Origin of the sequence: Serratia sp. TMDUHS_CL, from assembly GCF_037137105.1 — a bacterium.
Classification (GTDB): domain Bacteria; phylum Pseudomonadota; class Gammaproteobacteria; order Enterobacterales; family Enterobacteriaceae; genus Serratia; species Serratia nevei.
The window spans coordinates 56,765-105,951 of the sequence record NZ_JBBBDV010000017.1 but is presented as its reverse complement, the minus strand read 5'-3'; the positions used below and the strand labels follow the sequence as shown (position 1 = coordinate 105,951).

45 protein-coding genes and 1 other RNA gene (1 of these 46 cut by a window edge) are annotated in these 49,187 nt (G+C 60.2%); 18 read left to right on the top strand and 28 right to left on the bottom strand.

What is annotated here, in order from left to right; all coding sequences use genetic code 11:
- Positions 1-17 precede the first annotated feature (17 nt).
- The 3 genes from brnQ to WCL58_RS23515 all read right to left on the bottom strand — a co-directional run bounded on the left by brnQ (position 18) and on the right by WCL58_RS23515 (position 2,797).
- Complete coding sequence (brnQ, locus tag WCL58_RS23525; protein WP_141960217.1) at positions 18-1,340, bottom strand: branched-chain amino acid transport system II carrier protein; 1,323 nt, start codon at positions 1,338-1,340, stop codon at positions 18-20.
- 212 nt (positions 1,341-1,552) lie between these two features.
- Positions 1,553-2,434 carry a 2OG-Fe dioxygenase family protein gene (locus WCL58_RS23520; RefSeq protein ID WP_038871106.1) on the bottom strand — a complete coding sequence of 294 codons (882 nt, stop codon included), beginning with the start codon at positions 2,432-2,434 and terminating at the stop codon, positions 1,553-1,555.
- A 30-nt stretch (positions 2,435-2,464) separates the two neighbouring features.
- The gene (locus WCL58_RS23515) at positions 2,465-2,797 is read right to left on the bottom strand and encodes a tRNA-binding protein (protein WP_048234649.1); all 333 of its coding nucleotides are present in this window, start codon (positions 2,795-2,797) and stop codon (positions 2,465-2,467) included.
- 293 nt (positions 2,798-3,090) lie between these two features.
- On the opposite strand from WCL58_RS23515, the gene WCL58_RS23510 reads away from it, so the two are divergent.
- From WCL58_RS23510 to WCL58_RS23495, 4 genes are all read left to right on the top strand, one after another.
- Entirely contained in the window at positions 3,091-4,008 is a 918-nt protein-coding gene (locus WCL58_RS23510; protein WP_084827173.1) for a DMT family transporter, read from the top strand.
- Positions 4,009-4,174: 166 nt separating this feature from the next.
- Entirely contained in the window at positions 4,175-5,263 is a 1,089-nt protein-coding gene (locus WCL58_RS23505) for an ABC transporter substrate-binding protein (protein WP_060441366.1), read from the top strand.
- 78 nt (positions 5,264-5,341) lie between these two features.
- Positions 5,342-7,111: an ABC transporter permease gene (locus WCL58_RS23500; protein WP_060422728.1), complete on the top strand. Its 1,770-nt coding sequence runs from the start codon at positions 5,342-5,344 to the stop codon at positions 7,109-7,111.
- Positions 7,104-8,174, top strand: coding sequence for an ABC transporter ATP-binding protein (locus WCL58_RS23495; protein WP_060422732.1), 1,071 nt, complete (start codon positions 7,104-7,106; stop codon positions 8,172-8,174). Before WCL58_RS23500 ends, WCL58_RS23495 begins: the two co-directional genes overlap by 8 nt.
- A gap of 30 nt (positions 8,175-8,204) precedes the next feature.
- Here the strand turns inward: WCL58_RS23495 and WCL58_RS23490 are convergent, their stop codons facing one another.
- The 5 genes from WCL58_RS23490 to WCL58_RS23470 form a co-directional block, all read right to left on the bottom strand.
- Positions 8,205-9,170 (bottom strand): PDR/VanB family oxidoreductase, encoded by a 966-nt coding sequence (locus WCL58_RS23490; RefSeq protein WP_336851667.1) that lies wholly within the window; start codon positions 9,168-9,170, stop codon positions 8,205-8,207.
- Positions 9,171-9,211: 41 nt separating this feature from the next.
- The gene (locus tag WCL58_RS23485) at positions 9,212-10,660 is read right to left on the bottom strand and encodes an NAD-dependent succinate-semialdehyde dehydrogenase (RefSeq protein ID WP_060422739.1); all 1,449 of its coding nucleotides are present in this window, start codon (positions 10,658-10,660) and stop codon (positions 9,212-9,214) included.
- Between the two features lie 47 nt (positions 10,661-10,707).
- The gene (locus WCL58_RS23480; RefSeq protein ID WP_147840292.1) at positions 10,708-11,832 is read right to left on the bottom strand and encodes an aromatic ring-hydroxylating oxygenase subunit alpha; all 1,125 of its coding nucleotides are present in this window, start codon (positions 11,830-11,832) and stop codon (positions 10,708-10,710) included.
- 26 nt (positions 11,833-11,858) lie between these two features.
- Positions 11,859-13,469 (bottom strand): BCCT family transporter, encoded by a 1,611-nt coding sequence (locus WCL58_RS23475; RefSeq protein WP_060441286.1) that lies wholly within the window; start codon positions 13,467-13,469, stop codon positions 11,859-11,861.
- A gap of 364 nt (positions 13,470-13,833) precedes the next feature.
- On the bottom strand, positions 13,834-14,919 hold the full coding sequence (locus WCL58_RS23470; RefSeq protein WP_060441287.1) for a tartrate dehydrogenase: 1,086 nt from the start codon (positions 14,917-14,919) through the stop codon (positions 13,834-13,836).
- An 82-nt stretch (positions 14,920-15,001) separates the two neighbouring features.
- On the opposite strand from WCL58_RS23470, the gene WCL58_RS23465 reads away from it, so the two are divergent.
- The 4 genes from WCL58_RS23465 to fbaA all read left to right on the top strand — a co-directional run bounded on the left by WCL58_RS23465 (position 15,002) and on the right by fbaA (position 19,721).
- Positions 15,002-15,961, top strand: coding sequence for a LysR substrate-binding domain-containing protein (locus tag WCL58_RS23465; protein ID WP_280524769.1), 960 nt, complete (start codon positions 15,002-15,004; stop codon positions 15,959-15,961).
- Between the two features lie 313 nt (positions 15,962-16,274).
- Positions 16,275-17,291 carry an erythrose-4-phosphate dehydrogenase gene (gene epd / locus WCL58_RS23460; protein ID WP_004931582.1) on the top strand — a complete coding sequence of 339 codons (1,017 nt, stop codon included), beginning with the start codon at positions 16,275-16,277 and terminating at the stop codon, positions 17,289-17,291.
- Between the two features lie 70 nt (positions 17,292-17,361).
- A complete protein-coding gene (gene pgk, locus WCL58_RS23455) occupies positions 17,362-18,525 on the top strand; it encodes a phosphoglycerate kinase (RefSeq protein WP_336851666.1) in 1,164 nt (387 codons plus the stop codon).
- Between the two features lie 116 nt (positions 18,526-18,641).
- Positions 18,642-19,721: a class II fructose-bisphosphate aldolase gene (fbaA, locus tag WCL58_RS23450; RefSeq protein WP_025304179.1), complete on the top strand. Its 1,080-nt coding sequence runs from the start codon at positions 18,642-18,644 to the stop codon at positions 19,719-19,721.
- A gap of 211 nt (positions 19,722-19,932) precedes the next feature.
- Here fbaA and WCL58_RS23445 read toward each other — a convergent pair whose 3' ends face one another.
- Complete coding sequence (locus WCL58_RS23445; RefSeq protein WP_336851665.1) at positions 19,933-20,601, bottom strand: DUF1345 domain-containing protein; 669 nt, start codon at positions 20,599-20,601, stop codon at positions 19,933-19,935.
- A 205-nt stretch (positions 20,602-20,806) separates the two neighbouring features.
- Between WCL58_RS23445 and mscS the strand changes: the two genes are divergently transcribed.
- Together mscS and WCL58_RS23435 are read left to right on the top strand one after the other, a co-directional pair.
- On the top strand, positions 20,807-21,673 hold the full coding sequence (gene mscS / locus WCL58_RS23440) for a small-conductance mechanosensitive channel MscS (protein WP_015378992.1): 867 nt from the start codon (positions 20,807-20,809) through the stop codon (positions 21,671-21,673).
- A gap of 256 nt (positions 21,674-21,929) precedes the next feature.
- Entirely contained in the window at positions 21,930-23,057 is a 1,128-nt protein-coding gene (locus WCL58_RS23435) for a hypothetical protein (RefSeq protein WP_102985214.1), read from the top strand.
- A gap of 97 nt (positions 23,058-23,154) precedes the next feature.
- On the opposite strand, the gene WCL58_RS23430 is transcribed toward WCL58_RS23435, so the two are convergent.
- The 3 genes from WCL58_RS23430 to WCL58_RS23420 all read right to left on the bottom strand — a co-directional run bounded on the left by WCL58_RS23430 (position 23,155) and on the right by WCL58_RS23420 (position 26,711).
- Positions 23,155-24,504: an MFS transporter gene (locus WCL58_RS23430; protein WP_084827179.1), complete on the bottom strand. Its 1,350-nt coding sequence runs from the start codon at positions 24,502-24,504 to the stop codon at positions 23,155-23,157.
- A 172-nt stretch (positions 24,505-24,676) separates the two neighbouring features.
- Positions 24,677-25,708 (bottom strand): methionine synthase, encoded by a 1,032-nt coding sequence (locus WCL58_RS23425; protein WP_336851664.1) that lies wholly within the window; start codon positions 25,706-25,708, stop codon positions 24,677-24,679.
- A gap of 25 nt (positions 25,709-25,733) precedes the next feature.
- Positions 25,734-26,711 carry a DUF1852 domain-containing protein gene (locus tag WCL58_RS23420; protein ID WP_141960210.1) on the bottom strand — a complete coding sequence of 326 codons (978 nt, stop codon included), beginning with the start codon at positions 26,709-26,711 and terminating at the stop codon, positions 25,734-25,736.
- 316 nt (positions 26,712-27,027) lie between these two features.
- Here WCL58_RS23420 and WCL58_RS23415 point away from each other — a divergent pair, with 316 nt between their 5' ends.
- Entirely contained in the window at positions 27,028-27,567 is a 540-nt protein-coding gene (locus WCL58_RS23415; protein WP_025160208.1) for a DUF2058 domain-containing protein, read from the top strand.
- A 7-nt stretch (positions 27,568-27,574) separates the two neighbouring features.
- Here the strand turns inward: WCL58_RS23415 and WCL58_RS23410 are convergent, their stop codons facing one another.
- The 12 genes from WCL58_RS23410 to WCL58_RS23355 form a co-directional block, all read right to left on the bottom strand.
- Positions 27,575-28,273 (bottom strand): RluA family pseudouridine synthase, encoded by a 699-nt coding sequence (locus WCL58_RS23410; RefSeq protein ID WP_336851663.1) that lies wholly within the window; start codon positions 28,271-28,273, stop codon positions 27,575-27,577.
- Positions 28,274-28,415: 142 nt separating this feature from the next.
- Positions 28,416-29,111: an L-ribulose-5-phosphate 4-epimerase gene (gene araD, locus WCL58_RS23405; protein ID WP_025304171.1), complete on the bottom strand. Its 696-nt coding sequence runs from the start codon at positions 29,109-29,111 to the stop codon at positions 28,416-28,418.
- Positions 29,105-29,965: an L-ribulose-5-phosphate 3-epimerase gene (locus WCL58_RS23400; RefSeq protein WP_336851662.1), complete on the bottom strand. Its 861-nt coding sequence runs from the start codon at positions 29,963-29,965 to the stop codon at positions 29,105-29,107. The genes araD and WCL58_RS23400 overlap by 7 nt, the downstream gene beginning before the upstream one ends.
- A 1-nt stretch (position 29,966) precedes the next feature.
- On the bottom strand, positions 29,967-30,623 hold the full coding sequence (ulaD, locus tag WCL58_RS23395; protein ID WP_336851661.1) for a 3-keto-L-gulonate-6-phosphate decarboxylase UlaD: 657 nt from the start codon (positions 30,621-30,623) through the stop codon (positions 29,967-29,969).
- Positions 30,620-32,110, bottom strand: a complete 1,491-nt coding sequence (locus tag WCL58_RS23390; protein WP_315985213.1) for an FGGY-family carbohydrate kinase — start codon at positions 32,108-32,110, stop codon at positions 30,620-30,622. The genes ulaD and WCL58_RS23390 overlap by 4 nt, the downstream gene beginning before the upstream one ends.
- Positions 32,110-33,405, bottom strand: a complete 1,296-nt coding sequence (locus WCL58_RS23385) for an MFS transporter (RefSeq protein ID WP_064290725.1) — start codon at positions 33,403-33,405, stop codon at positions 32,110-32,112. The genes WCL58_RS23390 and WCL58_RS23385 overlap by 1 nt, the downstream gene beginning before the upstream one ends.
- Positions 33,406-33,529: 124 nt before the next feature.
- Positions 33,530-34,000, bottom strand: coding sequence for a YhcH/YjgK/YiaL family protein (locus tag WCL58_RS23380; RefSeq protein ID WP_060422785.1), 471 nt, complete (start codon positions 33,998-34,000; stop codon positions 33,530-33,532).
- Between the two features lie 13 nt (positions 34,001-34,013).
- Positions 34,014-35,012, bottom strand: a complete 999-nt coding sequence (yiaK, locus tag WCL58_RS23375) for a 3-dehydro-L-gulonate 2-dehydrogenase (protein ID WP_336851660.1) — start codon at positions 35,010-35,012, stop codon at positions 34,014-34,016.
- 256 nt (positions 35,013-35,268) lie between these two features.
- A complete protein-coding gene (locus tag WCL58_RS23370; protein WP_336851659.1) occupies positions 35,269-36,135 on the bottom strand; it encodes an SMP-30/gluconolactonase/LRE family protein in 867 nt (288 codons plus the stop codon).
- On the bottom strand, positions 36,132-37,232 hold the full coding sequence (locus WCL58_RS23365) for an ABC transporter substrate-binding protein (protein ID WP_060422797.1): 1,101 nt from the start codon (positions 37,230-37,232) through the stop codon (positions 36,132-36,134). The genes WCL58_RS23370 and WCL58_RS23365 overlap by 4 nt, the downstream gene beginning before the upstream one ends.
- Before the next feature lie 14 nt (positions 37,233-37,246).
- A complete protein-coding gene (locus WCL58_RS23360; protein WP_016930014.1) occupies positions 37,247-38,329 on the bottom strand; it encodes an ABC transporter permease in 1,083 nt (360 codons plus the stop codon).
- Entirely contained in the window at positions 38,322-39,875 is a 1,554-nt protein-coding gene (locus tag WCL58_RS23355) for a sugar ABC transporter ATP-binding protein (RefSeq protein ID WP_336851658.1), read from the bottom strand. Before WCL58_RS23355 ends, WCL58_RS23360 begins: the two co-directional genes overlap by 8 nt.
- Positions 39,876-40,249: 374 nt before the next feature.
- Here WCL58_RS23355 and WCL58_RS23350 point away from each other — a divergent pair, with 374 nt between their 5' ends.
- From WCL58_RS23350 to WCL58_RS23340, 3 genes are all read left to right on the top strand, one after another.
- Positions 40,250-41,068 (top strand): IclR family transcriptional regulator, encoded by an 819-nt coding sequence (locus WCL58_RS23350; protein WP_049199270.1) that lies wholly within the window; start codon positions 40,250-40,252, stop codon positions 41,066-41,068.
- A 124-nt stretch (positions 41,069-41,192) separates the two neighbouring features.
- Positions 41,193-41,810, top strand: coding sequence for an arginine exporter ArgO (gene argO / locus WCL58_RS23345; protein WP_004931603.1), 618 nt, complete (start codon positions 41,193-41,195; stop codon positions 41,808-41,810).
- Between the two features lie 121 nt (positions 41,811-41,931).
- Complete coding sequence (locus tag WCL58_RS23340; protein WP_025160209.1) at positions 41,932-42,663, top strand: oxidative stress defense protein; 732 nt, start codon at positions 41,932-41,934, stop codon at positions 42,661-42,663.
- A 48-nt stretch (positions 42,664-42,711) separates the two neighbouring features.
- Here the strand turns inward: WCL58_RS23340 and WCL58_RS23335 are convergent, their stop codons facing one another.
- Positions 42,712-43,605 carry a LysR family transcriptional regulator ArgP gene (locus WCL58_RS23335; RefSeq protein ID WP_038871151.1) on the bottom strand — a complete coding sequence of 298 codons (894 nt, stop codon included), beginning with the start codon at positions 43,603-43,605 and terminating at the stop codon, positions 42,712-42,714.
- Positions 43,606-43,807: 202 nt separating this feature from the next.
- Between WCL58_RS23335 and rpiA the strand changes: the two genes are divergently transcribed.
- A complete protein-coding gene (rpiA, locus tag WCL58_RS23330; protein ID WP_025304157.1) occupies positions 43,808-44,464 on the top strand; it encodes a ribose-5-phosphate isomerase RpiA in 657 nt (218 codons plus the stop codon).
- A 292-nt stretch (positions 44,465-44,756) separates the two neighbouring features.
- The gene (serA, locus tag WCL58_RS23325) at positions 44,757-45,995 is read left to right on the top strand and encodes a phosphoglycerate dehydrogenase (protein ID WP_025304156.1); all 1,239 of its coding nucleotides are present in this window, start codon (positions 44,757-44,759) and stop codon (positions 45,993-45,995) included.
- A gap of 48 nt (positions 45,996-46,043) precedes the next feature.
- On the opposite strand, the gene WCL58_RS23320 is transcribed toward serA, so the two are convergent.
- From WCL58_RS23320 to zapA, 3 genes are all read right to left on the bottom strand, one after another.
- Positions 46,044-46,652: a 5-formyltetrahydrofolate cyclo-ligase gene (locus WCL58_RS23320; RefSeq protein WP_060441302.1), complete on the bottom strand. Its 609-nt coding sequence runs from the start codon at positions 46,650-46,652 to the stop codon at positions 46,044-46,046.
- Positions 46,653-46,704: 52 nt separating this feature from the next.
- A non-coding RNA gene (gene ssrS / locus WCL58_RS23315) (6S RNA) lies at positions 46,705-46,887 on the bottom strand.
- A gap of 40 nt (positions 46,888-46,927) precedes the next feature.
- Entirely contained in the window at positions 46,928-47,257 is a 330-nt protein-coding gene (gene zapA, locus WCL58_RS23310) for a cell division protein ZapA (protein ID WP_004931621.1), read from the bottom strand.
- Between the two features lie 319 nt (positions 47,258-47,576).
- On the opposite strand from zapA, the gene WCL58_RS23305 reads away from it, so the two are divergent.
- Together WCL58_RS23305 and pepP are read left to right on the top strand one after the other, a co-directional pair.
- Complete coding sequence (locus WCL58_RS23305) at positions 47,577-48,155, top strand: YecA/YgfB family protein (protein WP_038871164.1); 579 nt, start codon at positions 47,577-47,579, stop codon at positions 48,153-48,155.
- A gap of 55 nt (positions 48,156-48,210) precedes the next feature.
- Positions 48,211-49,187 carry the 5' portion of a Xaa-Pro aminopeptidase gene (gene pepP, locus WCL58_RS23300; protein ID WP_070913826.1) on the top strand. It continues 337 nt past the right edge of the window, so the window shows 977 of its 1,314 coding nt (coding positions 1-977); it begins with the start codon at positions 48,211-48,213; its stop codon lies beyond the right edge, outside the window.

The window sequence follows — 49,187 nt, the reverse complement described above, 5'->3', positions numbered from 1 at the left end:
ATGGGCGTGACCCGTGCTTACGACGCGACGTTGGCGCTTTCGACGCTGCGCAACCGGTCATAAGTCGCCGCCAGCAACAGCACCAGCAGCGTAGGCTGCAGCCAGACCAGCCCCTGTTCGGCCAGCGGCAGCTTATCGAACCAGACGGGCAGCAGGCCGCTGAAGCTGGAGGCCTTCAGGCCGTCGGCGAGGCCAAACACCAGGCTGGTGGCGATCACCGGTGCGAAGACGCGCTTGGCGCTGCGCCAGCGGTTCTGGCTGAAGCTGAGCAACACTAGCGCGATGCAGGGCGGATAGATCGCCGTCAGCACCGGTAGCGAGACGCGGATCAGGTTGGCCAGCCCCATGTTGGAGACCAGCATGGCGAAGAGGGCGAGGATAACCACCAGCGTGCGGTAAGAGAGCGGCAGGTAGCGAGAGAAGAAGTCCGCGCAGGCGCAGGTCATGCCGACCGCCGTCACCAGGCAGGCGATGAACATCAGCACTGCCATAAAGACGCTGCCCAGATCGCCGAAGGTGTGTTGCACATAAGCGTGCAGGATTGCCGCGCCATCCTGAGCGCCACTCTCGACCAGGCTGCCGCTGCCGGCGCCGAGTTTGAACATGCAGATATAGACCAGCGTCAGGCCGACGCCGGCGATCAGGCTGGCCCACAGGGTGTAGCGCAGCAGCAGGCCGCTGTCGCTGACGCCGCGCGAGCGGGCGGCGGTGACGATAATCGAGCCAAACATCAGCGCCGACAGCGTGTCCATGGTTTGATAACCCTGCACGAAGCCGGTGGAAAACGCCGATGCCTGATAGCTGCCGACGGCGGAGACCGGTTCACCGGCGGGCCAAACTAGGGCGGCGATGCCGAGCGCGGCCAGCGCCAGGATTTTCAGCGGCGCCAGAATATGGCCGACGTTATCGAGCAACCGGCCGGGATACAGCGAGACGATCATCGCCAGGGTAAAGAACAGCAGGCTGTAGATGAACTGCGGCAGGGCGCCGTCGCCGGTGAAGGGCGCGATGCCGAGGGCGAAAGAGACATTGGCGGTTCGCGGCGTGGCGAACAGCGGGCCGAGCGCCAGATAGCAGACGGTCGCCAACAGCAGGCCGGCGGTGCGGCCGATGGGGCCGGTCAGCAGGCTGATGCTGCCGCCGACGCGCGCCAGCGCGATCACGGCGATCACCGGCAAGGCGACGGCGGTCACCATAAACCCGAGGGCGGCCGGCCACAGATGTTCGCCGGACTGCAGCCCCACCAGCGGGGGGAAAATGATGTTGCCGGCGCCGACAAACAGGGCGAAGGTCATAAAGCCCAGGGCGATAATGTCTTTCGGGGATAAATTCTTGGTCATAACGGTATGGCACTGCCTGTATTCATGAAATAAACGGCCTGCTGCGGAATGGATAACTGCAGAGGGCAGGCGCAGAGGGCAGCGAGCGCCCGCAAAATTTTCGTCTGGCAGGATATAATAATTCGGCGACAAAAACCTGATTAATCCAGCGCTGTTTATCCTGGCGTGAACCGGCCGCACAGAGGGATCATGGCGGCCGGCCCGGCTGCGCGTTAGCTCGCGCGCGCCACCATGTCTATCGACAGCGGGATTTCGATATGCGGTTTGAAAGAGTCATACGCGAAAGAGACGTGGCCGTCTTCGACCGGTTTGCGGGTGAAAAAGATCAGCATATCGCGGGTCGAATGCCGGCGTTTGTCCTGCGCTTCCACCGGTGAGAGGCTATGTTTGCGTTCATGATCGACAATCAGCAGGGTATCGAGGAAATGCCGATGCTGTATTTCGCCCAAAATCCATTCTGGCCGGGCCCGATCGAATTTGATCCCGCTGGTTTCGCGCATATCGTGAATAAAGGTCTTGGCGCTGTCGTCGGTCATGTTGTCGCAGCCGAGGAAGGTCGTCATGGTGTGGTCGACGCCGTCGCTGTGCACGCCTTCCAGCGCCGGTTCGCCCAGCATCTGCGGCGTGGTGACGGTGCGCAGGTTGAACACCGTGCAGACGAATTTGTTGATCTCCTGATTAAGCCGGGCGCGCGGCGTCACGCTCACGCCATCGATCACGTAGGCTTTGAATTTCATCAGCGCCTGGAATGCCGTATTCAACTGCAGATCGTCGTTGATGCCGCGGAAGTGGCGCACCTTGCCCGAATCGTAACGGATGAAGTCTTCCTCGACCGAGAGCACGAAAGGCTGGAATTCCAGCCGCTCAATCTGGGCGCGATCGAAGTCGAAACAGAAGCGGCCGTTTCTGGACTTGCGGAAAGGCAGCGTGGGATCGTCCGCCAGATTGCCGCTGACCTGCTGCAGCTTGGCGAAATCTTCCGGCCGCGCGCCCAGCGCCAGCAGGATCGCTTGCATGGTGGCGCCGGGGATAAAGGCTGAACGGTGTTCCTGATACGCCTTCTTAACTTCATCAAGCAGGGATAACTGTCGCATTTCTCGGGGGCCTCACGAATGATGTGGCGATTATAAAATCTTGCTGCCGATCTCCACGTCGAAGTCGGTTTTCAGCAAGACGGTGCCTTGATCCCGGGTGACCGCGGCAAGTACCAGCACTTCGGATTTAAATCCAGCAACCCGCCTGGCGGGGAAATTAACGACGGAGATGACTTTTTTGCCGAGCAGATCATCTTCCTGATAGTTTTCGCATAATTGCGCCGAGCTGTTTTTAATGCCAATTTCTTCGCCGAAATCAATGCGCAGCTTATAGGCGGGCTTTAACGCCTTGTCGTTATATTCCACGGAAATAATTTCGCCAATACGCATATCCAGTTTCATAAAATCAGTGATTTCGGCCATAAGTCAGTCCAGTTAATTAAGTGGCTTCAGGAAGGCTAGCAAAGGGGAATTATTCCGACAACGCCGCCAGGAGGGGAATAGTTATACCGGATGTAGCAATTAATTTACATTGTCGTAACGGGGTGAGCTTAATTATAATCTTGGTGAATTATATAAAATTGAAACGTCATTATTTCCCGCAAGTGTGTTCATTACGCAGGCTTAGGGGGGCCGGTGTCGGTGCTGTTAAGCCGGTGTTAAATTGGTTAGTATGTTCCGCATTAACTCATCAGCCGCATTTTTCAGGTAGTGATATGGAAATAACCCAGCGCGAAAAACGCGATCGGCGAAAGGCATTTATCGCGCCGTTTTTCCTGATATTAATTTGGTCGACCGGTTTTATTGCCGCGCGGGCGGTGGCGGATCATGCCGATCCCAACCTTTTCCTGACTTTGCGCTTTTTGATCGCCGCTGCGGTATTCGCCCTGCTGGCGCTGCATTGCGCCTGGCCCAAGGGGCGACAGTTCGTGATGCACCTGCTGACCGGCATGCTGATGAACGGCGTTTATCTCGCCGCAAGCTGGTGGGCGGTGGCGAACGGCCTGGCGGCCGGGGTGATGTCGCTCATTGGCGGATTGCAGCCGCTGTTCACCGCGCTGATTTTCGCGCTGGTGCTGCGCAAATCGATAGGATTGCGTTCCTGGGCTGGGCTGGCGGTTGGTTTTATCGGTGTTGCGCTGGTGCTCTCCCCTCGGCTGACCGGTATCGACGTCGGCAATATGGCGCTGTTGCCGATTCTGATGGGGTTTGGCAGCATCGTCGCGCTGACGATCGGCATCATGGTGCAGAAGTCTTCGCTGGCGGCGGCCGATCTGCGGGCGGCAGGCGCCATTCAGCACCTCGGCGCCGCGATCGTAACCGGCGTGCTGGCGGCCGTGATGGGCTCTGGCGCCTGGGACAATTCGCCGACGCTGTGGTTCTCGCTGCTGTGGTCGGCCGGCGTGTTGTCGCTGGGCGGCACCGCGCTGTTTATCTGGATGGTGCGCCACGGCGATTTGACTCGCATTACCGCGCTGATGCTGCTGGTGCCGCCGGCGGCGGCACTGCAGGCGTACGTGCTGTTTGGCGAGGCGCTGTCGCTGCTGCAGCTGGCAGGATTTGTGCTGACGCTGCTGGGAGTCGCCATCGTACAGCGAATTCGCCTGCTGCGGCGCTCTCGCTTGGCCGAATAGTCTGCAACAGGAAGTGCCGTAAAGCCCGCGCTGCCGGGCTTTTTTATTGGCTGAAAAATGGCCAACCTCACAAAACGGAAAGATAACAAAGCAACGGCGTTGCCTCGTCACACTTATTAACTATATGTTAATTTTTGGTTTATTAAATGTGATCAGGGGATGGATGATGATGAAAAAAATCAGCGCTACCGTAGCTGCAATCACCTTACTGGGCTCCGTTTCCGCCTATGCGGCCTTCCCGGCGGGCTACCCCGCCGACTATCAGAAACGGGTCGACGGCGCGAAGAAAGAAGGCAAGGTGGTGATTTACTCGACCACCGACACCAAGGCGGCGGCGCCGCTGATCCAGGGGTTCGAGGCGTTGTATCCGGGCATTAAGGTGGAATACAACGACATGAACAGTACCGAACTGTATAACCGCTTCATCAGCGAGCAGGCGGCCGGCGGCACCAGCGGCGACGTGGTGTGGAGCTCGTCGATGGACACCATTTTGAAACTGGCGGGCGATTACGCACAGGAATACGCCTCCCCCGAGCAGGCTCAGCTGCCGAAATGGGCGGTATGGCAAGATAAGGTGTATGGCACCACCTATGAGCCGGTGGTGTTTATCTATAACAAACGCCTGATCCCGCAAGGCGATGTGCCGGATTCGCACGCGGCGCTGGCTAAACTGATCGCCGGCCAGACGGACAAATTCAAGAAGAAAGTCACCACGTACGACATCGAAAAATCTGGCGTCGGCTTCATGCTGTCGGTGCAGGACTTCAAGGCCGATCCTAACTACTTCAAAACGCTGGCCGACGTGGCCAAGGGCGGGCTGGCGGTACAATCCTCCACCGGCACCATGATGGAGCGCGTCTCCTCCGGTGAAAACCTGATCGGCTTCAATATCCTCGGTTCGTACGCCGAGGCTCGCGCCAAGAGCGATCCGTCGCTCGGCATCGTCTATCCGAAAGACTATACCCTGGTGCTGTCGCGCGTGAGCTTCATCAGCAAAGAGGCCGGCAACCCTAACGCCGCCAAGCTGTGGTTCGACTACGTGCTGTCGGAAAAAGGGCAAAATATTCTCGCCAATCAGGCGGATATCCCCTCGATCCGCAACGACATCGAAGGCAAGAACGACATTGACGGCATGACCAAGCTGCTGGGCAACGCGCTCAAGCCGATCCCGGTCGACGATAGCCTGCTGGAATACCTGCAGCCGGCCAAACGCCTCGACTACATCAAACAATGGCGCGCCGCTGCGGCGAAATAACAGGGACTGCATTCGGACGCGCGCCTGCCTTAGAGGCGTGCGCCCTTTGGTCGGCGTTTACAACCATAGGGAGCATTTATGCAAGCATGGCGCAGAAAGTGGCAGAGCCTGCCGCGCGGCCTGGTGGTGTTGATAACCGCACTGGTTATCTATGTCCCCCTGTCGTTTATCATCATTCAAAGCTTCCTCTCGGCACCGTTCTTCTCTCCCTCCAAGGTCTTCAGCCTGGAGGCCTTCGAGTTCATCTTTACCGATCCGGATTTCTACAAGGCGCTGAAGAGCGGCTTTATTCTGGCATTCGGGCTGGTGATCATCGCCATCCCGCTCGGCGGCATTTTGGCCTTCCTGATGGTGCGCACCGATCTGCCGGGGCGGCGGATCATCGAGCCGCTGATTCTGGTGCCGATCTTCGTGTCGCCGATGGTGCTGGGCTTCGGCTACGTGGTGGCGGCGGGGCCGGTGGGCTTCTTCTCGCTGTGGGCGGAGGCGCTGCTGGGCTTCGTGCCGTGGAATATCTATTCGATGGCCAGCATCGTGGTGATTGCCGGATTGACGCACGTGCCCCACGCGTATCTGTATATCTCCTCGGCGCTGCGCAGCGTGGGCTCCGACGTTGAAGAAGCGGCGCGCACCGCCGGTGCCACGCCGCTGCAGGTCATGACCGCCGTCAGTCTGCCGATGGTGCGGCCGTCTATCCTGTATGCCGGAGTGCTGCTGTTCTTCCTCGGGCTGGAAGTGTTCGGCCTGATGCTGGTGCTGGGGGATCCGGAGGGCAACCTGGTGCTGGCGACCTACCTTTACCAGTTGACCAACAAGCTGGGCACGCCGTCTTACCACCTGATGGCGGCGGTGGCGGTGGTGCTGATCTGCATCACCATTCCGCTGGTGATGCTGCAGCGCCGGCTGATGCGTACCGCCAACCGTTTCGTCACCGTCAAGGGCAAAGCCTCGCAGGCCCGCGCGCTGCCGCTGGGCAAATGGCGCTGGGTGGCCGGCGCGGTGGTGGTGTTTTGGCTGACCGTCACCATCGGCGTGCCGCTGATCGGCGTGGTGCTGCGCGCCTTTATCTCCAACTGGGGCGTGGGCGTGTCTGTTTGGGACGAGCTGTCGATCAACACCTTCCGCACCATCTGGGCGCAGCCCAACCTGCTGCGCGCCATCGTCAACTCAATGGCGATCGGGGTGATCGGCGGGGCGTTGGCGGTGGCGTGCTACCTGTTTATCGGCATCGCCATGCACCGCAAGCCGGATGGCGCCACGCGCTTCCTCGACTACAGCGTGCTGGTGCCGCGTGCGGTGCCGGGGCTGCTGGCCGGCCTGGCATTCCTGTGGGTGTTTCTGTTCCTGCCGATGTGGCTGGACAAATCGCTCAAGGAGGGCTGGCTGTCGGCGCTGCCGATGGCCGAGTGGCTGCGTGCTAACTGGATTGTCTGGCTGCGTTCGCTGCGCAGCACCATCTTCAGCGTCTGGCTGGCGTACACCGTGGTGTGGATGGCTTACGGCCTGCGGCTGATCTCTTCCACGCTGCTGCAGGTGGGGCCGGAGCTGGAGGAGGCGGCGCGCAGCGCCGGCGCCAGCCGCGGCCAGGTCACCCGTCACGTCACCATTCCGCTGTCGCGCTACGGCCTGATCGGCTCTTGGCTGCTGATGTTCCTGATCTTTGAGCGCGAATATTCTACCGGGGTGTATCTGCTGTCTCCGGGCACGGAAACCATCGGCTCGATGCTGGTTTCCCTGTGGGCCGCGGGCGCTATCGATATCGTCGCCGCGCTGTCGTTCATCAATATCCTGCTGGTGGTGCTGGGGTTGGGGATCGCCTTGCGCTTTGGAGTGAAATTACATGATTGAACTTTCGGTAGAGAATCTGCATTTGACCTATGGCGACAACCCGGTGCTGAAAGGGGTGTCGATGGAGCTGAAACGGGGCGAAGTGGTCTCGCTGCTGGGCCCGTCGGGCAGCGGCAAAACCACGCTGCTGCGGGCGGTGGCCGGGCTGGAGAAACCGAGCCAGGGCCGAATCGTCATCGGCAATAATGCGGTGTACAACGGCAGCGCGCGCAGCGAAATTCCCGCCGAAGAGCGCAATCTGGGGCTGGTGTTTCAGTCCTATGCGCTGTGGCCGCATAAAACGGTGTTTGAGAACGTCGCTTACCCGCTGAAGCTGCGTAAGATCGCCTCGGCGGAAATCACCCAGCGGGTGCAGGCGGTGCTGGATCAGCTCGGGTTGGGGCATCTGGCCAAGCGCCATCCGCACCAGCTTTCTGGCGGCCAGCAGCAGCGCGTGGCGATTGGGCGTGCGCTGGTCTACAACCCGCCGGTGATCCTGCTGGACGAGCCGCTGTCCAACCTTGACGCCAAGCTGCGCGAAGAGGCGCGGGTATTCCTGCGCGAGTTGATCATCAAGCTCGGCCTGTCGGCGCTGATGGTGACCCACGATCAGAACGAGGCGATGGCCATCTCCGATCGCATCCTGCTGCTCAACAACGGCAAAATCGAACAGCAGGGTACGCCGCAGGAGATGTACGGTTCACCCACTACGCTGTTCACCGCTGAGTTCATGGGCAGCAACAACCGCTTGCCGGGCAAGATCGTGGCGCTGGAAGGCGATCGGGCGCGCATCGAAGGCAAGGACTGGGCGCTGTGGGGCAAAGCGGGCGAAGGCGTGCAGGTTGGCCAGGAGGGCTCGGCGGTGATCCGCGTGGAGCGCGTGCGGTTGGGCGAAGATCCGCAGGGCAACCAGCTTGAGCTGCCGCTGTTGACCAGCATGTATCTCGGCGATCGCTGGGAGTACCTGTTCCGCACCGTGGCCGAGGATTTCGTGGTGCGCGCCTATGGCCACGAGGCGCGCAGTCAGGCGCTTTGCCGGCTCTCCCTGCCGGCCGAGCATCTGTGGATATTCCCGAAAGCCTAGTCAGGACGCCCGCAGACGCGGGCGCTCCGTTTACAGATCCAGCACCAGCCGGTTGCCTTTGGCGCGCGAGCAGCAGATCAACAGGGTTTGCTGCGCCGCGCGCTCTTCGTCACTGAGATACTGATCGCGGTGATCGGCTTCCCCCTCGACGATGCGGGTTTCGCAGGTGCCGCAAATGCCTTCGCGGCACAGGCACTCGACCTTGGCCGCCTTGCTGTTTTCCAGCGCCTGCAGGATGGTCATGTCTTCCGCCACTTCAAGCTCAATACCCGACCGGGCCAGCACCAGCGTAAAGGCGCCGCCCGCCGTGTCTTCGGCGGCAAAGGCTTCGCTGTGCAAGCGACCGGGGGCGATGCCCTGTTCGGCGGCGGTCCGGTAAACCGCTTCGTTCAGCGCCGCCGGGCCGCAGACGTAGATATGGGCACCGGGCTCCACGTCGGCCAGCGTGCGTGCCAAATCCAATCGGCCGTTAAGACTGGATACATGGCAACTGACGTTGTCGGTGAACGGCGCTTGCGTCAGCTGCTGCTGGAAGGCGTTGTGTTCCTCGCTGTGGAAGCAGTAGTGCAGATGATAGCGTTGCCCGCTGCGCTGCAGCTCGTGCAGATGGGCCATAAACGGCGTGATGCCGATGCCGCCGGCGATCAGCACGTGATGCTGCGCCTCCGGCGCCAGCGCGAACAGGTTATTGGGGGTGCTGATGGTCAGCGTATCGCCGATCGCCAGCCGATCGTGCATGAAGTCGGAACCGCCTTTGGAAGGGGACTCACGGCGCACGGCGATCTGGTAACGGTCGAGCTCGAACGGTGAGCTCAGCAGCGAATAGGCATTGCTGTAACGCTGCTCGCCGTCCTGCATTTGCACGATGATGTGGCTGCCGCCGCTGAAGGCGGGCAGCGGCCGGCCTTGCGGATCCGCCAGGGTAAAGCGCTTGACCTGTGCGGTGACGGGGTCGATGTCGACGACGCGAACATCAAGCATCTGATAGCTGGTCATTCATTGGCTCCAAAGCGCGGGCGTCCCCGCGCATGAAAAAGTTATACCGCCTGGCACAGGTATTTGAGCTCCAGATAGTCTTCGATGCCGTATTCGGAGCCTTCACGCCCCAGACCCGACTGCTTCACCCCGCCGAACGGGGCTACCTCGTTGGAGATAAGGCCGGTATTGATGCCGACCATGCCGTACTCCAGCCGCTCCGAAACGCGCCAGATGCGCGCCGCATCGCGGGTATAGAAGTAGGCTGCCAAGCCGTAGATGGTGTCGTTGGCCTGGCGGATCGCCTCGGCTTCGTCATCGAACACCACCAGCGGCGCGACCGGGCCAAAGATCTCTTCTTCCAGCAGCAGCGAGCCAGGCTGCACGTCGCCCAGCACCGTTGGCGTGAAGAAATTGCCGCCCAGCGCGTGCGGCGTGGCGCCGGTCAGCACCTGAGCGCCTTTGCTCAGCGCGTCATCGAGCAGTTCCAGCACCTTGTCGCGCGCCTTGCGGTTGATCAGCGGGCCGATCTGCACGCCGGGTTCGAAGCCGTTGCCGACCTGCAGCGCCGCCACGCGGGCGACAAACTTCTCGGCGAACTGTGGGTAAACGCCGCGCTGCACGTAGAACCGATTGACGCAAACGCAGGTCTGCCCGGCGTTGCGGTATTTGGCGATCAGCGCGCCTTCCACCGCGGCATCGATGTCCGCATCGTCAAACACGATGAACGGCGCGTTGCCGCCCAGCTCCAGCGACACTTTCTTGATGGTGTCCGAGCTCTGGCGCATCAGCAGCCTGCCCACCGGCGTGGAGCCGGTAAAGCTCAGCTTGCGCACCTGCGGGTGGCCGGTCAGCTCGGCGCCGATCGCCTGCGAGTTGCCGGTCACCACGTTGAACACCCCGGCGGGAATGCCGGCGCGCTCGGCCAGCTCGGCCATCGCCAGCGCCGAGTAAGGGGTTTCGTTGGCGGGTTTGACCACCAGCGTGCAGCCGGCCGCCAGCGCCGGCGCGGCCTTGCGGGTGATCATCGCCGCCGGGAAGTTCCAGGGCGTGATCGCAGCGCACACGCCGATGCCCTGCTTCAGCACCATCAGGCGTTTATCGCCGCTCGGCGAGGGAATGATGTCGCCATTGGTGCGCTTGGCCTGTTCGGCGAACCATTCGATAAAGGAGGCGGCGTAGCGGATCTCGCCCAACGACTCCGCCAGCGGCTTGCCTTGCTCCAGCGTCATCAGGCTGGCCAGATCCTGCTGGTGTTCCAGCATCAGTTCGAACCAGCGGCGCAGCAGCTGGGCGCGTTGCTGTGCCGGCAGCGCGCGCCAGCCTTCCAGCGCCTGCTGGGCGGCGTCGATCGCCCGCTGGGTTTCGGCCGTCGCCATGTTGGGCACGCTGCCGATGAGTTGGCCGGTGGCGGGATCGCTCACCGGCAGGGTTTCCTGGTTGTCGGCATCGCGCCATTGCCCGTTGATGTAGGCCTGTTGGCGGAATAGCGCCCGATCGGAAATATTCACAAAGAACCTCACAAGTCAGGGGGAGGGGGCCCGTGGGCCCCGTCGCATCAGGGTTGATAAACCTGCGCCAGCAGGTTGTGGAAGTGGGCGATGCCGTGTTCGCTGACGCCGCTGCCGGCGCCGTCGGCCATGATGCGCCCCTGGCCGCGATAGCCGCGCGATTTGAGGCCTTTTTGCACGCTCTCCACCAGCCGCAAATCTTCCGGGCGGAACACGTCGCGGTACCAGTCGATCAGTTTGAGCTGCTCGTCGCTCAAATCGGCGTTGGTGAAGTAGATGTCGTAGTGCTGCAGGGTGGTTTCTGCATCGACCGGGAATTCATAGATCACCGTCATCATGCCTTCCAGCGGCGGCATGTTGAACATGGTGCACGGCCACAGCCAAATGCCGTGGAAGCTGGCTTCTTTTCCCTCTTCAAACTTGAACGACTGCTCGGAAGGGCGGGCGTAGCCGAACTGCAGCGTCCAGTTGCCGTGCAGGGTGTGCCAGTAGCGGTCGACCTGCACCGAGTCGGCGAAGCCGGGGTGCGCCGGGCCGCAGTGGTAGCACTCGAGATAGTTGTCGACGATGTTCTTCCAGTTGGCCGGGGTACGGGTGACGAAGCGCGCCGCCAGCTTGAGATCGTCGACCTGCGGGCAGGCTTCGCGCACTTTGGCGCCGAGGCCCGGCAGCTGGTCTTCCACCGTGCCGGCCTGCGAGTCCAGATTGACGTAAATAAACCCGGCGTACTCTTCGACCCGCACCGGCATCAGGTGCGAGTTTTCCTTATCGAAGTTCTGCACGTTTTCGCAGTTGCGCGCGTGCGCCAGTTCGCCGTCCAGCTTGAACGCCCAGGCGTGATAAGGGCAGGTGATGACGTTTTTCGCCCGGCCGTCGCCCGCCAGCAGCTGGTGGCCGCGGTGCGGGCAGACGTTGTAAAAGGCGCGCAGCACTTTGTCGCGGCCACGCACCACCAGAATGTTTTCACCGATGATCTCGCGGGTGATGTAGTCGTTCGGTTCGGCGAGCTCGCTGCGGTGCGCCACGCAAATCCAGCTGGTGGCGAACACCTGCTCTTTTTCGTGCTCGAACGCCGTCTGGTGGGTATAGAATCGGGCCGGAATGGTGTAAGCCTCGCGGGCGTCGGCGCAGAAATCTTTCGGTAAGGTAAATTCAGGGATCAGAGTGCTCATAAGTTAACCTTCCTCTTTTCTTATTGTCATTTCGCCATAGGGCGCGGTTGATACGACGATGGAGCGGAGAGTTCGGCGGCCGGCGGCGCCTCGGGCAGCGCCGGCGCGCTGCTTTCGATCAGGTGAGCCGGAATGGCCGCGTAGTCCTGCTTCAGCCAGCGGGCGAAGCCGTAGGTTTTCACCAGCAGCACCAGCAGGAACGGCAGCGCGGTCAGGATCACCGTGGTTTTCATGGTGTCCAGCGAGGCGCCGGTGAACAGGATCGACAGCGGGATCAGGGTGATCACCACGCACCAGAACAGGCGCAGCATCGGGCTGGGATCTTGCCCCTCCTGCAGGTTGCGGGTGCTGGTGGCGGCCATGGTGTAGGCCACCGCGTCCATGTGCGAGGCCAGGAAAATGATCATGATGAACAGATAGGCAGCCAGGAACAGCTTGCCGAGCGGCAGCGCCGTCAGCAGCATCTGCACGGCGGTTTCGCCGCCCTGGGTGCTGAGGATCTCCGGCACGTTGAGCTGCCCGCTGATGAACTGGTGCATGGCGTAGCTTTCCAGCGAGCCGAAGAAGAACCAGCAGCCGAGGGTGCTGCCGAGCAACAGCGCCCAGATCACCTCTTTAATCTTGCGGCCGCGCGAGACGCGGGTGACGAACATCGCCACGCCCGGGGTGTAAGAGATCCACCACAGCCAGTAGAACACCGTCCAGCTGCGGCTGAAGCTGCCGTCGCCCATCGGATCGGTGAACAGGCTCATCTGCAGGAAGTTTTGCGCCGTCAGGCCGATGGCGTTGATGGTGTTGTTGATGGTGAACTCGGTGGGGCCGACCAGCAGCACCAGCCCGGCGAAGACGAAAGCGCCCCAGCCGACCATTTTGCTCAGGCGCTGCATGCCACCGTCGATGCCGATGTAGGAGCTGAGGCAGAAAATCACCGCCGCCAGCAGGATCACCGTCGCCTGCACCACGAAATTGTCGGGGATGCCGGTCAGCGCCGTCAGCCCGCGAGTAAAGGTGGAGGCGGTCAGCACCAGCGAAATGGTGAGGGCGCCGACGGTGGCGACCAGGAAAATCAGGTCCACCATCCGCCCGATCGGGCCGTTGGCGCGCACGCCGGTGATGGCGGAAATGATCCCCGACAGGCTGAGCCCTTTGTTCTTACGCACGTGGAAGTGGTAGGCCATGATCAGCGAGGCGAGGGCGTAGGTTGCCCAGGCGCTCAGGCCCCAGTGGAAGAAGGAGTAGCTGATGCTGTATTCCAGCGCCTTCGGGGTGCGCGGCGCGATGTTCAGCCCTGGCGTCTGGTAGTAATACGCCCACTCCATTACCCCCCAATACAGGGTGGACGAGCCGAGGCCGGCGCAGATGAACATGAACAGCCAGGCCAGCGTGGAGTATTGCGGTTTGCCTTCGCCGAGGCGGATGTTGCCGTATTTGCTCAACGCCAGATACAGCACCACCAGCAGGGCGATCAGCACCAGGATTTGAATGGTTGAACCGAACAGCCGGGTGACGCCGTTGAAAATGGTGTTGGCGATAAGCGCGGATTGAGCCGGAAAGAGCATCAGGCAAATGGCGATCAGCGCAATACTGCACAAGCTGATGGCGATGAGCGTGACATCCTTTTTAGGGGTGCTCTGCATGGGAGTGAACTCCTGTTATCGGTGGTGGGCCGGTGCGCGAAGCGTAGGGTGCGCCCGGGCCTTATTGGTTTGAACCCTTTGTTTTGTTACACCGCGAGGAGCAAACGCCCCGGCAAAACGCCGCCGAGAATATTTACTCTTCATTAACATTTTCGAGTGTGCACAAATTACAGGAGGGCCACAATTGGGGCATCTGTAAAAGGATAAAACACAGTATGTAAACAATTTGTTGTGATCTTGGCCGGGGTATTGGCGTGCTTTCTGCGGTGGTTTTCAGCGGATTTGCGGCGGCGATCGAAGCGGAAAAACGGACGTGGCAAAGCAGGGCGCGAAAGGGCGCCCTGCGCAGGAAAACCGGTGATGCTTAGCGTTGCAGCAGGGCGGCGATCGCCTGGCCAACTTGCTGGGTGGAGGCATCGCCGCGCATGTCCGGCGTGCGCGGCCCGTCGGCGATGATGCGCTCGATCGCCTGCAGGATGCCGTCGTGCGCCTGGCGGTAACGGGCATCGCCGTCGCCGAGGAAATCCAGCATCATCGCGCCGCTCCAGATCATGGCGATCGGGTTGGCGATGTTCTTGCCGAAAATGTCCGGCGCCGAGCCGTGTACCGGTTCGAACAGTGACGGGAAGTTGCGCTCCGGGTTCAGGTTGGCCGACGGCGCAATGCCGATGGTGCCGGTGCAGGCCGGGCCGAGATCCGACAAAATATCGCCGAACAGATTGGAGGCCACCACCACGTCGAAGCGTTCGGGGTTCAGCACGAAGCGCGCGCACAGAATATCGATGTGCTGTTTGTCCCAGGCGATATCGGGGTACTGGCGCGCCATCTCCGCCACGCGCTCATCCCAGTACGGCATGCTGATGGCCATGCCGTTGGACTTGGTGGCGGCGGTCAGGCGTTTGCGCGGGCGCTGCTGCGCCAGCTCGAAGGCGTATTTCAGAATGCGGTCCACGCCCTGACGGGTGAAGACCGATTCCTGGATCACCATCTCGCGTTCGGTGCCTTCGAACATCCGCCCGCCGAGCGAGGAGTATTCCCCTTCGGTATTTTCGCGCACCACGTAGAAATCGATGTCGCCCGGCTGTTTGTTCGCCAGCGGGCAGGGCACGCCGGGAAACAGCCGCACCGGGCGCAGGTTGACGTACTGCTCGAAGTCGCGGCGGAATTTCAGCAGCGAACCCCACAGCGAAATGTGATCGGGCACCGTATCCGGCCAGCCGACGGCGCCGAAGTAAATGGCGTCGAAGCCCTTGAGCTGCTCAAACCAATCGTCAGGCATCATCTGGCCGTGGTGCTGGTAGTAGTCGCAGCTGGCCCACTCGAAGGTGTTGAATTCCAGCGACAGATCCCAGCGCGCCGCCGCCGCCTGCAATACCCGTATGCCTTCCGGCAACACTTCCCGCCCGATACCGTCCCCGGGGATAGCGGCAATCTTGTAAGTTTTGCTCATACAGAGGTCTCATTTGTAGGTAGGGGAGATTGACAACACTGTTATCCTATAATTGACTAACTGTTAATCAATCTCAAAAACGGTGAAACATAAAACACGAATCATGAACAATATGCCGATCCTGAGTGACCTGCGGGTGTTCGTGCTGGTGGCGCGCCGCGCCGGGTTTGCCGCCGCCGCCGAAGAGCTGGGCGTGTCGCCGGCCTTTATCAGCAAACGCATCGCGTTGCTGGAAAAGGCGCTGGACGTGTCGCTGCTGCACCGCACCACGCGGCGGGTGGCGATCACCGAGGACGGCGAGCGCATCTACGAATGGGCGCAGCGCATTCTCAACGATGTCGATCAGATGATGGACGAACTGTCCGAGGTGCGTCAGGCGCCGCAGGGCATGCTGCGCGTGGTCAGCAGCTTCGGCTTCGGCCGGCGCTTCGTGGCCCCGGCGCTGTCGGCGCTGGCGCGGGAGTATCCGCAGCTGGAGCTGCGGCTTGACGTGTCCGATCGGTTGGTGGATCTGGTCAGCGAAGGGTTCGATCTGGATATCCGCATCGGCGACGATATCGCCCCTAATCTGATCGCGCGCAAGCTGGCGGACAACCAGCGCATCCTGTGCGCTTCGCCGGCGTATCTGCAGCGCCACGGCGTGCCGAAAAGCGTGGCGGAGCTGGCGGGCCGCGCTTGCCTGGTGATCAAGGAGCGCGATCACCCGTTCGGGCTGTGGCGGTTGCAGGGGCCAGGCGGCGAAGAGACGGTGAAGGTGACGGGGGCGCTGGCGTCGAACCACGGTGAAATCGTGCACCAGTGGTGCCTGGACGGGCAGGGCGTTGCGCTGCGTTCCGCCTGGGACGTGAAAGAGAACATCGACAGCGGCAGGTTGGTGCACATTCTGCCGGAGTATTTTCAGCCGGCCAACATCTGGGCGGTGTACGTTTCCCGGCTGGCAACGTCGGCGAAAGTGCGGGTGACGGTCGAATTTTTGCGCGACTATTTCCGTGAGCACTACGGCGAAACGGGGGCGGCGAGTGAAAATTCGCCGCGGCCTTGAGGCCAAAAATGTGCGCCAGATCATCTTATGCTCGTAAAACTCCCCTCCGTTACTTGTGGAACTGTTGCACCTGTTCCTTTTGCCAAAACTTTGGTTTATGCTCAGCTGAAGCGTTTCAGTTGAAGCACTCTTCGACAGAAATGCCGATGTGACGGCGGCGAAAAGCCGCTGAAGCGCGGGAATAATGCAAACGCGGCGATTCACAGCGGGCGGTGCGATCCACTACTCTATGCGGGTTAGTGAGACAACCAGTCAGCGCCGGCCCGGCGCCGGTGAGTCAGCCCGGCGGGGACGGCCCTTTTTCAGGAGCAGCATGACCATCCGCATAGCGATAAACGGCTTTGGCCGCATCGGCCGCAGCGTATTGCGCGCACTGTACGAATCGGGACGACGGGCGGAAATCTCCGTGGTGGCGATCAACGAGCTGGCGAACGCCGAGGGCATGGCCCATCTGCTGAAGTACGATTCCAGCCACGGTCGCTTCGCCTGGGATGTGCGGCAAGAGTGCGACACGCTGAGCGTCGGAGACGACGCGATTCGCCTGTTGCATCAGCCGGCGGTGGAGCAGTTGCCCTGGGGCGAGCTGGGCGTCGACGTGGTGCTGGATTGCAGCGGCGTGTACGGCAGCCGCGCGGATGGCGAAGCCCATCTGGCGGCGGGGGCGAAGAAAGTGCTGTTCGCCCATCCGGGCGGCAACGATCTGGACGCCACCATCGTGTTCGGCGTCAACCATCAGACGCTGCTGGCGGAACATCGCATCGTGTCCAACGCCTCGTGCACCACCAACTGCATTATTCCGGTGATCAAGCTGCTGGACGACGCCTACAGCATCGAATCCGGCACCGTGACCACCATTCACTCGGCGATGAACGATCAGCCGGTGATCGACGCGTATCACGCGGATTTGCGGCGCACCCGCGCGGCGAGCCAGTCGATCATTCCGGTCGACACCAAGCTGGCCGCGGGCATCACCCGTATCTTCCCGCAGTTTTGCGATCGCTTCGAGGCTATCTCGGTGCGCGTGCCGACCATCAACGTGACGGCTATCGATCTTAGCGTCAGCGTGAGCGCCGCGGTGAAGGTGGCAGAGGTCAACCAGCTGTTGCAAAAGGCCGCACGGGAATCATTTCGTGGTATAGTTGACTACACGGAATTACCATTGGTCTCGATCGATTTTAACCATGACCCGCACAGCGCTATCGTCGACGGTACGCAGACCCGGGTCAGCGGGCAGCACCTGATAAAGACCTTGGTCTGGTGCGACAATGAATGGGGCTTTGCCAATCGGATGTTGGATACCACACGGGCAATGGCCGCCAGCGGTTTCTAGTACGGCGGCGCCGGCGTGACAGGCGCGCTGCTCAGGCAATTTTATAGAGATTCAATAAAGAGGGTTCACCATGTCTGTAATTAAGATGACCGATCTGGATCTGGCGGGTAAACGCGTACTGATCCGCTCCGATCTGAACGTGCCGGTAAAAGACGGTAAAGTGACTTCCGACGCGCGTATCCGCGCTTCCCTGCCGACTATCGAAGCTGCGCTGAAGCAAGGCGCCCGCGTGATGGTGACCTCCCACCTGGGTCGTCCTACCGAAGGCGAGTACAACGAAGAATTCTCCCTGCTGCCTGTGGTCAACTACCTGAAAGATCACCTGAAATCCCCAGTGCGTCTGGCGAAGGATTATCTGGATGGCGTCGACGCCGCTGAAGGCGAACTGGTGGTGCTGGAAAACGTCCGTTTCAACAAGGGCGAGAAGAAAGACGACGAAACCCTGTCCAAGAAATACGCGGCGCTGTGCGACGTGTACGTGATGGACGCGTTCGGCACCGCGCACCGCGCGCAGGCTTCCACCCACGGCGTGGGCAAGTTCGCGCCTGTCGCCTGTGCCGGCCCGCTGCTGTCCGCCGAGCTGGAAGCGCTGGGCAAGGCCCTGGGCAACCCGGCCCGTCCGATGGTCGCCATCGTGGGCGGTTCTAAAGTGTCCACCAAACTGACCGTGCTGGATTCCCTGTCCAAAATCGCCGATCAGCTGATCGTCGGCGGCGGCATCGCCAACACCTTCGTGGCGGCGCAGGGCAACAATGTGGGCCAGTCCCTGTACGAACCTGACCTGATCCCGAACGCGCAGAAACTGCTGGAAACCTGCGACATCCCGGTTCCGACCGACGTGCGCGTCGCGACCGAGTTCTCCGAAACTGCGACCGCGACCGTGAAGCAGGCCAACGAGATCCAGGACAACGAGCAAATTCTGGATATGGGCGACGTCTCTGCCGAGCGTCTGGCCGTTATCCTGAAGAACGCCAAGACCATTCTGTGGAATGGCCCGGTTGGCGTATTCGAGTTCCCTAACTTCCGTAAGGGCACCGAAATTGTCGCCCGCGCGATCGCCGATAGCGACGCTTTCTCTATCGCTGGCGGCGGCGACACTCTGGCAGCCATCGATCTGTTCGGTATCGCTGACAAAATTTCCTACATCTCCACCGGCGGTGGCGCATTCCTGGAATTCGTTGAAGGGAAACCGCTGCCTGCAGTCGTGATGCTGGAAGAGCGCGCTAAGCAGTAATTCAGACAACGGGAGGCGAAAGCCGCCCGTTTGTTTTATACCGCGCGGCTAATGCTGCGCGGCGTGAAAACATCGATTTACATCCATCTACGGCCGACGAAACAGGACAAAGTAACATGTCTAAAATTTTTGATTTCGTAAAACCGGGTGTCATCACGGGTGATGACGTTCAGAAAGTCTTCGCAGTTGCTAAAGAGAACAACTTTGCGCTGCCAGCGGTAAACTGCGTGGGTACCGACTCCATCAACGCAGTGCTGGAAGCCGCGGCTAAAGTGCGCGCGCCGGTCATCGTTCAGTTCTCCAACGGCGGCGCCGCGTTCATCGCCGGCAAAGGCGTGAAGACCGATGTGCCTCAGGGCGCAGCGATTCTGGGCGCCATCTCTGGCGCACACCACGTTCACCAGATGGCTGAACACTACGGTGTGCCGGTGATCCTGCACACCGACCACTGCGCGAAGAAACTGCTGCCATGGCTGGACGGCCTGCTGGACGCCGGCGAGAAGCACTTCGCCGCTACCGGCAAACCGCTGTTCTCTTCCCACATGATCGATCTGTCTGAAGAATCTCTGGAAGAAAACATCGAGATCTGCAGCGCCTACCTGAAGCGCATGGCCAAAATCGGCATGACGCTGGAAATCGAACTGGGCTGCACCGGCGGTGAAGAAGATGGCGTGGACAACAGTCATATGGACGCATCCGCTCTGTACACCCAGCCGGAAGACGTGGCTTACGCGTACGAAAAACTGAACGCCATCAGCCCGCGCTTCACCATCGCTGCCTCCTTCGGTAACGTACACGGCGTGTACAAGCCAGGCAACGTCAAGCTGACCCCGACCATCCTGCGTGATTCTCAGGACTACGTGTCCAAGAAATTCAACCTGCCGCACAACAGCCTGAACTTCGTGTTCCACGGCGGTTCCGGTTCTACCGACGCAGAGATCAAAGAGTCTGTGGGTTACGGCGTGATCAAGATGAACATCGACACCGACACCCAATGGGCGACCTGGGACGGCATCCTGCAGTACTACAAAGCGAACGAAGCTTACCTGCAGGGCCAGCTGGGCAACCCGAAAGGCGCCGATCAGCCGAACAAGAAATACTACGATCCACGCGTATGGCTGCGCGCAGCGCAGACCAGCATGGTGACGCGTCTGGAGCAGGCCTTCAAAGATCTGAACGCGGTAGACGTTCTGTAATCTTCGGCACCTGTTGCACGATGCAAAAGGCTCCCTGCGGGGAGCCTTTTTGTTTATGATAAGCCTGATGGCGTTGCCTGGCTTGCCGTTGGAAAAAATAAGGAAAATCAAGCCATTGATTTTCGGCTGATGACCACAAAGGAGGAAAAACCACGTTTTTTCCTCCTTTATTGGTGAGTTAAAGGCTCCCTGCGGGGAGCCTTTTTCGTTTTCAGCCCAGCAGGCCGGCGCCGACGTTGATAGACAGGCCCAGGATCAGCATGTTGAACGCGAAGGAGATCACCGACTGCAGCAGGGTGACCTTCCGCACCTCCGCCGCCCCGACCGCCACATCGGCGGTTTGCGACGCCACCGCAATGGTGAAGGAGAAGTAGGCGAAATCTAGATAGGTCGGCTCGGTGAAGTTGCCGGGAAACAGCAGCGGCAAAGGATCCTGCTGTGCGCCCTGGCGATAAAACTGGTGGGCATAGTGCATGGTGAAGGCGGTCGGCAGCAGCAGCCAGGAGACCACCAGCGTGGCACCGGTCAGCAGCAAATGCAGCGTCTTCAGAGAGCCGGCCACCTGTTTGGCGCTGCTCAGTTCAAACAGGATCGCGAGTAAACTGACCAGGCAACCGAGGCTGACCAGCGTCAGCACCATACTGGCGCTTTCATCCTGCCGCCGGGCGATCTGGCGAATGTGCTGCGGCGTGCTGATCAGCATCAGCCGCCAGAGAAACAGCAGGTAGAGCCAGGCCAGCGTATTCCAGCCGATCATCAGGCGCTGCAGCAGCGAGAGTTGGGCGGGCAGCAGCAGAAAGCACAGCAGCCCTGCGCCGACGGAAAACAGCAGCCTGGGCCGCACTTGCCAATAGTGTTTGAGCGAAGAGCGAATGTGCATGATTAACGGATCCCTTGTCGTGAAATGGCCAATGCGCTGTTCTCAGCATAGAAGAAGCGGCGGGCGGTTTCGGCTATTTTTAACGCTGACGGTTGGCATGAGCCTTTAATGTTGGTTACCCTTAGGCGGTGGTTTCCTACTGGCCGCCGAGGCCAGTGTATTTTTGCGAGTTTCTCCCGTTAGGGACTGAGTTAGGACGACACGAATGAAAGATTTGAATGTAGTAGACGGCATCAACGGTGCCGGCGACTGGTTGGTGAAGAACCAGGATCTGTTGATCCAGTACGCGGTGAATATCGTCGCCGCCATCGTTATCCTGATCATCGGTTCGATCGTGGCCCGCGTGGTCGGTAATGCGCTGAACCGCGTGATGAAGCTGCGCGGCATCGACGCCACGGTGGCAGACTTTCTGTCGGCGATCGTGCGCTACGGCGTGCTGGCGTTCACCTTCATCGCGGTGCTGGGGCGCGTTGGCGTGCAGACCACCTCGGTGATCGCCGTGCTGGGTGCCGCCGGTTTGGCCGTCGGTCTGGCGCTGCAAGGGTCGCTGTCCAACTTCGCCGCCGGCGTGCTGCTGGTGATCTTCCGCCCGCTGCGCGTGGGTGAATATGTCGATCTGGGCGGCGTGGCCGGTACCGTCGATCAGGTGCAGATTTTCTCCACCACCCTGCGTACCGCAGACAACAAAACCATCGTGGTGCCGAACGGTAAAATCATCGCCGGCAACATCATCAACTACTCCCGTGAACCGAACCGCCGCGTGGATATCGTGGTAGGCGTGGCCTACAATGCCGATATCGACGTGGTGAAGAAGGTGCTGGGCGACGTGATCGCCGCCGACAAGCGAATCATGCATGCCAAAGGCGTGACTGTGCGTCTGAACGAGATGGCACCGTCTTCCCTGAACTTCGTCACCCGCTCCTGGACCACCAACGCGGAATACTGGAACGTGTACTTCGATTTGATGGAAAACTTCAAGCGTGCGCTGGATGCCCACAACATCGGCATTCCGTTCCCGCAGATGGACGTGCACCTGTATCGCACCGAAGACGCTTCCGCCAAGGCGGAATAACAGAGAAGGGGGCCTTGGCCCCTTTTTTTATTGCCATTTTCCCCGTATTAGCCAGGCAGCCATTCACTCTGTCTCCGCTGTATCGATATTAGCGCCAAGCCGATATGCGCTTTCGGAAATTGCAGCCTGTGACAAACAGATGCGGGCGTAATAGCGAGAAGCTCAATAAGTCGCGGTAAAAACGACTTTTCGTTGTTACTGTTTCCTCCTCTGATACCATAGCTTCCTTGTGGATTGTCGATAGGAAAAGGATGAAATGAAAAGGGCTGTTATTGCCGCATTATTGAGCGTCTTGATCTCTGGATGCGGGCCAAAAGCATTGTCGCCTGAACAAATACAGCAGGTAGCCGATTTAAAGTCAGAGCTGGTGAGTACGGATGCCGAGATTGAAAACGCAGCTAAACAGCAGGACATGTTAAGCGGCGGCTTGATTAAATCTCTGGTGATGGCGCGACTGGAAATTCTGAAAACGAACAAGGCGCTTATTCAGCAACGAATCAATGCGATCGAGTCTGGAGCAAAGGTTGAGGTTGTCACGAACCAGACCTCGCCAGATCTGAAGCTGGCGGAAAAACTCACCGCTGAATTGGCAACGCTGACTCGGGAAATATCGACCGCTAAACAAGAGGCCGCACAATACGATGGTGGTCTGGTGGGGTCGATAAAAAAGGCAACGATAGCCACTCAAGAGCAAAGTCTGGCGATGTTGCAGCAAAAATTGCTGTCGGCGAAATATGGCCTGGCCGTCCCGACGATAGCCCACCATGCAACATCAACCGCTTCAAAATCCAATCAGCAGGAAGATCCGGTGGCGAAAGACGCGTTGCTTCCGCCTGGCATTGGGCCGTTTGGCCTGCAAATGGGGTTAACGAAACAGAACGTCGAGGACATGACAGGCGTTACCTTAACGGCAATACCGAATAGTCTTAATATTTATACTACGGAGGTCGTCCCCAAAACGTATAACGCCTTTGAAACCTACATTTTGCTCATCTCTCCCAAGGTTGGTTTATGCCGAATTCGCGCGCTTAGCGGTGATATCAATACGGACAGTTATGGGTTGGCGTTAAAGTCCAAGGTGAAGGACATTGCTGAATCATTGACCGCTAATTATGGCAAAGGAAAAGCCACTGATGTGCTGCTGCCGGGGTCGTTATGGAAAGAGCCTGGTGATTGGATGATAGGGCTGCTTAAAAAAGAACGCTATTTCGGTTTTGACTGGGAAGAGAAAAAAGATAAACCGTTCAAGAACGATTTGCAGGGGATTATGCTTGAAGCGACCGCCGTCAATAGTGGGATTGGGAGCGTTTATCTGCAATATGATTTTAAAAATGTCGATGAGTGCATAAAGGAAGCCAATGACAAGGAAAACAGTGCACTATAGCGGCACGCGCTTTTGAAAAATAACCGATAGGTTAAGGGTTTCTCATGAGAGGCCGAGACGCCATCGATGGCGTCTCGGCCTTTTCTTTTCCGCGAGGTCAGGCGCCAGCGGCCGGTTCCGCGAGCGGCGCGCGACGATGCAGGCTGAGGCGATAGAGCAGGAAGATAGCGACCGCGCCCAGCAGCGCCGGCAGCGCTAGCCAGAGGAAGAACACTTCCGCCGATCCGGCGGCGGTCATCATCCAGGCGCCGAGCATCGAGCCGACGATCGAACCGAAGCGGCCATTGGCCATGGCCCAGCTGACGCCGGTCACGCGGGCAGCGGTCGGGTAAAGGGTGGCGGAGACCAGGTTCAGGCCGTTTTGCGCACCGGCCACGCCGAAGCCAATCAGGAACACGACGGCGGCCAGCGTATAGACGTCGCCCATCAGATACCCGGTCGCGCCGATCACCAGCGCAGCGCCCAGGTAGGAGACGGCCAGCACGCGGTAGGGCCCGATCCGATCCATCAGCAGCGCCATCAGGATGGCGCCCAGGGTGCCGCCGAGCGGCACCATCGCCCCGATGCGCGAGGCGTGGGCGATATCGTAACCGGCGTCTTTGAGGATCGTCGGCAGCCAGCTGGTGAGTAGGTAGAACACGAACAGCGAGCAGAAGAACGCCGCCCACAGCAGCAGGGTGCGCACGGCGCGCCCTTCGATAAACAGGTGCGAGATCGGCGACTTGGCCTGTGCCGGGCGTTCGTCATCGACGATGGTGACCCCCGTCCAACGCCGGCCGGTGATACGCTCGACCACCCGGCGCAGCCGATCGGCATGTTTGGCGTTGGCGGCCATAAAGCGTACCGACTCGGGCATCTGCCAGGCCAGCAGCGGCAGCAGCGCCAATGGTGCAATGCCGCCGACCAGCAGCACGCCGCGCCAGCCGAACGCCGGGATGATCTGCCCGGCCAGCAGGCCGCCCAGGGCCAATCCGGCGGTAAAGCCGCTCCAGCTCAGGGTGACCATCAGCATGCGGCGGCGCGCCGGTGAGTACTCCGAGCTGAGGGTAATGCAGGTCGGTATCGCCCCCCCGAGGCCAATGCCGGTGATGAAGCGCAGCAAGGTCAGGGATTCTATCGATTGCGTATAGGCCGAAGCCAGGGTGCAGCCGCCAAACACCAGCACCGCGACGAGCAGCACGCGTTTGCGGCCTATGGCGTCGGCGATCGGCCCGAACAGCAGGCTGCCGATCAGCAGGCCGAACAGCCCCGCGCCGAAGGCGGGAGAAAGCTGCGAGGGTTGCAGGCCCCACTCTTCACGCAGCGCCGGAGCGATATAGCCGATGATGGCGGTATCGAAGCCGTCCAGCAGGGCGATCAGGAAACACAGGGTAAGGATGAGGATTTGATAAGGCGAGATCCTGGCGCGATCGATGATTTCGCTGATGCGAGCGGTATCTGGGCTCATGAGGGTTCCACTGTTATTAAGCTGTTGTGGGCTGGCTGAGGGGCCGTTCAGGCCGCTGTGGCTGGCATCGCGTAGAAACCCGAGTATACACCAGAGGGGGGGGCGTTGCGGGGAGAAGGAGTCGATGATCATCGCCCGCCACAGGAGGCTCCTGCGGCAGGCGCTGGTGAGGTTATTTGGCCTGCAGTTCCCGGCGCACGATCTCAGCGCCCGCACTCAAGGCATTCAGCTTGCCGCTGGCGACCTGACGAGGCAGGGGAGCCATGCCGCAGTTGGTCGACGGGTAGAGTTTGTCGGCATCGACAAACTGTAGCGCTTTGCGCAGCGTAGCGGCCACTTCTTCCGGCGTCTCAACGGTATGATTCGCCACATCAATGGCGCCAACCATCACTTTCTTACCGCGAATCAGTTCAAGCAGATCCATCGGGACGTGCGAGTTATGGCACTCCAGCGAGATAATATCGATAGTAGACGTTTGCAGCTTGGGGAACGCCTCTTCATATTGCCGCCACTCAGAGCCCAGCGTCTTTTTCCAGTCGGTGTTGGCCTTAATGCCGTATCCATAGCAGATATGCACCGCCGTTTCACATTTAAGCCCCTCAACGGCCCTTTCCAGGGCGGCGATGCCCCAGTCATTCACTTCGTCAAAGAACACGTTAAATGCGGGCTCATCAAACTGAATAATGTCGACGCCGGCGGCCTCGAGCTCTTTGGCTTCCTGATTGAGGATCTTGGCGAATTCCCAGGCCAATTTTTCGCGGCTTTTATAGTGGTTGTCATAGAGCGTGTCGATCATGGTCATCGGCCCCGGCAGGGCCCATTTAATCGGCTGCTTGGTCAGCTGGCGTAAAAATTTGGCGTCTTCAACGAATACGGGCTTTTGGCGCGCGACCGCACCCACGACGGTTGGCACGCTCGCCTCATAGCGATTGCGAATTTTAACCACTTCGCGTTTCTCGAAATCGACGCCGCTGAGGTGCTCGATAAACGTCGTGACGAAGTGCTGGCGCGTTTGCTCGCCATCGCTGACGATATCGATGCCGGCCTGTTGTTGTTCAGCCAGCGACAAACGCAGAGCGTCCTGTTTCCCTTCGATTAATTCTTCATTCTGCAATTTCCAGGGCGACCACAGGGTTTCCGGCTGGGCCAGCCAGGAAGGTTTAGGCAAGCTGCCGGCGGTCGAGGTAGGGAGCAATATTTTCATAATAGATGACCTGTATTTAAGTGAATCAAAGCGCGTAGTGAGCAGACCATTGCTCAAGAATGGGCTTGTAGGGCTTGATAAATTGCTCTTCCGTAAATTTCCCCTGCTCAATCGCTAACCGGCTACGCTCTTCGCGATCGTAAACAATCTTGGTTAATGAATGATCCTGGTTATTCAGGCTTGGCTGATAGCATTGCCCTGCCGCCGAGTTGGCATTGTAAATTTCAGGCCGATAGATTTTTTGGAAGGTCTCCATCGTGCTGATGGTGCCGATCAGTTCCAGATCGGTGTAATCGCTCAGCAAATCTCCGGGGAAATAAAACGCCAGGGGCGCAACGCTATTTTTCGGCATGAAGTAGCGCACCTGCAGGCCCATTTTTTTAAAATACCGGTCGGTCAGCGAAGCGCCGTCTTGCCGATACTCGTCGCCCAACACCGGATGTTGATTGCCCGTCCGATGATAGGTGTCTTTGCTGGACACGCTGAGGCAGATCACCGGCGGTTTGCTGAAATTCTCATGGTATGCGTTTGAATTGACGAAGTGCTTAAAGATATTGCCGTGCAAATCGCCGAAATCATCCGGAATGTTGAATTCCGCCGTGTTTTTATTGTGCGCCGGCAGCAAGACGCTAAAGTCGTAATCGCGCACGTAAGACGAGAAGTTATTCCCGACGATGCCCTCAAGACGCTTTTGCGTTTTTTTATCAATGATGTTGGTTTTCAGGATTTCAATCACCGGGAAGCTGGCCCCCTTAACTTCAACGCGCATCTCAACCGAAATGATTTCAAGCTCAACCGAATAGCGGTCGGCCTTGGGGTTATCCCAATGCGCCAACGAATTGAAGCGATTGTTAATCATCACCAGCGTGTTGCGCAGGTTCTCCCGGCGGTTTTCCCCTCTGGCCAAATTGGCGAAGTTGGTGGTGATACGCGTACTTTCAGAAGGGTTATAATCTTCATCGAAAGAACTGCTCTTAATCGTAAAGGCAAAGTCTCTATTCATCGTCTTATAGCATCCTGTTATATGATATGAAGGCTGGATTTATCCATTTCTTTCAATGGGTTGTTTTTCTCTTTTTTTATTCAGCCGATTTCATATTGTCTGTCGTTAATGAGGTCTATTTTTGCCAGAGTCCCGAAGGGAGTGAAAGAGACTTAATTTCATTACTACATGAGCAGTATTCATGATCTGGCGTTCGGGCCGGTTTGCCGCCGTTGCCCTGCGGCGCAAACCGCCAACGTACCGGGTCGGCAACCTGGTGCAGCCTGAAAAATTACGGGTATAATCCCCCCATGACCCCACGGCTTCAGACACGAACATGACAAAACTCACCTTACAAGAGCAGATGCTCAAAGCGGGCTTGGTTACCAGCAAGAAAATGGCCAAAGTCCAAAGAACGGCTAAAAAATCACGCGTTCAGGCCCGTGAGGCCAGAGAGGCGGTGGAAGAGAATAAAAAGGCGCAGCTTGAGCGCGATAAGCAGCTGAGTGAGCAGCAAAAGCAGGCCGCGCTGTCCAAAGAATACAAGGCGCAGGTGAAGCAGCTGATCGAGATGAACCGCATCGTCCTGGCGAAAGGCGATATCGGTTTCAACTTCACCGACGGTAACCTGATCAAGAAAATCCTGGTGGATAAGGCGACGCAGACCCAGCTGATCAATGGCCGTCTCGCCATTGCCCGCTTGGTGGTCGAGAACCGCGAAGAGTGTGAATACGCGATTATCCCTGCGAGCGTCGCCGATAAAATCGCGCAGCGCGATGCGGCCAGCATTGTGCTGCACAGCGCGCTGAGTCAGGAAGAGCAGGATGAAGACGATCCGTACGCCGACTTCAAAGTGCCTGACGATTTGATGTGGTAAGCCTCGTTCAGAACGGCGCGGCGTGACGAGCGGCGATCCGCGCTCCACTGACGGGGTGCACAAAGTCCAGCTCGCTGGCGTGCAGCATCAGCCGCGGCGTCTGTTCGGTACCCGGCAGCAGACGCCCGCCATACAGATCGCAGCCTAAAATAGGGTGGCCCAACTGCCGGCTGTGAATACGCAGCTGGTGGGTGCGCCCAGTCTCTGGGGTGAGCTGCACCCGCGTCAGCGGCAGCGAGATCCCGCCCTCCGCTTCACGATAAAAACGCTCGACGACCCGATAGTGGGAGCGGGCGGGTTTGCCGTGGAGGGCGCAAATCGACATCAGCGGGAACAGCGCCGGATCTTTGGCGATCGCCGCGTCTATGACCCCTTCGTTATCCGCCAGATGGCCGCAGAGCAGCGCGCTGTACACTTTGCTGACGGTGCGCTCGCTGAACTGCCGGCAGAGCGCGGCGTTGGCGGCCTTGTTGCGGGCCACCACCATCAACCCGGACGTGCCGAAATCCAGGCGGTGTACCAGGGCGCAGCCGGGGAAGATCTGTACCAGCCGATGGTGTACCGAATCGAGATTCTGCGGATTCTTGCCCGAGAGGCTGAGCAGCCCGGCCGGCTTATTGATCAGCGCCAGATGATCGTCCTGATAGAGGATCTCTATTTGGTCATGGCATGGCGGGGCGATAAAGGTATCGGTGATCGTAGACATCGGGCGGCCGGCTGGAAGGTGGGTGCGGATGATAGCGAATTTTTCGCCGGTGGGCGAATGCGGTTTTCGCTACACTGCGCCTCATGCCCGTTGCACCCGATACGGCAAAGCATCGGGTGCAACGGCTGGGGCCCCGGCGGCCCTACTGCCCGTAGTAGGCGTTTTGGCCGTGTTTGCGCAGGTAGTGTTTGTCCAACAGCTCGCGCTGCATGCTGTGAATGCCCGGCGTCAGCTGGCGAGAGAAAATGCCCATGTAGGCAATTTCTTCCAGCACCACCGCATTATGCACCGCGTTGTGGGCATCTTTGCCCCAGGCGAAGGGGCCGTGGGCATTGACCAGTACCGCTGGGATAGCGTTGGGATTGATATCGCGCTGGCGGAAGGTTTCGATAATCACGTTGCCGGTTTCCAGTTCGTAATCGTGCTCAATTTCATCTTGGGTCATCAGGCGAGTGCAGGGGATAGCGCCATAAAAATAGTCGGCGTGGGTGGTTCCCCAGGCGGGGATGTCCAGCCCGGCCTGCGCCCAGATGGTGGCGTGGCGGGAATGGGTGTGGACGATGCCGCCGATATCGGCAAATTCGCGGTACAGCGCCAGATGGGTGGCGGTATCCGACGACGGTTTTTTTGCCCCCTCGACGGTGCGGCCGCTGGCCAGATCGACCACCACCATATCCTCCGCCGTCATATGCTCGTATTCAACGCCGGAAGGCTTGATCACCACCAGACCGCGTTCGCGATCCACCGCGCTGACGTTGCCCCAGGTAAAGGTCACCAGCTTATGGCGCGGCAGATCGAGATTGGCCTCCAGCACCTGTTGTTTTAACTGAGTCAGCATGTCATGCCCCCTTGTTGCATTTTCTGTTCGATCCAACGGCGGGCCTGAACGATCTCGGCCACCGGCTCCTCAGCTTTTTCTGTCCACATCTCAATCAGGAATGCGCCGCGGTAATTGAGGCGCTGCAGCGTGCGAAACACCTCGACGAAGTCGACGCAGCCTTCGCCAAACGGCACGTCACGGAATTGCCCCGGCGAAGTGGCGGTGACCGGGTAGGTGTCCTTCAGGTGAATGGCGGCGATGCGATCGATGCCCAGCTCCAGCTCGCGCGGCACGTCATTGCCCCAGGCGCTAAGGTTGCCGACGTCCGGATACACCGTGAACCACGGCGAGGCCAGCAGGGCATCCCAGGCTTTCCATTTACCGATCGAGTTCATAAAGGCGGTGTCCATAATTTCCACCGCCAGCATCACCTGGGCGGCGGCGGCACGGTCTACCGCCCACTGCATGCCTTCGCTAAAGCGCGCCAGCGTCCCCTCGTCCTGCTCTTCGTAATACACGTCGTAGCCGGCCAGCTGGATCGTCCGGATACCGACATCTTTGGCCAGCTGAATGGCCTGTTCCATCACGTCGAAGGCGCGCTGTCGCAGCGCCGGATCGTGGCTGCCAAACGGAAAGCGCCGGTGGCCGGAGAGGCACATCGACGGAATGCGGATGCCGGTTTCCAGCATGGCGTCCACCAGCGCCAGGCGCTGAACCTTGCTCCAGCTCAGGCGCGCCAGACGTTCATCGCTTTCGTCCACCGACATTTCGACGAAGTCGAAGCCACAGGCCTTGGCCAGCGCCAGGCGTTCGGGCCAGCTCAGGTGCTTCGGCAGCGCTTTCTCGTAAATTCCCAACGGGTGCTGACGCATATCATGCTCTCCAGATGTCATCGATGGCGGTGCGGAACTGCCTGGCGGCCGCCGGCGGATCGCCGGCCTCGGCCAGCGCGCGGCCGGCGATAAAGGCGGTGACGGCGATCTCTTTAAACAGCGGCAGGTCGGCGGGCGTGATGCCGCCGGTCACCGACAGCGCGATGCCCAGATCGGACAACGCCTTCATCCGATCCAAATCCTGCCGGCCCCAGGTCTGCCCGCTGGCCTGCGCGTCGCGGCCGCGGTGATAGATCGCCTGGCGGATGCCGAGGCCGCGCCATTGCCGCGCATCCTCCAATGTCCAGCGGCCGAACAGTTCGATCTGGATTTCACCACCGTGACGCTCGGCGACCTCCCGCGCGCTGGCCATGGTGGCCAACGGCGCGGCGCAGATCACGGTCATCCAGTCCGCGCCCTGGCCGAAGGCCTGCTCGGCCAGCGTCGCACCGGCGTCGGCCACCTTGAGATCGGCCACCAGCGTGTGCTGCGGACAGCACTCGCGCAGCGCGCTAACCGCCTGAATGCCGGCGCTGATGCACAAAATGGTACCGGCCTCGATGATGTCCACATGGGGGCTGAGGGTCTCGGCGGTGCGCAGCGCCGTATCCAAACGGGTTTGATCGAGCGCCAGCTGCAGGCGCGGTTTCGTGCTCATGGGGCCTCCTTGTTGGCGGGCTGCAGATGTTGCAATGCAGCAATCAGCGCCTGATAACGTTGGTGTTTGTTGTCGTAAGCTTCGGCAGCGGCCGCGTCTGGCAGCAGCCGCTCGATACGCGGCGCCAGCCGTTGCTGGGCGGCGGTGAAATCGTTGAAGACGCCGCTGCCGACCATGGCCGCCATCGCCGCGCCCAGACAGCCGGTTTCTTCCACCTGCGGCAGCTCAACCGGCAGGCCGCTGACGTCGGCGAACATTTGCATCCAGGGGAGGGATTTGGCGGGGCCGCCGGTCACGCGCAGCGCCTGCGCCTCAGGGAAACGCCGGCGCATGCGGTTAAGGTGCGTCATGTGGCAGAACACCACGCCTTCGTAGATCGCCTGCACCAGGTGCTCGCGCTGGTGGAAGGCCTGCAGACCGTAGAAGCTGGCGCTCAGCCCCAGGCCGGCGTTGGAGCCATACAGGAAAGGGGCGAACAGCAGATCGCCGGCGGCTTTCGGCAGGGCGGCGACCCAGCGGTTAAGCTGGTCGTAGTCCTGCAGCCCCCATTGGTGACAGAACCATTCCAGGTTGGCGGCGGAAGTGGGGCTGGCTTCGTGCACGATGTATTGGCCGTTTTCGGCGTGGCGGCCATAGACAAAGGGATGATCGAAACCCTCGACGATGGCGTCGGTGATGCCGCTGGTGACCGACCAGGTCCCCATCACCGCATTGAGTCGGGTTTCGTCCTGCAGGCCGGCGCACAGCGCGGTGGACACCACGTCGAACAACCCGCCGACCACCGGGGTGCCGGTTTGCAGGCCGGTGATGGCCGCGGCGTTTGCCGCGACTCGCCCGGCGATCTCGGCCGAACCGACAATCGTCGGCAGGGCGGGCATGATGTCGCCGATACCCAGTAGCTGCGCCAGCGCCGGGTCATAGCGTCCGCTGCGCATCTGATACAGGTTGGATTCGGAGATATTGGTTTCTTCGCAGGCCAGCTCGCCGGTCAGGCAATAGCGCAGGTAGTCGTGCGCCATCAGCACGCTGCCGATGCGGGCGTAACGTTCCGGCTGATGCCGCTTCAGCCAGCGCAGCAGCGAGACCGGGTGCCCGGTCCACAGCGTTTGGCGCGTTTGCGGATACAGCGCCTGCGGCACGCCCTGCCGTTGCCATTCCTGCACCAGCGCCAGCGCGCGCTGATCGGAAGAGAGCATGGCGTTGCCCAGCGGCTGCCCCTGCTTATCTAGCAAAAACGCCCCCTTACCCTGCGCCGAGATGCCGATAGCCTGGATGGCGCCGGCGGCGACGCCGCTGGCGGACAGCACTTCACGGATCACGTCGGCGGCGGTGCGCCACAGCGACGCCATATCGCGCTCGGCCCAGCCGGGCTGCGGCGCGACGATCGCCAGATTGCGCCGCGCAACGCCGTGTTCATGGCCCCTGCGGTCGTATAAACCCGCCTTGATGAAGGTGCCGCCGCAGTCGAGCCCCAGCCAATATTCCATCATTCGCTCCTCGCGCTGTGGTCGCATTTATTGGGCAACATCAACGCCAGCACGGAGGCGATCGCCAACGAGGCCGCCAGGCTGTAGACGCCGACATCCTTGCTGAACAGGCTGATCAGGACGCCGACCATATACGGGCCGCAAAAGCCGCCGAGGTTGCCCAGCGCATTGATCACGCCGCGCGCGCCGCCGGCCACTTCAGCGTTGAACAATTTGGGCGGGATGGTCCAGAACACCCCGGCCGCCGCCTGAATAAACACGCCGCAGCCGACCAGCGCAGCGTAAGACCACCAGACGTGATCCTTCAGCAGCACCGACAGCGCCATGCAGGTGGCAAAGCAGGCCAACGGCAGGGCGACGAAGACTTTGCGCTTGCCGGTGCGATCGGAGAGGGTGGAGATGATCAGCATGCCGAAGATGGCGCCGATATAGGGCAAGATAGCCAGCAGGCCCACTTGCTCCATATCGCCGTGGGTCAGCCCTTTCAAAATGGTCGGCAGCCACAGGGTGTAGCCGTAGATACCGGTCTGGTAGAAGAAATTCACCAGGATCAGCTGCCACATGATCCGGTCGCCCAGTACCCGGCGCAGCGAGGCGTTGCGCACCGTTTTTCCTTTGATCAGCAGCTGTTCGTCGTGCAGGGTCTTCACCAGATACTCTTTTTCCGCCTGCGAGATCCATTTGGCCTCTTGGGGCCGGTTGCTGATGGTGAAATACCACAGCGCCATGACTACCAGCGACAGAGCGCCCTCCACCAGGAACAGCATGCGCCAGTCCCAGGCGGTGATGATCCAACCCGACAGCGGGGCGGTGAGAATGCCGGCGATCGGTACGAACATGATGACGATGGCGTTGGCGCGGCCGCGCTCCTTATCCGGGAACCAGTTGCTGATCATGGTCAGCACCACCGGCAGCATGCCGCCTTCGGAAACGCCGAGGGCGAAGCGCAGGAACAGCAGCTGGTACTGGTTGGTGACCAGGCCGGTCAGTACCGAGATCACCGCCCAGGCCAACAGTGACCAGCCGATGAATTTCTTGCCGTTGCCGTATACCGCCAGCTTGCCGCCGGGCACCTGCAGAAACAGGTAACCGATGAAGAAGATGCCGCCGGCCAGCCCGGCCATCGAGGCGGTGATGCCGAGTTCGTCATCCATGCCACCGGGCATGGCGAAGGCGATGTTGACCCGGTCCATGTAAGAAATGATGCAGGTAATGAGGATCGGCGGCACGATCCTCAGCCAGCGGAGCTTGGGTATCGCCTGGCTTTGGCTGACGGAAACGGAGGCTGTATTCATAAGGACCTCTTTCGATGTTCGCTTTTTGTAGGGTCGGGCGTTATTGTTTTGCTTGATTTGGGCGCAAGGGCGCCCGCACAGGCCTCATGGACCGGTGTTGTTATCGTTACGGGTGTTGCGTCTATCAGGCGCTAAACGACGCCAGCGGTATCTTCACCACCACCTTGCGTATCGCGCAGGGGCGTTGGTTAATGCAGGCCGGGCGATGCACGTCCTGCGGAAAAAATACCGCGAAGTTGCCGGGCCGCATCGTGAGCCAGGATTCGTCGGTCACGTCCTGATAAAACAGGATGTCGCGCTGTGCCAGCAGCTCCTGATGAATGACGTTGTCGCCGTTGTCCGCCGCTACGCCGATAAGCTCGGTACCGCTGACCAGAAACTGCACGTCGACGTTTTGCCGGTGTACTTCCGGGCGCAGCGCATCCGGCGGTTGGGTATGCAGATCCAGCACTTGCACCACGTAGCCGGTGGCGGGATCTTCATAGCGCCCTGCGGGCAAGACGCTGAAATCGGTGCGCTGCAGATAGGCGACGGCGTTGGCGACCGGCGCCGGGTACTGCTCGGGCGCGGTGTTGGCGATGTGGCCGAATATCATGATGATCCTCCCGTTACAGCGCCTGAATGCGCGCCCAAACCCGCTCGTCGACCGGAATGCCGTCGCGCAGGTTTTCTTCCAGAATGCGCGGGAACTTGTGGCCCGGCAGGCGAATGGCGACGTCGGGGTTGTCCCGCTCGGCGCTGGTGACGTAATCCATGATGCGCTGCAGTTTTTGATCGCGGCTGTCGCCGTCGATCAACCGGTCTATCTCAATCGCGATGAACACCTGCGAGACGCCGTATTCGTCGCGGTGATCTTCCGTCACTTCCGCCACCGAGGCGCCGCCGGATAGCAGGGTGGCGATCATGTCCAGCACGATCGACAGCGCCGATCCTTTCCAATACCCCATCGGCAAAATGCGCCGATTCTCTTCGATGGTGGCCGGATCGCGGGTCAGGTGGCCGTCGTTGTCGAAGCCGCCGTCCACCGGCAGGGTTTTGCCCGCCAGCCGGTTCAGCTCCAGCGCGCCGTAGGAAAACATCGACATCGACATGTCCACCATGGTGATCGGGTTGCCGGGCACGGCGACGATCAGCGGGTTGGTGCCGATACGGCACGTTTTGGCGCCCCACGGCGGCATCACGGCGATCGAGTTGGTCCAGCAAATGCCGATATAGCCTTTCTGCGCCGCCTGCCAGCCGTAGCCGCCGCCGCGCATCCAGTGGTTGGCGTTGCGCAGCGCCACCAGGCCGATGCCATGATCGTCGGCTAACTGCATGGCGCGATCCATCATGCGGCGGGCGGTAAGGTTGCCGATGCCCTGGTGCGCATCCCATTGCTCGATCGCCCCCAGAGACAACAGTTTGCTGGGTTCGGCGTCCGGCACGATATCACCGGCGTCCAGTTGCTGAATAAAGCGCGGAAAGCGGTTAACGCCGTGGGAATAAACGCCGCTGGCGGTGGTGTCGGCGAACATGCCGGCGCAGTCATCGGCGGTGTGCTCCGCCACGCCGCGCGCCAGCAGCACGCGTTTGAATTGGTGTTTTAACTCGCTGTAACTCACTCTCATGCCGGTTCTCCACCTGTGCGAATCGCCTGTTTTTGGTTCGCTAAATTTCAATATGCGAAATTGCATTTCAAATAAATGCTATCCCGGCGATTCAGGGAAGTCAAAGCAAGGGGAAGTAAAATTATTCATTAAAAACATGACGTTAAAATTGAGTGGTGATTTTGTGATCGTCGCCACATTTTGGTGGAGATGGCGTGCTTCAGACGTAACAAAGCAGGGCGGATCGAAACCCACCCTGCGTCTTGCGAGACCCCGGCTAACCGCGGGTGTTCAGCACCATGCGGTAGAGTGAGGTGGTGGCGGTGATATAGAGTTCATCGCCGTTCGGGCCGCCGAAGGTACAATTGGAGACGCGTTCCGGCACGCTGATTTTGTCGATCTGTCGCCCCTGTGGATCAAAGACCAGCACGCCGTCGGCACAGCTGCAAAACAGATTGCCGGCCCGATCGACACAGAAGCCGTCCGGGAAACCGGGCTCCACCGTTGCAAAACGGCGGCCGGCTTCCAGCTCGCGGCCGTTGACCGCATAGACGCGCAGCTCGCGGCGGCCCTGCGTCGGAAAATCCACGATCGACATGTCCGCAACGTACAGCCATTTTTCATCCGGTGAAAACGCCAGGCCGTTCGGGCGCTGCAGGTCGCAGGCGGCGATAGTCAGCGAACCGTCGCGTGGATCGAAGCTGTAGATATAGCAGCCGATTACCTGGCTTTCCGATTTGTAACCCTCTTCGTCGCCGATGATGCCGTAGGGCGGATCGGTGAACCACAGGGTGCCGTCGGAACGCACCGCCACGTCGTTCGGCGAGTTAAAGCGCTTGCCGTCGACGCGATCGATCAACAGGCGCACCTCGCCATCGCTTTCGGTGCGGCTGATGCCGCGCCGCCCGTGTTCACAGCTGACCACGCGCCCTTCGCCGTCGCGCGCATTGCCGTTGGCGTAGTGCGACGGCGAGCGGTATAGGGTCAGCTCACCCCGGCGCGACCAGCGGAACATGCGATTGCCTTTCACGTCGCTGAACACCACCGCATCCTCCTGCGGCAGCCAGACCGGCCCCTCTGCCCAGATCGCCGGCGAACACAGGCGCTCGAGCCGGGCGTGCGTGCGCAATGAATTGCCGTTCACTTCACGCCCCAGATCGCTTTGTAATGGCCCTGATAATCGTTTTGCGGGTCATACAGGTTATTGGCGCCGCCGTCGGCGGCGATATTGTCGCGGGTCACCAGATGCGCTGGGGTGACGTAGCCGGAAGGCGGCTGCTTGGCGAAGGCGCGGTTGAATTCGTCCAGCAGTTGCCAACCGTGCAGCTTCAAGGGTTCCGGTACCGTCGCCGACTGGCTGTCGCCCGAGCGGATACGCTGATAAGCGGAGATCGAACCGTCGCCGGCCGATACGTTGTAAGGTGCGTTCTTGCCGCCTTTGCCGGCGGTTTTCAGCGCCGGCGCCATAAAGTCGAAGTACAGATCGTTGATCGCCAGCGCATATTGGAATTTGTCGCCGTACTTCTGCAGCAGGCTGAAGGTCATCGCCGGCATGCGGTTGGCGGTATCGGCCAGCGGCGTGTCGATGAATTCCAGCAGCGTACAGCCGCTGCATTTGGCGATCTCGTCTTTCATGACGTTGGCCTTGTCCAGCGCGATTTGATACAGCGAGTCGGTGAAGATCAGCACGCTCGCCTTGCCGCCGGACTGCACCACCGCGTATTGCGCGGCGATGCGCGCCACTTCGTTGGAGTCCGACGTGACGTTATAGAACACGTTGTATTTGGCGATGGGGCCCGGTTCCGGCACCGCGTGCCAGGCGGTCAGCACGATGCCCTGCTGCACGGCCTTTTTCAGCGGGATCTTGGCGACGTTAGGGTTCCAGCCGCCGATCACGATGCCGTCCGGTTTTTGGGCGATGGCCTGATTGAGCGATGCCAGCTGATCTTTCACCGAGCCGCCGCCGTCGAGCGTTTCCAGCTTCCAGCCGGCGGCTTTCGCCGCTTCGCTCAACCCCTGTTGCACCCCTTGTACGCCGCCGTTCTTCATGTCGGAGGCGATAAAAATGATCTTCTTGTTGGCCTGCAGCTGCGGGCCGCTGGTGGGGCCGTCCCACTGGGTGGCGCTGGCGGTGGCCTTCGCGACGGCGGCGGTGGCCTGATCGAGATAGGCGTCGGCCCAGGCCGGCGATGCGGCGAGCAAGAATGTGGTGAACCCCGGTAACAGCCAAATGCGTTTCATGGTGTGCTCCTGGTTTAAGGGTGGGTCGCTGTCTGATTGTTGTTGTCAGCCGGCGTCGCCTGGCTGCGTTGTACCGCTTTCTGATTGAGCAGCCGACGGCGTTGGGCATAGCCGGCCAGGGTGATCGACAGCAGCAGCGTCGCGCCGTTGAACAGCGGCTCGACCCAGAATTCGCCGCCGAACTGCTGAATGCCGGCGATACCGATAGCCAGAATGGCGATGCCGACCACGGTGCCCCAGACGTTGACGCGCCCTGGGCGAATGGTGGTGCTGCCGAGGAAGGCGCCGACCAGCGCCGGCAGCAGATAGTCCATGCCGACGCTGGCCTGGCCGACGCCCTGTTCGGCGGCGATCAACACGCCGCTGAAACCGGTGAGCACGCTGGAGGCGATGAAGGCGCCGATGGTAAAGCGGTTGACCGAGATGCCGTTCAGGCGCGCCGCCGCCGGGTTGCCGCCCACCGCATACATGCAGCGGCCGAGCGGGGTGTGTTCAGTGATGAGCCACAGCACCACCGCGACGATCAGCACGTAAAATGCCACGATCGGAATGCCGGCGATCTCGGTGTGGTGCAGTGCGATGAAGGCATCCGGCAAGTCGCCGACGATCTGCCGCCCGCCGGAGTGCCACAGGGCAATGGCGTACAGTACGGTGCCGGAGCCGAGGGTGGCGACGAAGCTGTCGATATCGGCCAGCGCCACCAGAATGCCGTTCAGCAATCCGTACAGCGCCGAGATCGCCAGCACCGTCAGCACCGCCATCTGCCAGGAGAAGCCGTATTCCACCTGCAGCGTGATCGCCAGAATGTGCCACAGCACAATGCCGAAACCGACGTTAAGATCGATCTTGCCCACGATCATCGGGATGGTCGCCGCCAGCGCCAACAGGGCGATTTTGGCCTTGCTCGACAAGATAGCCTGCAGCGTCAGCATCGATGCGAAGGAGGGGGTGAGCAGTGAGAACAGCACGACCAGCGCGATGCACAGCAGCAGCAGGCCATAGCGGGTGAGGACCTGCATCAGCCACGGACCGGCGCCGTCCTGCGCCAGACTGACGCGCTGCTCCAGCGCGGTTGATTTAACGGATGTTTTAGACATGGCCTACCTCGGATTCTGACGTGATTGCGACGCTTTTCCCGGTGCTGGCAGAGGCCAGCTCCAATAAATTGGCGAATGACACCTGCTGATTTTTCAGCTCGCCGACCACTTTCCCGCGGTTGAATACCAGTGCGCGGTTGCAAATATGGGCGATCTCCTCGAAATCGTTGGAGATAACCAGCACCGCCACGCCTTCCGCCAGGGATTTATTCAGCAGGTGGTAGATTTCCGCTCGCGCGCCGACGTCCACGCCGGCGGTGGGATCTTCCAGGATCAGCAGCGGCGCCCCCAGATGCATCCAGCGCGCCATCACCACCTTTTGCTGGTTGCCGCCGGACAGCGCGCTGATATCGATATTGACGTCCTTGGGGCGCACGTCGAACAGCTGCACTTTCCACCAACTGGCGCCGATCTCCGCTCGCCGCCCATAGCGGGAGAGCAGCCGGTGGCCGCTGGCGCAGGGGTTGATAAACAGGTTTTCACGCACGCTCATCGACATCACCAGGCTTTCGCCGGTGCGATCGCCCGCGACCAGCGAAACGCCGCAGGCCATCGCCTGCTGTGGGGAGCTCGCCTGATAGGGCCGATCGCGAAACCGAATCGCGCCGCCGTCGGCCTGGCGCAACCCGAACAGCAGCCGGCCAATCTCTTCTTGCCCGGCCCCGCGCAGGCCGGCCAGCGCCAGCATCTCGCCCGGCTGCAAATCGAAGCTCACCGGGCCGATGTCACCCACCGTGACGCTATCGAGCTGCAGCACCGGCGGACGATGTTCCGGCAGCGGTTCGCGCTGATCGTCCGCCATCGCTTCGCCGACGATGGTTTGCACCAGATCGCGCAGCGAGTAGTCGGCGGTACGGCCGCCGGCGACATAGCGCCCGTCGCGCATTACGCAGACCCGATCGGCGATTTCGATCACTTCGTCCAGGCGGTGGGTGACGTAAATCATGCCGACCTTTTTGGCGCGCAGCCGGTTGATCACGGCGAACAGATGACGCACGTCGTTGGCGGGCAGGGAGGCGGTCGGTTCATCCAGCACCAGCAGCTCGGCATTGACCGCCACCGCGCGGGCGATCGCCAGCAGCGATTTTTCGGTGCGCGAGAGTTCGAAGACGCGCGCATCGGGATCGAGCGCGATGCCGACGTCTTGCAGCGCCTGCGCCGCCCGGCGGCGAATGGCGCGCCAGTCGATCAACCCAAAGCGGCGGGGAAACCCCATCACCAGCGCCATGTTCTCCGCCACCGTCATCCATTCAATCAGGCCGAGATCCTGATGAATAAAGGCGATCGGCTGGCGGCTGGCGCTTTTTATCGCGGCGGCGGAGGCGATGCTTGCGCCCTGAAAACGAATATCGCCGCCGTCGCGCGGGTAGACGCCCGCCAGCACTTTGATCAGCGTCGATTTGCCGGCGCCGTTTTCGCCCAGCAGCGCCAGAACCTCGCCCGGCATCACCTGCAGGCTGACGTCGTTGACCGCCACGTTGCCGCCAAATCGTTTGACGATGTGGCTGAGGGTAAGGATGGGTTGTGCCGCATTATCGATAGTCATGTGATGCGCCCCTGGTGTTGCGCCCGTGCGAAGATGCCGGGCAAATCAGCTAAACCGCTGGTGAGTATCTGTCCTTTAAATTTCAACATGCGAAATACAATTTCAAAAATAATATGACGTTCGTTGCGCTAAATCAAAGGCGATGAGGTTTTAATTTTTTATATTAAACAATGAGTTATTTTTTACTTTGCGGAAGTGTGACCGATGGCTCACTTCAATGAGGGGGAAATATTGCGGATTTTTGGCCCGCTGCGGACAATGAAACGGCGTTCCGTCTTCACCTGATGCAGGCCTTGGGGTAACATGCCCGGCAAAGAGCCTGCTGACTTCGCCGCAGCGCCGGTTGGCGGTTCGACACTGGAGAGATTTTCGCTATGAGCCTGAAAGCCGTCGACGAGAAAGATGACAAGAAAGACAAACCGCTGGGCAGCCAAAGCCTGTTCCGCGGTTTGCAGTTGATTGAGATCCTGAGCAATTTCCCCAACGGATGTCCGCTGGCGCATCTGTCCGAGCTGGCCGGTATGAACAAGAGCACGGTGCACCGCTTGCTTCAGGGGTTACACACCAGCGGCTATGTGACCCAGGCGCCGTCGCCAGGCAGCTACCGCCTGACCACCAAGTTCATTTCCATCGGCCAGAAGGCGCTGTCGTCACTCAATATCATTCACGTGGCCGCGCCGCATTTGGAACAGCTGAACCTGGAAGTGGGGGAGACGGTCAACTTCTCCAGCCGCGAAGACGACCACGTCATCCTGATCTACAAGCTGGAGCCGACCACCGGCATGATGCGCACCCGCGCCTATATCGGCCAGCATATGCCGCTGTACTGTTCGGCGATGGGGAAAATCTTCATGGCCTACGGCAACGACGATTACCCGGCCCACTACTGGCAGACTCACCAGCAAGAGATTCAGACGCTGACGCGCAATACCATCACCGAGCTGCCGAAGATGCATGAGGAGTTGGCCGATATTCGCCAGCGCGGCATGGCGATGGATCGCGAGGAAAACGAGCTGGGGGTCTCCTGCGTGGCGGCGCCGGTGTTCGATATTCAACAGCGCGTGCCTTATGCGGTGTCGGTTTCTCTGCCGACCGCCAAGCTGCAGCAAATCGGCGTCAAAAGCCTGATTAAACCGGTGCTGGCCACCGCGCAACGCATCTCGCAGGAGCTGGGTTTCGTCACGCCGATTTGAGTATTAGCGTCGCTGATACTGGATTAGAAACATCAATTTCACCTAATGATCGCTTCCTCGTATGATGCGCGTGTTGACCGACACGCGCCCTCGTCCGGCGCCTTTTATCATTCGAGGAATCCCCATGCTAGCCGTCTTCCTGCAGGGCTTTGCCCTGAGCGCCGCCATGATCCTGCCGCTGGGCCCGCAGAACGTATTCGTGATGAATCAGGGCATTCGCCGCCAGTATCATTTGATGATTGCTTCGCTGTGCGCATTGAGCGATATCGTGCTGATCTGCGCCGGTATTTTCGGCGGCAGCGCCTTGCTGACCCGCTCGCCGCTGCTGCTGGCGCTGGTCACCTGGGGCGGGGTGGCGTTTCTGCTGTGGTACGGGTGGGGCGCGTTCCGTTCCGCCTTCAGCCCGCAACCGGCGCAGGCCGCGGCGCAGGAGCTGGCGCAGAGCCGCTGGCGCATCGTGGTCACCATGCTGGCGGTCACCTGGCTGAACCCGCACGTTTATCTGGATACCTTTGTGGTGCTCGGCAGTTTGGGCGGGCAGCTGACGGCGGACGTGCGCTCCTGGTTCGCGCTCGGGGCGGTCAGCGCGTCGGCGGTGTGGTTCTTCGGGCTGGCGCTGCTGGCCTCCTGGTTGGCGCCGTGGCTGAACACGCAGCGGGCGCAGCGCATCATCAACGCGCTGGTCGGGCTGGTGATGTGGGGAATCGCGCTGCAGCTGGCCTGGCAGGGGGCAAATTTATAAGAATTTGTCACTAATCCGAATTCAAAACGCCGCGCGATATGCTACGTTTGATGCCAGGAATCCGGCGGTTCTCACAGGGAAAAGCCGGCGATCAGAGACAGCCTGTCATTAAGGAGACACTGTGAAGCTAAAAGCATTGGCTATGGCCGCAATGGTCGGATTAGGGACGTTACCGATGGCGCTGCAGGCGGCTGAAGTGCCTGAAGGGCCGCATGTCGTCACCTCCGGCACCGCCAGCGTGGACGCCACGCCGGATATCGCTACCCTGGCGATCGAAGTGAGCGTTTCCTCCAAAGACGCCGCCCAGGCGAAGAAGCAGGTGGACGAGCGCGTGGCGCAGTACTTTGATTTCCTGCAGAAAAATAACATCGAGAAGAAAGACATCAGCGCCGCCAATCTGCGCACCCAGCCAGAATATGACTACCTGAAAACCGGCGAGTCGGTGCTGAAGGGCTACCGGGCGGTGCGCCAGGTGCAGGTGACCCTGCGTCAGTTGGACAAGCTGAACGAGCTGCTGGACGGCGCGCTGAAATCCGGCCTGAACGAGATCCGCGCGGTGGAGCTGGGCGTCGCCAAGCCTGACGTGTACCGCGAGCAGGCGCGGCAAAAAGCGATCGAGAACGCGACTCAGCAGGCCGAATCCCTGGCCAAAGGCTTCCACGCCAAGCTGGGGCCGGTGTACAGCATTCGCTACCGGGTCGCCAACTACCAGCCGATGCCGGTGGCGCGGATGTATAAGGCGGCCGGTGCGGCGGCGGAAAGCGACGCGGCGCAAACCTATGAGCAGCAAAGCATTCACTTCGACGATCAGGTGGATGTGGTGTTCGAGCTGCAGCGCAACGCCGCGCAGTAAGGTGTTCGTATTGAAGAAAAGGTTCGCTGCGGCGAACCTTTTTTCGTTTTAATCCTGGCGCAGCACCTGGTGGCCGTGTTCCAGCAGCGCGTCGGTCACTTTGCGCATCATGCGGCTTTCCGGCGCGAAGCGGTGCCAGTACAGCATACGGCGCTGGTACAGCCCCGGCGTCAGATCGATCAGTTCACCGGATGCCAGCTCCTTTTCGATCTGCAGGTGAGGGATCATACAGCAGGTGGTGCCCTGGCGTGCCAGCTGCACGAAGGCTTCCGACGAGTTCACGATGTGGCAGGGCACGCTGCCCGGCGACAGATCGAAGTTCTGCTGCAGGAACGCCTGGTGCATGTCGTCGAGATGATCGAAGGCCACCGCCGGCGCTTTCAGCAGCGCGGAGCGGGTGACGCCGCTCGGGAAGTAGCGCTCGGCGAAGCCGCTGGAGGCCACGAACAGGTAGTCCAGCGCCCCCAGCCGATCCACCAGGCAGCTCGGCAGCGGCTGCGGCTGAATACTCACCGCGCCCACCACCTCACCGCGGCGCAGCCGCTCCTGGGTGCGGGTTTCATCTTCCACCTGCAGATTCAGGCGAATGGGGGAGTCCGCCAGCACCGGCTTCAGCGCTGGCAGCAGCCAGGTTGCCAGACTGTCGGCGTTGACCGCCAGCGACAGCAGCAGCGGCGTGTCGACGCCGGTGTCGTTGCCCAGCCACTCTTCTTCCAGCAATTCCACCTGATGCAGCAGCGCCAGCAGCTTTTGCCCTTGTTCGGTCGGGCGCGGCGGCACGGTACGAACCAGCAGCGGTTGGCCGAACAGGTTTTCCAGCTGTTTGATGCGTTGGGATACCGCCGATTGCGTGATACAGAGTTTTTGAGCGGCGCGCTCGAAGCCGCGCTCACGGATCACCGCGTCCAGCGCTTGCAGCGTACGATAGTCTGGGCGTTTCATCGGAAAGATATCCCTTAAATTAGAATGATACCGGCACTATGCCACATTTTGCGCACGGCGCAGGTGGAAAATCACGCCCCACCTCGCCGCCAAGCGGGTAAAAATGCGGGCTGCGGTAAATAAGTGTGATCCTGCCGGCGTGAAAAACAGCGTTTTACCCTATAATACGCACACGTTTTCGTACAGAGGCAAGGGACATATTATGACGCAGGATGAACTGAAAAAAGCGGTGGGTTGGGCGGCGCTGGAATACGTGACGCCGGGCACCATCGTCGGGGTCGGCACCGGCTCTACCGCCGCCCACTTTATTGACGCGCTGGGCTCCATCAAGCACCAGATCGAAGGCGCGGTATCCAGCTCCGACGCCTCCACCGCAAAGCTGAAAAGCCTCGGCATCCACGTGTTCGACAGCAACGAAGTGGACTCGCTCGATATCTACGTGGACGGCGCGGACGAAATCAACGGCCATATGCAGATGATCAAGGGCGGCGGCGCTGCGCTGACGCGCGAGAAGATCATCGCCGCCATCGCCAAGAAATTCATCTGCATCGTCGACGCCAGCAAACAAGTGGACGTGCTGGGCAAGTTCCCGCTGCCGGTGGAAGTGATCCCGATGGCCCGCTCTTATGTGGCGCGCGAGCTGGTGAAACTCGGTGGCCTGCCGGAGTATCGTCAGAACGTGGTGACCGACAACGGCAACGTGATCCTCGATGTGCATAACCTGAGCATCACCGACGCCATCGCGCTGGAGAACAAGATCAACGGCATCGCCGGCGTGGTGACCGTGGGGCTGTTCGCCAACCGCGGCGCGGACGTGGCGCTGGTCGGCACCCCGGAAGGCGTGAAAGTGGTCAAATAAGCCTCCGCCGTCTGTGGCCCGGTAGCGCCGGGCCGCATAATTCTTCGGTTAAAATATCTTTTCTGAAAAACGGCAAATTTGGTGACTTATATCACATTGTGAAACCTGACTCCCCAAAGCTTCTGCCGAAAACTTTCCCTATGGCATTTTCTGCCGTAAACCGCCATCAACGCTGCGCCTTGTCCTGCCGGGCAGGCAATCGTTTGTATTGCCGCCCGCGTTATTTTTGTTATGTTGGATGGGAGCTGTGTCGTCACAGCCGCTTCTGAAGTCTGAACATAGGGTCGGGTAAATGGCAAAAGTATCATTGGAGAAAGACAGGATTAAATTCCTGTTGGTGGAAGGGGTTCATCAGAGTACGGTCGATAATTTACGTGCCGCCGGTTATACCAACATCGAATACCACAAGGGTGCGTTAGACACCGAATCGCTGAAGGCATCCATCCGCGATGCACACTTCGTCGGCATCCGATCGCGTACGCATCTGACCGAAGAGGTGTTCGCCGCCGCAGAAAAACTGGTGGCGGTGGGCTGCTTCTGCATCGGCACCAACCAGGTTGATCTGAAAGCGGCGACCAAGCGCGGTATTCCGGTCTTCAACGCTCCCTTCTCCAATACCCGATCCGTGGCCGAAATGGTGCTGGGCGAGCTGCTGTTGATGCTGCGCGGCATTCCGGCCGCCAACGCCAAGGCGCACCGCGGCGTGTGGCACAAACTGGCCGTGGGCTCCTATGAGGCGCGCGGTAAAAAGCTGGGCATCATCGGCTACGGCCATATCGGCACCCAGCTTGGCATTCTGGCCGAAGGGCTGGGCATGAAGGTGTTCTTCTACGATATCGAGAACAAGCTGCCGTTAGGTAATGCGCAGCAGGTGCGCCATCTGTCCGACCTGCTCAATATGAGCGACGTGGTGACGCTGCACGTGCCGGAAACGCTGGCCACCAAGAATATGATGGGAGCGGAAGAGCTGGCGCTGATGAAACCAGGCGCCATTCTGATCAACGCCTCGCGCGGCACCGTGGTGGATATTCCCGCGCTGTGCGATGCGCTGGCCAGCAATCACCTGGCGGGCGCGGCGATCGACGTCTTCCCGGAAGAGCCGGCAACCAACAGCGATCCGTTCAACTCGCCGCTGTGTGAGTTCGACAACGTGCTGTTGACGCCGCACATCGGTGGCTCCACTCAGGAAGCGCAGGAGAACATCGGCGACGAAGTGGCCGGCAAGCTGGCGAAATACTCCGACAACGGGTCGACCCTGTCCGCCGTCAACTTCCCGGAAGTGTCGCTGCCGGCGCATGGCCCGAATGCCAGCCGCCTGCTGCACATCCACGAAAACCGCCCGGGCGTGCTGACGCAGATTAACCAGATCTTTGCCGAAGAGGGGGTTAACATCGCCGCGCAGTATCTGCAAACCGGGCCGGAAATCGGCTACGTGGTGATCGACATTGAAGCGGAAACCGCGCGCGCCGACGCCGCGCTGCAGCGCATGAAGGCCATCGACGGCACCATTCGCGCCCGTCTGCTGTTCTGATTAGGTGGTATGCCGCAACGAAAAAGGCCGGAGCGATCCGGCCTTTTGCTATTTAGGTTCGTGCCACGCCCAGCTGCAGAGCGGGGTGAGGATTTCCGGCAGCGGGATATCCCAGTGCTCGGTCGGCAGGTGCTCCACCTGCTGGCAATCATGGGCCAGCCCGATGGGATAGGGGCCGTCGCTCTGCCAGTTTTGCAGGGTGCGATCGTAAAAGCCGCCCCCCATACCCAGACGCTGCCCGGTATGATCGAATGCCACCAACGGCGTCAGCACGACGTCCAGCTCGCCCAGCGGCAACACCTGGCGCACATCGAGGCGCGGTTCAAGAATATTGAAGCGATTGCGCACCAGCGGCGTTTCCGGCGCATAGCGCAGGAACAGCAGGTGGCCCGGGCTGAACGGGTGCAGCACCGGCAGGTAAACCCGTTTTCCGAGCGTCCACAGTTGCTCGATCAGCGGCCCGGTATCGAGTTCACCGTCAAATGACAGGAAGACCGCGATGCTGTGCGCCGCCTGAATGCGTGCATGTGCGGCAAGGCGCTCGGTTATCTTGTCTGCGGCAAAGCGTTGCTGATCCGGCGTAAGTTCGCGTCGGCGTTGGCGAATGAGTTGGCGAATGGCTTGGCGCTGCTGCGCGAATTGGGGTTGAAAAGGCATCGTATCAGGCTTGCTCAGTGTGGCGTTCGGCACACATAAACCGCTGAGAAGGGGAATCTCCGAGATGCCGTCGCAGGCTGTAACCCTTGAACCCATGGTTCAAGGTGAACGTGCCGTCGCAATCTTAAGGCTTCTCGGCGCACCGAGCGTGCTCACCGATCGCGGAGCAACACATTCTGTTTGTACTAAATATCGGCTCAGGGGACTGGCCCGCTGGCAAACATCTCAGAGAAATTTTGTACTCGTTGCCGAAACTGTGATTTCAACAACTTAAGTTATTCGAATTGTGCATCCTGACGTTCAGAGATGCGACCTTGTTCAAGCAGCGCTTGTTCAATGGTCTGCTGCAGCATCCGTATGCGTTGTTCCATATTGGACGCATAGTCACGGGTTTTCAACCGTTCTTGAGCAAGTTCGTGACAGACGTTCAATGCCGCGATGAAAACCAGTTGCTCAGTATTGGAGACTCTAGTGCGAACTTTAAGATCTTGCAACCGTTGGTTAAGATCGTCCGCCGCCATATTCAACGCATCTTGTTGTTCTGGCGGGCAATTGACTCTTAACGAGCGGCCAAAAATTTGAATATCTACCGGTTGTGCAGACATGCCACCTTCCTGCCTAAATTTCGCGCCAGCCTTGTCCGCCCTGGCCGGGCCGTCAAAGCGGGCGCCACTATATATACCTCGGTACCAAGATACAACCCCTTTTTCAGTACCTGGTTGTAATCTACTGTGGCGCACATTGCCAGTCAAAAAAGGGTTTCAAAATGCGTATTTACCGCACTTTCGCCACCCGACGGCGCAGTGTGAAACCTGCCACATCGCGATTATAACTAGCCACTGAGGTGTCGCGCTTATCTGGTATAGCGACGGACCTTGGTGGTAGCATAACACGAACTTATCCTGCCAACGATGACGAATGCGCATGTCTATACAGAATACATTTCCAAGTTACCAATCTTTGACCGTGGCCCTCAACCAGCAGTCGGTGGCGCTGACCGCGGCAGAAATGCATGGCCTGATCAGCGGCCTGTTGTGCGGCGGCAGCCGTGATGCCGGCTGGCAGGCGCTGGTGCACGATCTGACCAACGAAGGCGTCGCCTTCCCGCAGGCGCTCAGCCAACCGCTGCAACAGCTGTATGAAGTGACGCGCGAAACGCTCGAAGACGACGAATTCCTGTTCCAACTGATGCTGCCGGAAGGGGAGATCGTCAGCGTGTTCGATCGCGCCGACGCGCTGGCCGGTTGGGTCAACCACTTCCTGCTCGGCCTGGGGATGATGCAGCCGAAGCTGGCCCAGGTGAAAGACGAAGTCGGGGAAGCGATCGACGATCTGCGCAACATCGCGCAGTTGGGCTACGACGAAGACGAAGATCAGGAAGAATTGGAACAGTCGCTGGAAGAAGTGGCGGAGTATGTGCGGGTTGCCGCCATCATGTGCCACGGCGAATTCACCCGTCACAAACCAACGGCGCCGGAAAACATCAAACCGACGTTGCACTAAGCGTCTTATCGCCCCTCCGCCGGCGGTGCGGATGGCATGATTTCAGGAGAAGGTAATGACTCAGCAGGAATTCAACAACCGCCGTCAGGCGCTGTTGGCGAAAATGGCGCCGGCCAGTGCGGCGGTTATTTTCTCTGCGCCGGAAACGACGCGCAGTGCAGATTCAGACTATCCCTATCGGCAGAACAGCGACTTTTGGTACCTGACCGGCTTCAATGAGCCGGAGGCGGTGCTGGTGCTGATCAAAAGCGACGAAACGCACAACCACAGCGTGTTGTTCAACCGGGTGCGCGATCTGACGGCGGAAATCTGGTTTGGCCGCCGCCTGGGGCAAGACGCTGCGCCGGCGAAGCTGGGCGTGGATCGCGCGCTACCGTTCGATGAAATCAATGATCAGCTGCACCTGCTGCTCAACGGCCTGGACGTGGTCTACCACGCGCAGGGCGAATACGCCTACGCCGATCAGATCCTGTTCGATGCGCTGGACAAGCTGCGCAAGGGGTTCCGCCAGAATCTGCAGGCGCCGGCCACCGTGACCGACTGGCGGCCGTGGCTGCACGACATGCGCCTGTTCAAATCGCCGGAAGAGCTGGCGGTGATGCGCCGCGCCGGTGAGATCAGTGCGCTGGCGCATACCCGCGCGATGGAAAAATGCCGTCCTGGCATGTTCGAATACCAGCTGGAAGCGGAAATTCACCATGAATTCACCCGCCTCGGCGCCCGCTACCCGTCTTACAACACCATCGTCGGCAGCGGCGAAAACGGCTGCATCTTGCACTACACCGAGAACGAGAGCCAGATGCGCGACGGCGATTTGGTGCTGATCGACGCCGGCTGCGAGTATCAGGGGTACGCCGGCGACATTACCCGCACCTTCCCGGTCAATGGCAAGTTCAGCAAGCCGCAGCGCGCGGTGTACGACATTGTGCTGGCGTCGCTGCTGCGCGCTTTGGCATTGTTCAAACCCGGCACCAGCATCCGTGAAGTCAACGACGAAGTGGTGCGCATCATGGTGGTCGGGCTGGTGGAACT

Excerpts from the sequence above, each read along its gene's own strand:
- epd (WP_004931582.1), top strand. The coding sequence starts at position 16,275 with ATGACCATCCGCATAGCGATAAACGGCTTTGGCCGCATCGGCCGCAGC.
- rpiA (WP_025304157.1), top strand. The coding sequence starts at position 43,808 with ATGACGCAGGATGAACTGAAAAAAGCGGTGGGTTGGGCGGCGCTGGAA.
- WCL58_RS23360 (WP_016930014.1), bottom strand. The coding sequence starts at position 38,329 with ATGTCTAAAACATCCGTTAAATCAACCGCGCTGGAGCAGCGCGTCAGT.
- WCL58_RS23475 (WP_060441286.1), bottom strand. The coding sequence starts at position 13,469 with ATGCAGAGCACCCCTAAAAAGGATGTCACGCTCATCGCCATCAGCTTG.
- mscS (WP_015378992.1), top strand. The coding sequence starts at position 20,807 with ATGAAAGATTTGAATGTAGTAGACGGCATCAACGGTGCCGGCGACTGG.
- WCL58_RS23435 (WP_102985214.1), top strand. The coding sequence starts at position 21,930 with ATGAAAAGGGCTGTTATTGCCGCATTATTGAGCGTCTTGATCTCTGGA.
- araD (WP_025304171.1), bottom strand. The coding sequence starts at position 29,111 with ATGCTGACTCAGTTAAAACAACAGGTGCTGGAGGCCAATCTCGATCTG.
- WCL58_RS23480 (WP_147840292.1), bottom strand. The coding sequence starts at position 11,832 with ATGAGCACTCTGATCCCTGAATTTACCTTACCGAAAGATTTCTGCGCC.
- WCL58_RS23410 (WP_336851663.1), bottom strand. The coding sequence starts at position 28,273 with ATGTCTACGATCACCGATACCTTTATCGCCCCGCCATGCCATGACCAA.
- WCL58_RS23365 (WP_060422797.1), bottom strand. The coding sequence starts at position 37,232 with ATGAAACGCATTTGGCTGTTACCGGGGTTCACCACATTCTTGCTCGCC.
- fbaA (WP_025304179.1), top strand. The coding sequence starts at position 18,642 with ATGTCTAAAATTTTTGATTTCGTAAAACCGGGTGTCATCACGGGTGAT.
- pgk (WP_336851666.1), top strand. The coding sequence starts at position 17,362 with ATGTCTGTAATTAAGATGACCGATCTGGATCTGGCGGGTAAACGCGTA.
- ulaD (WP_336851661.1), bottom strand. The coding sequence starts at position 30,623 with ATGAGCACGAAACCGCGCCTGCAGCTGGCGCTCGATCAAACCCGTTTG.
- serA (WP_025304156.1), top strand. The coding sequence starts at position 44,757 with ATGGCAAAAGTATCATTGGAGAAAGACAGGATTAAATTCCTGTTGGTG.
- WCL58_RS23510 (WP_084827173.1), top strand. The coding sequence starts at position 3,091 with ATGGAAATAACCCAGCGCGAAAAACGCGATCGGCGAAAGGCATTTATC.
- WCL58_RS23490 (WP_336851667.1), bottom strand. The coding sequence starts at position 9,170 with ATGACCAGCTATCAGATGCTTGATGTTCGCGTCGTCGACATCGACCCC.
- brnQ (WP_141960217.1), bottom strand. The coding sequence starts at position 1,340 with ATGACCAAGAATTTATCCCCGAAAGACATTATCGCCCTGGGCTTTATG.
- WCL58_RS23355 (WP_336851658.1), bottom strand. The coding sequence starts at position 39,875 with ATGACTATCGATAATGCGGCACAACCCATCCTTACCCTCAGCCACATC.
- WCL58_RS23505 (WP_060441366.1), top strand. The coding sequence starts at position 4,175 with ATGATGAAAAAAATCAGCGCTACCGTAGCTGCAATCACCTTACTGGGC.
- WCL58_RS23500 (WP_060422728.1), top strand. The coding sequence starts at position 5,342 with ATGCAAGCATGGCGCAGAAAGTGGCAGAGCCTGCCGCGCGGCCTGGTG.
- WCL58_RS23425 (WP_336851664.1), bottom strand. The coding sequence starts at position 25,708 with ATGAAAATATTGCTCCCTACCTCGACCGCCGGCAGCTTGCCTAAACCT.
- argO (WP_004931603.1), top strand. The coding sequence starts at position 41,193 with ATGCTAGCCGTCTTCCTGCAGGGCTTTGCCCTGAGCGCCGCCATGATC.
- yiaK (WP_336851660.1), bottom strand. The coding sequence starts at position 35,012 with ATGAGAGTGAGTTACAGCGAGTTAAAACACCAATTCAAACGCGTGCTG.
- WCL58_RS23385 (WP_064290725.1), bottom strand. The coding sequence starts at position 33,405 with ATGAATACAGCCTCCGTTTCCGTCAGCCAAAGCCAGGCGATACCCAAG.
- WCL58_RS23445 (WP_336851665.1), bottom strand. The coding sequence starts at position 20,601 with ATGCACATTCGCTCTTCGCTCAAACACTATTGGCAAGTGCGGCCCAGG.
- WCL58_RS23320 (WP_060441302.1), bottom strand. The coding sequence starts at position 46,652 with ATGCCTTTTCAACCCCAATTCGCGCAGCAGCGCCAAGCCATTCGCCAA.
- WCL58_RS23350 (WP_049199270.1), top strand. The coding sequence starts at position 40,250 with ATGAGCCTGAAAGCCGTCGACGAGAAAGATGACAAGAAAGACAAACCG.
- WCL58_RS23335 (WP_038871151.1), bottom strand. The coding sequence starts at position 43,605 with ATGAAACGCCCAGACTATCGTACGCTGCAAGCGCTGGACGCGGTGATC.
- WCL58_RS23495 (WP_060422732.1), top strand. The coding sequence starts at position 7,104 with ATGATTGAACTTTCGGTAGAGAATCTGCATTTGACCTATGGCGACAAC.
- WCL58_RS23515 (WP_048234649.1), bottom strand. The coding sequence starts at position 2,797 with ATGGCCGAAATCACTGATTTTATGAAACTGGATATGCGTATTGGCGAA.
- WCL58_RS23470 (WP_060441287.1), bottom strand. The coding sequence starts at position 14,919 with ATGAGCAAAACTTACAAGATTGCCGCTATCCCCGGGGACGGTATCGGG.
- WCL58_RS23420 (WP_141960210.1), bottom strand. The coding sequence starts at position 26,711 with ATGAATAGAGACTTTGCCTTTACGATTAAGAGCAGTTCTTTCGATGAA.
- WCL58_RS23390 (WP_315985213.1), bottom strand. The coding sequence starts at position 32,110 with ATGGAATATTGGCTGGGGCTCGACTGCGGCGGCACCTTCATCAAGGCG.
- WCL58_RS23520 (WP_038871106.1), bottom strand. The coding sequence starts at position 2,434 with ATGCGACAGTTATCCCTGCTTGATGAAGTTAAGAAGGCGTATCAGGAA.
- zapA (WP_004931621.1), bottom strand. The coding sequence starts at position 47,257 with ATGTCTGCACAACCGGTAGATATTCAAATTTTTGGCCGCTCGTTAAGA.
- WCL58_RS23415 (WP_025160208.1), top strand. The coding sequence starts at position 27,028 with ATGACAAAACTCACCTTACAAGAGCAGATGCTCAAAGCGGGCTTGGTT.
- WCL58_RS23400 (WP_336851662.1), bottom strand. The coding sequence starts at position 29,965 with ATGCGTCAGCACCCGTTGGGAATTTACGAGAAAGCGCTGCCGAAGCAC.
- WCL58_RS23305 (WP_038871164.1), top strand. The coding sequence starts at position 47,577 with ATGTCTATACAGAATACATTTCCAAGTTACCAATCTTTGACCGTGGCC.
- WCL58_RS23430 (WP_084827179.1), bottom strand. The coding sequence starts at position 24,504 with ATGAGCCCAGATACCGCTCGCATCAGCGAAATCATCGATCGCGCCAGG.
- WCL58_RS23380 (WP_060422785.1), bottom strand. The coding sequence starts at position 34,000 with ATGATATTCGGCCACATCGCCAACACCGCGCCCGAGCAGTACCCGGCG.